The organism is Pseudomonas sp. ZY71, assembly GCF_036542145.1.
GTDB lineage: Bacteria > Pseudomonadota > Gammaproteobacteria > Pseudomonadales > Pseudomonadaceae > Aquipseudomonas > Aquipseudomonas koreensis_A.
This window is the reverse complement of sequence record NZ_CP144274.1, coordinates 2,293,232-2,349,905: the sequence shown is the minus strand read 5'-3', so window position 1 is coordinate 2,349,905 and position 56,674 is coordinate 2,293,232. Positions and strand designations below refer to the sequence as shown.

Annotated in this window: 58 protein-coding genes and 4 tRNA genes (1 of these 62 only partly in view); 20 read left to right on the top strand and 42 right to left on the bottom strand. The window is 56.8% G+C overall.

All coding sequences use genetic code 11. The features are described 5' to 3' along the window. The 5 genes in view from gspD to gspG are tightly spaced (at most 8 nt apart) and all read right to left on the bottom strand, a layout consistent with a single transcriptional unit that may run on beyond the window. Positions 1–199, bottom strand: partial view of a type II secretion system secretin GspD gene (gspD, locus tag VY732_RS10445; RefSeq protein ID WP_331695334.1) — the 5' portion only. Its footprint begins 2,174 nt before the window's first position; the window shows 199 of its 2,373 coding nt (coding positions 1–199); it begins with the start codon at positions 197–199; the stop codon falls past the left edge of the window. Further along, entirely contained in the window at positions 196–738 is a 543-nt protein-coding gene (gspM, locus tag VY732_RS10440; protein WP_331695333.1) for a type II secretion system protein GspM, read from the bottom strand. The genes gspD and gspM overlap by 4 nt, the downstream gene beginning before the upstream one ends. Continuing rightward, positions 731–1,909, bottom strand: a complete 1,179-nt coding sequence (gspL, locus tag VY732_RS10435; RefSeq protein ID WP_137217958.1) for a type II secretion system protein GspL — start codon at positions 1,907–1,909, stop codon at positions 731–733. The genes gspM and gspL overlap by 8 nt, the downstream gene beginning before the upstream one ends. After that, the gene (gspK, locus tag VY732_RS10430; protein WP_331695332.1) at positions 1,906–2,892 is read right to left on the bottom strand and encodes a type II secretion system minor pseudopilin GspK; all 987 of its coding nucleotides are present in this window, start codon (positions 2,890–2,892) and stop codon (positions 1,906–1,908) included. Before gspK ends, gspL begins: the two co-directional genes overlap by 4 nt. An 8-nt stretch (positions 2,893–2,900) precedes the next feature. Then, positions 2,901–3,350, bottom strand: a complete 450-nt coding sequence (gspG, locus tag VY732_RS10425) for a type II secretion system major pseudopilin GspG (protein ID WP_016984958.1) — start codon at positions 3,348–3,350, stop codon at positions 2,901–2,903. A gap of 146 nt (positions 3,351–3,496) precedes the next feature. Between gspG and gspI the strand changes: the two genes are divergently transcribed. Then, positions 3,497–3,883 carry a type II secretion system minor pseudopilin GspI gene (gene gspI, locus VY732_RS10420; protein ID WP_331695331.1) on the top strand — a complete coding sequence of 129 codons (387 nt, stop codon included), beginning with the start codon at positions 3,497–3,499 and terminating at the stop codon, positions 3,881–3,883. A 6-nt stretch (positions 3,884–3,889) separates the two neighbouring features. Here the strand turns inward: gspI and VY732_RS10415 are convergent, their stop codons facing one another. Continuing rightward, entirely contained in the window at positions 3,890–4,321 is a 432-nt protein-coding gene (locus VY732_RS10415) for a type II secretion system protein N (RefSeq protein WP_331695330.1), read from the bottom strand. Positions 4,322–4,435: 114 nt separating this feature from the next. Here VY732_RS10415 and VY732_RS10410 point away from each other — a divergent pair, with 114 nt between their 5' ends. The 3 genes from VY732_RS10410 to VY732_RS10400 all read left to right on the top strand — a co-directional run bounded on the left by VY732_RS10410 (position 4,436) and on the right by VY732_RS10400 (position 6,140). Further along, on the top strand, positions 4,436–4,897 hold the full coding sequence (locus tag VY732_RS10410) for a GspH/FimT family pseudopilin (RefSeq protein WP_331695329.1): 462 nt from the start codon (positions 4,436–4,438) through the stop codon (positions 4,895–4,897). Continuing rightward, the gene (locus VY732_RS10405) at positions 4,894–5,505 is read left to right on the top strand and encodes a PulJ/GspJ family protein (RefSeq protein WP_331695328.1); all 612 of its coding nucleotides are present in this window, start codon (positions 4,894–4,896) and stop codon (positions 5,503–5,505) included. Before VY732_RS10410 ends, VY732_RS10405 begins: the two co-directional genes overlap by 4 nt. Before the next feature lie 77 nt (positions 5,506–5,582). Further along, complete coding sequence (locus VY732_RS10400; protein ID WP_331695327.1) at positions 5,583–6,140, top strand: NADAR family protein; 558 nt, start codon at positions 5,583–5,585, stop codon at positions 6,138–6,140. Between the two features lie 78 nt (positions 6,141–6,218). Here VY732_RS10400 and VY732_RS10395 read toward each other — a convergent pair whose 3' ends face one another. Then, complete coding sequence (locus VY732_RS10395; RefSeq protein WP_116031056.1) at positions 6,219–6,458, bottom strand: YceK/YidQ family lipoprotein; 240 nt, start codon at positions 6,456–6,458, stop codon at positions 6,219–6,221. A gap of 163 nt (positions 6,459–6,621) precedes the next feature. Here VY732_RS10395 and VY732_RS10390 point away from each other — a divergent pair, with 163 nt between their 5' ends. From VY732_RS10390 to VY732_RS10370, 4 genes are all read left to right on the top strand, one after another. Continuing rightward, entirely contained in the window at positions 6,622–6,807 is a 186-nt protein-coding gene (locus VY732_RS10390) for a hypothetical protein (protein ID WP_077572018.1), read from the top strand. Positions 6,808–7,338: 531 nt separating this feature from the next. Further along, positions 7,339–9,768: a tellurite resistance TerB family protein gene (locus VY732_RS10380; RefSeq protein ID WP_331695853.1), complete on the top strand. Its 2,430-nt coding sequence runs from the start codon at positions 7,339–7,341 to the stop codon at positions 9,766–9,768. Then, positions 9,765–11,060, top strand: coding sequence for an ATP-binding protein (locus VY732_RS10375; protein WP_331695326.1), 1,296 nt, complete (start codon positions 9,765–9,767; stop codon positions 11,058–11,060). Before VY732_RS10380 ends, VY732_RS10375 begins: the two co-directional genes overlap by 4 nt. A 43-nt stretch (positions 11,061–11,103) precedes the next feature. After that, positions 11,104–13,278, top strand: a complete 2,175-nt coding sequence (locus VY732_RS10370; RefSeq protein ID WP_331695852.1) for a DEAD/DEAH box helicase — start codon at positions 11,104–11,106, stop codon at positions 13,276–13,278. A gap of 173 nt (positions 13,279–13,451) precedes the next feature. Here the strand turns inward: VY732_RS10370 and VY732_RS10365 are convergent, their stop codons facing one another. The 14 genes from VY732_RS10365 to thrS form a co-directional block, all read right to left on the bottom strand. Next, positions 13,452–14,708, bottom strand: a complete 1,257-nt coding sequence (locus VY732_RS10365) for a hypothetical protein (RefSeq protein WP_331695325.1) — start codon at positions 14,706–14,708, stop codon at positions 13,452–13,454. A gap of 498 nt (positions 14,709–15,206) precedes the next feature. Further along, positions 15,207–18,287 (bottom strand): ATP-binding protein, encoded by a 3,081-nt coding sequence (locus VY732_RS10360; RefSeq protein ID WP_331695324.1) that lies wholly within the window; start codon positions 18,285–18,287, stop codon positions 15,207–15,209. After that, positions 18,284–18,967 (bottom strand): hypothetical protein, encoded by a 684-nt coding sequence (locus VY732_RS10355; RefSeq protein WP_331695323.1) that lies wholly within the window; start codon positions 18,965–18,967, stop codon positions 18,284–18,286. The genes VY732_RS10360 and VY732_RS10355 overlap by 4 nt, the downstream gene beginning before the upstream one ends. A gap of 69 nt (positions 18,968–19,036) precedes the next feature. After that, positions 19,037–20,098 (bottom strand): trypsin-like serine peptidase, encoded by a 1,062-nt coding sequence (locus VY732_RS10350; protein ID WP_331695322.1) that lies wholly within the window; start codon positions 20,096–20,098, stop codon positions 19,037–19,039. Between the two features lie 2 nt (positions 20,099–20,100). After that, entirely contained in the window at positions 20,101–22,902 is a 2,802-nt protein-coding gene (locus tag VY732_RS10345; RefSeq protein ID WP_331695321.1) for a S8 family serine peptidase, read from the bottom strand. Positions 22,903–23,365: 463 nt separating this feature from the next. Next, a tRNA-Pro gene (locus VY732_RS10340) sits at positions 23,366–23,442 on the bottom strand. Between the two features lie 89 nt (positions 23,443–23,531). Then, positions 23,532–23,888, bottom strand: a complete 357-nt coding sequence (locus VY732_RS10335; protein ID WP_003179985.1) for a MerR family transcriptional regulator — start codon at positions 23,886–23,888, stop codon at positions 23,532–23,534. Continuing rightward, positions 23,869–24,171: an integration host factor subunit alpha gene (ihfA, locus tag VY732_RS10330; RefSeq protein ID WP_002553164.1), complete on the bottom strand. Its 303-nt coding sequence runs from the start codon at positions 24,169–24,171 to the stop codon at positions 23,869–23,871. Before ihfA ends, VY732_RS10335 begins: the two co-directional genes overlap by 20 nt. 3 nt (positions 24,172–24,174) lie before the next feature. Beyond that, positions 24,175–26,553, bottom strand: a complete 2,379-nt coding sequence (gene pheT / locus VY732_RS10325) for a phenylalanine--tRNA ligase subunit beta (RefSeq protein ID WP_331695320.1) — start codon at positions 26,551–26,553, stop codon at positions 24,175–24,177. A gap of 26 nt (positions 26,554–26,579) precedes the next feature. Next, positions 26,580–27,596 carry a phenylalanine--tRNA ligase subunit alpha gene (pheS, locus tag VY732_RS10320; RefSeq protein ID WP_003226365.1) on the bottom strand — a complete coding sequence of 339 codons (1,017 nt, stop codon included), beginning with the start codon at positions 27,594–27,596 and terminating at the stop codon, positions 26,580–26,582. 109 nt (positions 27,597–27,705) lie between these two features. Further along, a complete protein-coding gene (gene rplT, locus VY732_RS10315) occupies positions 27,706–28,062 on the bottom strand; it encodes a 50S ribosomal protein L20 (RefSeq protein WP_007913489.1) in 357 nt (118 codons plus the stop codon). Positions 28,063–28,090: 28 nt separating this feature from the next. Next, a complete protein-coding gene (gene rpmI, locus VY732_RS10310; protein WP_002553160.1) occupies positions 28,091–28,285 on the bottom strand; it encodes a 50S ribosomal protein L35 in 195 nt (64 codons plus the stop codon). A gap of 60 nt (positions 28,286–28,345) precedes the next feature. Beyond that, positions 28,346–28,897 (bottom strand): translation initiation factor IF-3, encoded by a 552-nt coding sequence (infC, locus tag VY732_RS10305; RefSeq protein ID WP_170947229.1) that lies wholly within the window; start codon positions 28,895–28,897, stop codon positions 28,346–28,348. Further along, positions 28,897–30,819 (bottom strand): threonine--tRNA ligase, encoded by a 1,923-nt coding sequence (gene thrS / locus VY732_RS10300; RefSeq protein ID WP_331695319.1) that lies wholly within the window; start codon positions 30,817–30,819, stop codon positions 28,897–28,899. Before thrS ends, infC begins: the two co-directional genes overlap by 1 nt. Positions 30,820–31,190: 371 nt before the next feature. Between thrS and VY732_RS10295 the strand changes: the two genes are divergently transcribed. After that, complete coding sequence (locus VY732_RS10295) at positions 31,191–31,493, top strand: hypothetical protein (protein WP_077571952.1); 303 nt, start codon at positions 31,191–31,193, stop codon at positions 31,491–31,493. A 288-nt stretch (positions 31,494–31,781) separates the two neighbouring features. Then, a complete protein-coding gene (locus tag VY732_RS10290; RefSeq protein ID WP_003179963.1) occupies positions 31,782–31,994 on the top strand; it encodes a cold-shock protein in 213 nt (70 codons plus the stop codon). 72 nt (positions 31,995–32,066) lie between these two features. On the opposite strand, the gene VY732_RS10285 is transcribed toward VY732_RS10290, so the two are convergent. Beyond that, positions 32,067–32,384, bottom strand: a complete 318-nt coding sequence (locus VY732_RS10285; RefSeq protein WP_123592852.1) for an I78 family peptidase inhibitor — start codon at positions 32,382–32,384, stop codon at positions 32,067–32,069. 169 nt (positions 32,385–32,553) lie between these two features. Next, positions 32,554–32,859, bottom strand: a complete 306-nt coding sequence (locus VY732_RS10280; protein ID WP_007913485.1) for a hypothetical protein — start codon at positions 32,857–32,859, stop codon at positions 32,554–32,556. A 131-nt stretch (positions 32,860–32,990) separates the two neighbouring features. Between VY732_RS10280 and VY732_RS10275 the strand changes: the two genes are divergently transcribed. Next, positions 32,991–33,197, top strand: a complete 207-nt coding sequence (locus VY732_RS10275; RefSeq protein WP_077571950.1) for a hypothetical protein — start codon at positions 32,991–32,993, stop codon at positions 33,195–33,197. Positions 33,198–33,230: 33 nt separating this feature from the next. Here VY732_RS10275 and VY732_RS10270 read toward each other — a convergent pair whose 3' ends face one another. From VY732_RS10270 to VY732_RS10230, 9 genes are all read right to left on the bottom strand, one after another. Continuing rightward, positions 33,231–34,259 carry a nucleoside hydrolase gene (locus VY732_RS10270; RefSeq protein ID WP_095047635.1) on the bottom strand — a complete coding sequence of 343 codons (1,029 nt, stop codon included), beginning with the start codon at positions 34,257–34,259 and terminating at the stop codon, positions 33,231–33,233. A 31-nt stretch (positions 34,260–34,290) separates the two neighbouring features. Then, positions 34,291–34,695, bottom strand: a complete 405-nt coding sequence (gene rbsD / locus VY732_RS10265; RefSeq protein ID WP_077571948.1) for a D-ribose pyranase — start codon at positions 34,693–34,695, stop codon at positions 34,291–34,293. Continuing rightward, positions 34,692–35,609 carry a ribokinase gene (rbsK, locus tag VY732_RS10260; protein ID WP_331695318.1) on the bottom strand — a complete coding sequence of 306 codons (918 nt, stop codon included), beginning with the start codon at positions 35,607–35,609 and terminating at the stop codon, positions 34,692–34,694. The genes rbsD and rbsK overlap by 4 nt, the downstream gene beginning before the upstream one ends. Before the next feature lie 24 nt (positions 35,610–35,633). Then, positions 35,634–36,653 (bottom strand): LacI family DNA-binding transcriptional regulator, encoded by a 1,020-nt coding sequence (locus tag VY732_RS10255; RefSeq protein WP_141129950.1) that lies wholly within the window; start codon positions 36,651–36,653, stop codon positions 35,634–35,636. A 3-nt stretch (positions 36,654–36,656) separates the two neighbouring features. Beyond that, on the bottom strand, positions 36,657–37,634 hold the full coding sequence (locus VY732_RS10250; RefSeq protein ID WP_077571945.1) for an ABC transporter permease: 978 nt from the start codon (positions 37,632–37,634) through the stop codon (positions 36,657–36,659). Then, positions 37,631–39,184 carry a sugar ABC transporter ATP-binding protein gene (locus VY732_RS10245; RefSeq protein ID WP_331695317.1) on the bottom strand — a complete coding sequence of 518 codons (1,554 nt, stop codon included), beginning with the start codon at positions 39,182–39,184 and terminating at the stop codon, positions 37,631–37,633. Before VY732_RS10245 ends, VY732_RS10250 begins: the two co-directional genes overlap by 4 nt. Positions 39,185–39,240: 56 nt before the next feature. After that, a complete protein-coding gene (locus VY732_RS10240; protein ID WP_077571943.1) occupies positions 39,241–40,197 on the bottom strand; it encodes a sugar ABC transporter substrate-binding protein in 957 nt (318 codons plus the stop codon). A 201-nt stretch (positions 40,198–40,398) separates the two neighbouring features. Continuing rightward, on the bottom strand, positions 40,399–40,848 hold the full coding sequence (locus VY732_RS10235; protein WP_331695316.1) for a hypothetical protein: 450 nt from the start codon (positions 40,846–40,848) through the stop codon (positions 40,399–40,401). A 56-nt stretch (positions 40,849–40,904) separates the two neighbouring features. Then, on the bottom strand, positions 40,905–41,213 hold the full coding sequence (locus tag VY732_RS10230) for a hypothetical protein (RefSeq protein WP_331695315.1): 309 nt from the start codon (positions 41,211–41,213) through the stop codon (positions 40,905–40,907). Between VY732_RS10230 and VY732_RS10225 the strand changes: the two genes are divergently transcribed. From VY732_RS10225 to VY732_RS10215, 3 genes are all read left to right on the top strand, one after another. After that, positions 41,197–42,285 (top strand): asparaginase, encoded by a 1,089-nt coding sequence (locus VY732_RS10225; RefSeq protein WP_034152752.1) that lies wholly within the window; start codon positions 41,197–41,199, stop codon positions 42,283–42,285. The two genes, VY732_RS10230 and VY732_RS10225, sit on opposite strands and share 17 nt — an antisense overlap. Positions 42,286–42,481: 196 nt before the next feature. Beyond that, positions 42,482–42,751: a DUF1654 domain-containing protein gene (locus VY732_RS10220; protein ID WP_442968570.1), complete on the top strand. Its 270-nt coding sequence runs from the start codon at positions 42,482–42,484 to the stop codon at positions 42,749–42,751. Between the two features lie 4 nt (positions 42,752–42,755). After that, positions 42,756–43,445, top strand: a complete 690-nt coding sequence (locus VY732_RS10215; RefSeq protein ID WP_034152754.1) for an endonuclease — start codon at positions 42,756–42,758, stop codon at positions 43,443–43,445. 55 nt (positions 43,446–43,500) lie between these two features. On the opposite strand, the gene VY732_RS10210 is transcribed toward VY732_RS10215, so the two are convergent. Both VY732_RS10210 and VY732_RS10205 read right to left on the bottom strand, forming a co-directional pair. After that, complete coding sequence (locus VY732_RS10210; protein WP_331695313.1) at positions 43,501–44,412, bottom strand: siderophore-interacting protein; 912 nt, start codon at positions 44,410–44,412, stop codon at positions 43,501–43,503. Positions 44,413–44,499: 87 nt separating this feature from the next. After that, the gene (locus VY732_RS10205) at positions 44,500–44,868 is read right to left on the bottom strand and encodes a penicillin-binding protein activator LpoB (protein ID WP_093432120.1); all 369 of its coding nucleotides are present in this window, start codon (positions 44,866–44,868) and stop codon (positions 44,500–44,502) included. 250 nt (positions 44,869–45,118) lie between these two features. Between VY732_RS10205 and csrA the strand changes: the two genes are divergently transcribed. Further along, the gene (gene csrA, locus VY732_RS10200) at positions 45,119–45,313 is read left to right on the top strand and encodes a carbon storage regulator CsrA (protein WP_003179932.1); all 195 of its coding nucleotides are present in this window, start codon (positions 45,119–45,121) and stop codon (positions 45,311–45,313) included. 217 nt (positions 45,314–45,530) lie between these two features. Here the strand turns inward: csrA and VY732_RS10195 are convergent, their stop codons facing one another. Further along, positions 45,531–45,986, bottom strand: coding sequence for a DUF2214 family protein (locus VY732_RS10195; protein ID WP_099758543.1), 456 nt, complete (start codon positions 45,984–45,986; stop codon positions 45,531–45,533). Positions 45,987–46,710: 724 nt separating this feature from the next. Here VY732_RS10195 and VY732_RS10190 point away from each other — a divergent pair. Genes VY732_RS10190 through VY732_RS10175 form a run of 4 tightly spaced genes read left to right on the top strand, consistent with a single transcriptional unit; the run spans position 46,711 to position 48,586 of the window. Then, on the top strand, positions 46,711–47,208 hold the full coding sequence (locus VY732_RS10190; protein WP_077571937.1) for a PAAR domain-containing protein: 498 nt from the start codon (positions 46,711–46,713) through the stop codon (positions 47,206–47,208). 45 nt (positions 47,209–47,253) lie between these two features. Next, entirely contained in the window at positions 47,254–47,865 is a 612-nt protein-coding gene (locus tag VY732_RS10185; protein WP_205125807.1) for a hypothetical protein, read from the top strand. Continuing rightward, positions 47,862–48,197: a hypothetical protein gene (locus tag VY732_RS10180; RefSeq protein WP_259698345.1), complete on the top strand. Its 336-nt coding sequence runs from the start codon at positions 47,862–47,864 to the stop codon at positions 48,195–48,197. Before VY732_RS10185 ends, VY732_RS10180 begins: the two co-directional genes overlap by 4 nt. Positions 48,198–48,250: 53 nt before the next feature. After that, positions 48,251–48,586, top strand: coding sequence for a hypothetical protein (locus VY732_RS10175; RefSeq protein WP_286079765.1), 336 nt, complete (start codon positions 48,251–48,253; stop codon positions 48,584–48,586). Between the two features lie 143 nt (positions 48,587–48,729). Here the strand turns inward: VY732_RS10175 and VY732_RS10170 are convergent. Beyond that, a tRNA-Val gene (locus VY732_RS10170) sits at positions 48,730–48,806 on the bottom strand. A 183-nt stretch (positions 48,807–48,989) separates the two neighbouring features. Between VY732_RS10170 and VY732_RS10165 the strand changes: the two genes are divergently transcribed. Beyond that, positions 48,990–50,273 carry an NAD(P)/FAD-dependent oxidoreductase gene (locus VY732_RS10165; RefSeq protein ID WP_331695312.1) on the top strand — a complete coding sequence of 428 codons (1,284 nt, stop codon included), beginning with the start codon at positions 48,990–48,992 and terminating at the stop codon, positions 50,271–50,273. Between the two features lie 48 nt (positions 50,274–50,321). Here VY732_RS10165 and VY732_RS10160 read toward each other — a convergent pair whose 3' ends face one another. From VY732_RS10160 to VY732_RS10135, 6 genes are all read right to left on the bottom strand, one after another. Continuing rightward, entirely contained in the window at positions 50,322–51,293 is a 972-nt protein-coding gene (locus VY732_RS10160; RefSeq protein WP_331695311.1) for an XdhC family protein, read from the bottom strand. A gap of 1 nt (position 51,294) precedes the next feature. Further along, positions 51,295–52,530, bottom strand: coding sequence for a c-type cytochrome (locus VY732_RS10155; RefSeq protein ID WP_331695310.1), 1,236 nt, complete (start codon positions 52,528–52,530; stop codon positions 51,295–51,297). A gap of 2 nt (positions 52,531–52,532) precedes the next feature. Continuing rightward, the gene (locus VY732_RS10150) at positions 52,533–53,072 is read right to left on the bottom strand and encodes a (2Fe-2S)-binding protein (RefSeq protein WP_331695309.1); all 540 of its coding nucleotides are present in this window, start codon (positions 53,070–53,072) and stop codon (positions 52,533–52,535) included. Then, positions 53,065–55,896: a xanthine dehydrogenase family protein molybdopterin-binding subunit gene (locus VY732_RS10145; protein ID WP_331695308.1), complete on the bottom strand. Its 2,832-nt coding sequence runs from the start codon at positions 55,894–55,896 to the stop codon at positions 53,065–53,067. The genes VY732_RS10150 and VY732_RS10145 overlap by 8 nt, the downstream gene beginning before the upstream one ends. A 488-nt stretch (positions 55,897–56,384) precedes the next feature. Continuing rightward, positions 56,385–56,461, bottom strand: a tRNA-Asp gene (locus tag VY732_RS10140). 93 nt (positions 56,462–56,554) lie between these two features. Then, positions 56,555–56,631, bottom strand: a tRNA-Asp gene (locus VY732_RS10135). Positions 56,632–56,674: the final 43 nt, after the last annotated feature.

The following is a 56,674-nucleotide window of genomic DNA, read 5'->3' as shown; positions in this document are numbered from 1 at the left end:
GTCGCGCTTGGGCCTGCGCACGTTCGCGGTCGAGCACCGCGTCGCCGCTGCGCTGGGTGTTGGCCAGTGGCCGGCCCAGTTCACTGTCGACCAGCAACGGCGGCTGGTTTTGCGGTGTGCTGGTGTTGCTGCACGCGCTCAACGCCATCAGCAACATCGGCAACGCCAGACGTGCCGGTTTGGATCCTGACCCCTTCATGAAGCTTCCTTAGCGCCCAGCGCCTGATCCATGCGAACGGTGCCTGACAAAGTGCCGGCCGTATCGTCGACCTTGGCTGCGTCTGCACGCTGCAAACGAGCCTCGACCACTTCAAGTGAAAACTGCACGGGGTGGATTAACAGCCAACTGATGACGGCATCAGCGGGCGCATCCTCGAACGTCAACTGCCAAGCGGTGCCAATTGCCTGCAATTGGTAGTGACCAAGCAGCCCGCTGCCATCGAGAGATTGCTGCAATGACTGCTCGAAGTTTTGTCCGATGGGCGCTGTCGCCACCTCGCGCAACAACAGATCCAGCGCTTCGGCCTGGCCACGCAACTTCGGCGTTTCGGTCTGCCAATGCTCAATCTTTTTCAGCGGTGGCTGGACGAGCAGCAGCCAGATCAGCACGCCCCCCAACATCAATGCGCTGCCCGCGACCAGGCGCTTTTCGCGCAAAGTCAGCGGCGCCCAATGCCGATGAATCTGTGCTCGCAGCAGCAGCCAGCGAGCCCGATAGATCGCCAGTAGATTATTCATCGTCGCTGTCCATGACGGCATCGTCCTCAGCCGCTGCCGGCTCAACCCGCGGGCTGAAAATCCACACGTTGTCTTCGCGCCTGGCGACCAACCCTGCCTGCGTCAGCGCTCCCGGCAATGCGCCGTCGGCGGGTGCCTGCGCAGTGTCGGCGGCCAACTCCAACTGCAAACGTCCCTGCTCAAAGGTCATGCGCTGGACGCTGCCTGCCATAAACGGCAGCGCGCTCGCGGCATGTTGCACCAGGTAGGCAAACCCGTGATTCGCGTCGGCCGCCACGCCATTGTGTCGAGCCGCCAGTTGCTGGCGAGCCTGCTGCAACGGATTGAGGATCACCGGTAACTCTGGAAAAGCCTGCTTTACCCGCTGGCTCATTTGCGCCTTGAGCTGCTCTCCCCGAGTCACTTCACGGGCCGCGTAAAGGTTCAGCCCAGACACCCAGATCGCAATCGCCAAGGCACAACAGAAGGCTGCCCTGCCCCAACCGATTGTGTGTCCGGCAGCCTTGCCGATGCCTGCATGCAACCCCCATCCCGGCGCAACGCCACACCAGCGCTGCTCCGCAGGTCGTGGTTCGACGACTGTTGCAGGAGCATCCGCGCCGATCCACTGCAAGCCGCGACCACTGGTGACGAGTTCATCCAGACGCTCCTGCGCCAAGGGTTCTACCGAAGCCTGCGCACGGCTGAAGCGCAACAGCAATTGCCCGTCCAACACGCACGCGCTGACCTGCCCCTGCGCGGGCACCGGCAAAGCATAAGGTGCCGGGTAAAGGCCTCGCAGCTTCAATCGGTGCTGAGCCAATAACAGCCCGAAACGATCCAGAGATACCTGCGCGAGCCACGCCAGCGACACTTGCCCCGAGACCTCACGAGCACTGTGTGCAACGTACATCTGTTCAGTGCCACCCAGAATCAGCGCCTGCGCGGCACACTTCACCGCCGCCTCGATCTTCACCGGCGCCAGCGGTGGCAACTGCAAACTGGTCAGTACGCTGTCCGCCGGATGCAGAAAAAACTCGACGGGCTGTAACGGCGACTCCTGCTCAATCAGCAACAGCGTACTGACACCGACCTGACTGACCTGGTCGTGCCGATCCAGGCGCGCAAATTCAACCTCAGAGTCTGAGGTCAAACCCGCCAGCGGCGGTAAGGCGACGCGCAGGCGAGTCATACGCCGAGCCTCGACCAGACCACTTTCGGCAGGTCGTCGGCGGGTTGATGCAGCAACGCATCCAGGCTGACGCGGCGCTGGTCACGACGCGCGTGTCCGCGCAGCAGAAACCAATCGCTGCTGATGCCGACGTTCAGTCCGTCGACGGTCAGATGCGGCAAGTGCAGACGGTTGACGAAGTCCCCGCGATTGATGAACCACTGGCCCCGATCGCGCTCCGCCACCACGGCCCTGGCCTGCGCCAGCGATAAACCCGGCACCACCGCCACCAATACCTCGGCGCTGGCAGTATTACCGTTGACCCAGGTCTTGGCCGGAATCAGGCTGACATACTGATTCAAACGCCCAAGCAGCTCCTCGTTCATGCCTTCGAGGCCACGTAAATCATCAAGGCTGCGCAACATCGGCTGAGTCGCCGGCAATGGCTGGCGACGCGCACTCGGTGACGTCGCGCGGACGCTACCAAACCCCGCCTGCGCCATGCTTTGCCCGACGGCTTGCAGGTCGGGCATTCTCGGGTAAGAGGCAATGACTCGCTGGCTGATGCGCTGGCTGAGGGCAGCATCGATTCCGATCATTTCGCAGAGGCGTTCGAAGCTGCGCAACTGTCCGCCATCGACGCGCTCATTGCTGAGTAAATTGCGCAAATTGAACTTGCCCTGCTGATCCTCGATGCGCCCCTCGAAACCGCCCCCCGGCGAGTTCAACAAATGGCTTTTGACAGGCTGCGCCCAAGGTTGATCGAGCCGGGTCAGCACGTCCTGTTGACGCGTGTCCCTGAGCACTTGCCGACTGAGCTCGAGCCCCGCCAACAGCGCGGCAGCGCCCTGCACTCGGGACTGTTCCGCTTCAAGAGAACGGGTAAAGACGCTCTGCCGGGTGAGCATGCCAGCGGCGATCACCGCGACCACAGCGGCAATCAGCAAGGCGCTGATAATGGCCATGCCGCGCTGTTTCTGCGCCTGTGGCGAGGATGATTGCATGGCCGCTCTCAGAGCTGCCAGGAACCAATATCGGCATTGACGCCGTCGCCGTCGGGTTGGCCGTCTGCGCCGAGGGAGAAGATGTCGATCTCACCGTTCGCGCCAGGATTCAGATAGTTGTAAGGACGACCCCACGGGTCGTTGGGCAAGCGCTCCAGATAAGAACGCCAGTTGCTGTTTTTCGCATCCGCCGGACGCTCCACCAACACCTTGAGCCCCTGATTCAGCGTCGGATAAGTGCCGTGGTCGAGGCGGTAGAGTTTGAGCGCCTGCATCAGGCCGGCGATGTCTTGTTTTGCCGCAGTGGCTCGGGCCTGATCAGGTCGGTCGAGCACCTTGGGCACGACCATCGCAGCCAGAATGCCGAGGATGACCACCACCACCATGATTTCGATCAGGGTGAAACCCTGCTGACCTCGACGGCCTGCGGACTGAGATTTGACGCGCGCGAAATCCATTTCAACCTTCCTTGGCATGATTACATTCGGCGCGCAGTGTAACAAAAGCCAGTCATCGTACAACAATCATTAACGCACTGTTTTTCTGCACATTCGCCAAAGGACGGGTGTTATTCTGCGGGCCGGTTTCAACCGCAGAGACAAGCATGGAAGCGTTGCGCAAGGAGCGAGGTTTCACCCTCATCGAGGTTCTGGTGGCCTTGGCAATCATCGCCGTGGCCATGTCTGCGGCCGTTCGCGTTGCGGGTCTGATGACCCAGAGCAATGGTCTGCTGCGCGATCGCTCGATCGCTTTGCTGGCGGCACAAACCCGGCTCGCCGAACTGCGTCTGGAGGAGGACTTTGCCCCAGGACTGAAAACCTTCAACTGTGATCAAGGTCGCCTGCAACTGCGCTGTGATCAACGCGTAACGCCGAGCACCGACGGACGACTGCTGCGCGTGACGCTGCTGGTTTCCGATCGCGAACGTCAGGCGCCACCCCTTGCGCGACTCGAAACCTTACTCGGCCGGCCGCAGGAAAAGCGCCAATGACGCTGCTCAGGGTCGAGTCAGTCGAGGCAGCGATGGCGAGTCTGGCAGCGTGCTGACTTTTAATCGGCTCTGTTCCGCGCCACGCTCAATGACCACCGCATCCTGCTCAATGGCTATCACGCGCACCCCCTGGGTCAAGCGATCACCCACCAGAAAACTGCGCGGCGGACCGTCGTTGAGACTTAGAATTGCCACCGCGGCGTGCGCCCCTGCCAGCACTCCGGAAACCTTGATATCCAACGGTGCCGGCTGGTTGGAAAACCACTGCAAAGCCGCTGTGTCGGCACGCGTCGGCAACAGTTGGGGCTCCACCGCCGGAACGTGGGACTCTGCCGGCGTCAGCAACAGCGCAGACCAGAACAGTCCCCCTGCGAGTGCAGCGATCAGTGCCGCCGATTGCACAAGCTGCGTTGCGGATAAGCGAAAAGTAAATGCCAAGACCCAACCTCCCTGTTGTCCTGCGTCGCAGTCTACAGGACAACATTCGCTTTTCTATCCGGATTGATGGTTCGAATTCGCCAGGATGGATTCACAACGAAGGAACGTTGCGGTATGACCAAGGACAGACAAACGGGCTTCACCCTCATCGAATTGATGGTGGTGTTGATCATCATCGGTATTGCCAGCGCCGCCGTCAGCCTGAGTATCAAGCCTGACCCGGCGCAACTGCTGCGCAAGGACGCCAATCGCTTGATCCAGTTGCTGCAAATCGCCCATGCCGAAGCCCTGGCCGATGGACGCCCGATCACTTGGCTGGCGCACAAAAACGGCTTTCGTTTCAGCCGTCGCAATGAACAAGGCCCCGGCTTCGATCACTTCCTCGCCGATCCGCAACTGCGCCCTCGTCACTGGGAAACGCCATCGCTGAAGGTCCGAGTGACACCCAGGCAGCCGCTGATACTGAACGCCGAGTGGTTCGATTCACCCGTGCAACTGCAACTCTCGGACGGCCAGAACACGCTTACCTTGCAGCGCACAGCCACGGGCAAATTGACCTTGGCCAACCAGCCATGAATAACCGGCAAGAGGGTTTTACCCTGATCGAAGTGATGGTCGCGATCCTGCTCATGGCGATCGTCAGCCTGATTGCCTGGCGCGGTCTGGACAGCGTGAGCCGCGCCGACACGCACCTGCAGGCGAGCACCGAACACACCGAAGCACTGCTGCGCACGCTGCATCAACTGGAACGAGATATCGCCTTGCGCGCCAGCATCGAACTGCGCGAACCACTGTTGAACGACAACGATGACGAACGATCCGGGCAGCCAGCGGCAATCAGCGTGCGCAGTGCCGACGACCAGAGCTTTCGTCTTGACGTGATCCGCAGTGCAGCCGCCTCGCAGAACGGCTTGCAGCGCGTGCGCTGGTGGTTGAAAGATCAAACCCTGTACCGCGCCGCCGCCACGCCACGTGATCGCTACCCGCTGCCTGCGCCGAAACAGGCAGTGGCGGTGCTCGACAGCATCAGCGACCTGCAAGTGCGCGTCTGGGAACCGCAGATGGGGTGGCGCCAGCTCAGCGGCAACCGCAAAGAAAACCCCCAAGGCCTGGAAATCCGCCTGACCCGGCAGACGCCTCAAGGCGAAGAACACTACCGCCAGGTCTTGGGCCCATTGGATTAGTCTCTGGGCAATATTGCGTATTGCCCTGACACGCACAGCAACTGTAACGTCGAACGTCAGTTACCGAGGAAATCTCATTGCACGACTCTAAACTTCTCGAAGATCTACGCGCTCGCTTCAACGCTGGAGAGCCTCTGGATTTCACCTTTTTCTGGGGACACCAGCGAAGCAAAGACGCCGTCACGGCTTCGTGCTTCAGCCAGTGGTACGAAGCCGAATTCGTTGTCGAGGGGCAACGCTACCCGACAGCCGAACACTTCATGATGGCCGAGAAGGCAGCGTTGTTCGACGATCAGGAAATTCGTGCACAAGTGCTCCAGGCCCCGACCCCGAACGCCGCCAAAGCCCTCGGCCGCAAGGTGCGCGGGTTCAACGACCAACGCTGGCTGCAACACCGATACGACATCGTCATCCAGGCAAACCAAGCCAAGTTTTCCCAAAATCCGGAACTGAACGAATTCCTTATGCGCACCGGATCTCGGGTCATTGTCGAAGCGAGCCCGGTTGATGCCATTTGGGGAATTGGGCTCGCGCAAGATCACCCAGATGTGAACGATCCGAATCTGTGGAAAGGCCTGAATCTTCTGGGGTTTGCACTGATGCAGGTGCGGGACGGCAGGGTCGGATCGTCCTGAGTTTTATTGGCGGTGGCGTCAGCAACGAAAAAAGTCTTGGCGTGTGCCAAGGCTTTTCTAAGGGAGTCTACCCGCAAGTCAGAAATTGCAGGTGTATTGATATTCGAAGGGGAAGAAGACTGTATCGACCACCAATGAAAATGGCGCGTCGATCAGTAAAAAGGGAATCAACTTGCCTTTGGATGTACCGACCAACCACCAGTCGAGCCGAACACCGATGTAGGGGCATCGATGCTTGTCATAATCCATCCGCATGGCCGTTGCTGCACAGCCGCTTGAGCTGGCAATCAACACCAGTAACATCAGTTTGCGAAACACTTAACGTCCTTATTACTTATTGATACTGAGCTGCGTGAACGGGGTTGCAGATGGCTTTCCCGCTACGACAGGCCACGTGGGTGAAATACAGCCCTACGCCGACTACCGAGGCCGATCGTAAGGACAATGAGAAATCTCAACCAGACTGGAATTGGCAAGATGCATGAAGCACGCAAGCGAGGATGCAGGATTGATGGACTTTATTGATTTTCTGGGAAACCTTTGCAGCGCATTCAGCAACTATCAAGGCTATGAAAAGCCTCGCCGGGTGTTTACCCGAAGATTCGTTGCGTTCTGCGTATTTGTGGCTGTGTTTGAGCTGATTGCGCTGAACCTCTACTACGCGTAGACGGGATGGCAATCTGGCCGTGCAAATATCTGTCCGTGGACGGTGTGTCGGTGAGCTTTTTCTAATGCTATCGGTGGGGTGAGTAAAGCAAAGAAATACGCCTGCAGGTCTTGGCCCCGCAAATCCCCGGCCGACATCCGCAAGGCACACAACCAAGCCCGAGTGCTCACCAGATGAGCAGATCATTCCCAACAAGCACACGAAACCGCCAAGACAAAGGCGCACACACCGCGGCCAGTCGAATAGAGATGGCCAACGCAATAATCCTAGCTTCGGCGAATGGGGCTAGCATCATCGACTAGTGAGCTTCCACTTCGGGCAAATAGCTGCCCCCAACGAATCTTATCAATCAGCAATGGAGGCGGACTATCCGCGCGCTTCCTGCGGAAAAGCTACTACTGACGATTGTAGCTATTCGTGAACAAGCAGAACTTTCCGATCAATAGCGTTACTCAGCCCATGGTTCTCGTAGGGCAATTATCGGATACTGCCATTGCGCCAGCACCCATCTTTTCAAGGTTGAAACGACTCATGGCAAGGAAGAAGGCAAAAAACTCCACAAGTAACAGCATCCTGATCATTTTCGCTCTGGCCTTCGGCGCAGTCGCATCGATCCCGAAAAATGCATGGATCGCCATTGGTGTTATTGCTTGCATTGCCGCGGTTTTTTGGCTGCTGATTCGTCGCTCAAGGCGACAGGCCGAGCAATTGTCAGTGGCCGTTTCGGAAACGGAACGTCTGCGAGAGCATCAACGGTCAGGCCTCACTTTCTCTATGCGTGAGGTTTCAGGGAGCCATATGGGTACTGAGGAAGCCTCTGATTTTTACACTGTCCAACTCGGCTCAGCACCTTCAAAGTCCTTCAAAATTCCAAGTGCGAGCACGCAAAAGCCTGATGTTCGCTGGGTGCCAGCAGGTGAATGTGTCACCGTTTCCGGTTTTTCATTACCCGGTGGCATGTTTTATATGGGCAGCGTGCTAGGTGGCCAGCACGATGCCGAAGAACCCTCACTGATAAACCCCAAGCTCCGTATCGCAAAGACACACGTCGATCTAGAAGAACGGCTGATGTCCTATTGGCCCAGTTTTCACTCCATCACGTCAGAGGCTCGCCGTGGATACTTTCAATGGTTGGAGGGTGGTCGTCGTTACCCACAGGCAGACACCGGCTACGTCTTTTTGTATTTCTACGGTCTAGAGCGTCGAGCACTCGTTGACGCAGTGAGTGACCCGAGCGTCAAGGCTGAGCTTCCTTTGATCGTAGAAGAAGTCCAGCGCCTATTGAGTATCTACGGGGAAAATAGGTCGTTCAGGGGATATGCGGAAGGTTTTCTGGATTACCTGAGCAACACCAAGATCGATCCAGACCTTTACCTCGGCCCACCTCCCAACGTCGTCGCGGTCGCGTATAGCTACGAGATGCCACTGCCACTGCGCGTAGGTCTGGGGCAATTCGCTTCCAACAAGCGCCCCCTTGATGCCGATTGGGCATTAGCCTGGGCGCTAGCTGACCCCAACATCAGCAAACGCACACCCGTGAATCGCTGCAAGGATGTCTTTTCGAGACTGTTCAAGCTTAAGTACACAAGCGCCCATCCTAAGGGTCTTGTCCTGGCGCAGAACAAGACCAAACTTAAAACCAGCTATCGGCCGGCCTCCGCGGTCTTAATGGCGCCCACGATTAGCTTGGGTGAACTTCCTGATGTCCTGGCCACGTCAGGTACACGAAAAATCCTGCAGTTACTGGTTGAGCTATGTACTACCGAGCTTGAACCCTACAGCCGATATTTGGGCCGCAACCCTGATAGCGCAGAAGCTCTCGAAGGTCTTTTACAACTTCCCGTCGCTCTCTGGCCGACGGCAGCCCGTACAGAATTGGACGAGCTTCAATTCAGAATTGGCGACGACCTGATTGTCATGAGCTTTGGCGAACTCGCAGGCCGGTTCAAGAGCGCCGGCGCCCTGTCCCGCGACAAAGTACTTGCACTTGCCCGCGCGCTGGAATCGCTTCACATCGGTATTGAACCCGACGTACTGGCTGGCAGTAAGACACCGAAAGCAGAGGATCAAATAGCGCTGTTCGTGACTCAACCAGAAGACGGGTCACTGCGAGCTTCTGCAGCTTACAATGCTGCTTCGGTGACGCTCGATCTTGCTAGTGCTGTGGCTTCTGCCGATGGTGATACCTCCACTGAGGAAGTCACGCTGCTTGCTCAACACATCGACTCCTGGAATCACCTGAGTGTGGCCCATCGCAAACGCCTTAAAGCACACCTGCGAATCCAGATCCAGCAACCACCAACGCTGGCCAGCTTAAAGAAAAAACTCGACCCACTAACGGTCGAAGCCAAACGCACGATTGCCAGCTTCCTGGCCCATCTGGCGCAAGCTGATGGCATCGTCAGCCCATTGGAAGTGAAACTTCTTGAGCGCGTTTACAAGGTCCTGCAGCTAGACAGTCAGTTGCTGTACAGCGATCTCCACGGTGCTGCATCTGGAGCAAGTATTGCCTCCGTAAAGCCAAAAGCCGGCATTCCTCGTTCCGAGCCTGGTACCCCGATAACCGCCACTGCAAATCAAGGGTTCGTACTTGATCACGAGCGCATTGCAGAACTGCAACGAGAAACCGCAGAGGTCTCCGCCCTCCTTGCCAATGTCTTCACTGACGACCAAGTTGACGAACCGGAACAGTTGGTCGATGTATCAGAATCAGTACCAGAGTCGAGTGCAGATATTGGTGGTCTCGATTTAGAACACTCCGCATTCCTTCGGTTGCTGATCTCGCGCCCTGAGTGGAGCCGCTCCGAACTTGAGGCTGCCGCCAGCGACATGGAGCTGATGCTCGATGGTGCCCTGGAACAAATTAATGACATGGCTTTTGAACGTTTCGACATGCCCGTCACTGAGGGTGATGACCCTGTCGAGATCAATACAGACATTCTGGAAGAGTTAGCACTATGAGCACTATCAGAGCCAAGGATCGCGATGCGGTCATTCAGTCGCTACGCGCAGGCGTCGTTCCTCGCGTGGGCCAACACCTGATTCAGGTTGGCCGGGTAGGCGAACTAGATGCACTGATCAAGGACGTCAATCGCCTGGTTGAAAGTGGATCGGCATTTCGAGTCGTCATTGGCGAGTACGGTGCGGGCAAGACGTTCTTTCTGAACCTGGTACGAGCCATTGCCATGGAGCGCAAGCTTGTCACCATGCATGCCGACTTGAACCCAGATCGCAGATTACATGCCACGGGTGGACAAGCACGTTCGCTTTACTCCGAGCTGGCTAAAAACATGTCGACGCGTACGAAGCCCGACGGTGGGGCTATGCAAGGCATTGTTGAGAAATTCATCTCTCAGGCCAAAACCGAAGCCAAGGCGGCGGGTACGGACAGCGAGACTGTTATTCGTGCTCACTTGGCCGAGCTGACCGAGATGGTCAACGGGTATGATTTTGCGGAGGTGATTGCCGCCTATTGCCGAGGTTTCGAAGAAGGTAACGAGCAGCTCAAGTCCGACGCCATCCGTTGGTTGCGTGGAGAGTTCACCACTAAGACGGATGCCCGAGCAGCCTTGGGTGTACGAACCATCATTGATGATGCCTCCGTCTACGATCAGCTCAAGCTCCTGTCGAGATTCGTCAGACTTGCAGGTTTTGGCGGTCTGATGATCTGCCTCGACGAACTGGTCAACCTCTACAAACTGGCCAATACCCAAGCTCGTAATGCCAATTACGAACAGATCCTCCGTATTCTCAACGACTCTCTGCAGGGATCGTCCGAAGGGCTTGGTTTCGTTTTAGGCGGCACTCCTGAGTTTTTGATGGACACTCGTCGGGGGCTATTCAGCTACCCTGCCCTGCAATCTCGATTGGCCGAGAATTCGTTTGCAAAATCAGGATTGGTGGATCTGTCGGGGCCGGTGATTCGCCTGACCAGCCTGACCCCGGAAGACTTCTACGTACTGCTTCAGAAACTTCGTCACGTATACGCTGGTGGGGATGCAGAAAAGTACTTACTGCCTGACGAGGCGCTCCCACTGTTTATGGGGCATTGTAATCAGCGCTTGGGGGAAGCCTACTTCCGTACGCCGCGCACCACTATCACAGCGTTCATCAACCTGCTAGCTATCCTGGAGCAAAACCCAGGCGCCGATTGGCGGACGCTGCTTGGAGCTGTCGAGGTCGCCAAGGACTCAGGCGGCGAAGACGATACCAAAGTCGATGCGGACGATGAACTTGCCACCTTCACACTCTGAGTCATCGGGTTTCGATCAACTTGAGTCCCGAATCCAGCGATGGATTTGGGCGGAAGGCTGGACTTCTTTGCGCGACGCCCAGGAATGGGCGGTACCTGTGCTGGTGGATGCCGATCAGGATGTCATCATCGCCGCAGCAACAGCTGCCGGCAAAACCGAAGCTGCTTTTCTTCCCATCCTCACCAATTTGCTGAATCGTGATGATCCGCCCGGTTCGGTGCTGTATATCAGCCCGCTCAAGGCCCTGATCAACGACCAGTGGGACAGGTTAAGCCGTCTATGTGAGCAGCTTGAGATTCCCGTAGTGGCTTGGCACGGGGACATCTCCTCAAGCAAAAAACATCGCTTTTTGAAGTCCCCTGAGGGGGTGCTTCTGATCACTCCTGAATCCCTTGAAGCCCTGTTCGTCAACCGCGGTTCAAGTCTTGGCGGGGTGTTCCAGCACCTGCGTTATATCGTCGTGGATGAGCTGCATGCGTTCATCGGTAGCGAACGAGGCAAGCAACTTCAGTCGCTGATGCATCGGGTAGAACTTGTTGCCGGCCACCGTCTCCCTAGAGTCGGGCTCTCAGCCACCCTCGGCGATATGAAGATGGCATCGGAGTTTTTGCGTCCGGGAAATGCCGATGGCGTCACCGTCATTGAATCAAAAAGCTCCAACCAGACTCTCCAAGTGCAAGTTCGTGGTTACATTCAGCCACCCATGAGCGAGTTCAAGAAGAAGCCCGTAAAGCTCTCTGACCAGGCGGAAAATGAAGACGAGACAGAGAACGAGGCAAGCCCGGACTTCGCGATCGCTGATCATCTTTACAAGGTGTTACGCGGCAGTAACAACCTGATTTTCCCAAACAGCCGGTCTCAGGTTGAATGGTACGCAGATCAACTGCGACGGCGCTGCGAGAAAGACGGCGCGCCTAACGAATTCTGGCCTCATCACGGTAGCCTTTCGAAGGACTTACGTGAGCAAGCAGAGCATGCTCTCAAGGCAGGGACTCATGCAGCATCCGCGATTTGCACCACGACGCTTGAGCTCGGCATAGACATCGGCAGCATCAAAACAGTCGTGCAGATTGGTGCCCCACCATCGGTGGCGAGTCTGCGACAACGTCTAGGGCGATCGGGAAGGCGCCCAGGAGAAAAAGCAACGCTGCGCGTTTACTGCAAGGAATCGCCACTCAAAGATGGATCGAGCCTCTCGGATCAACTGCGCCAAGGCTTGGTTCAAACCATCGCCATGGTTCGACTGCTGGCCAAGGGGTGGTTTGAACCTCCCAGGGCTCAAGGCATTCACGCGTCCACCCTCGTTCAACAATGTCTTTCAGTGATTGCCCAATGCGGCGGTACATCTGCTGCAGATCTCTGGAAAAGTTTGATTGCTGAGGGAGCATTTCCAAAAGTTGAGAAACCAGACTTTGTGAAGTTGCTCAAGGCGCTCGGCGAGCACGAGCTCATTGTTCAGGACAGCTCAGGGTTGCTGCTTCCTGGGACGGTTGGAGAGCGATTGATCAACCACTATGAGTTCTACAGCGCATTCACCAGCGACGAAGAATTTCGCCTTGTATGCGATGGTAGGGCACTGGGATCTGTGCCGGTAAGCCGTCCACTGACCAAGGATCAGCGTATTATTTTCGGAGGCCGGAGGTGGCAGGTTCGTGATGTTGATCTCCAGGCCAAAGTCATCATCGTTTCAGCAGCACGCGGTGGTGCCCCTCCTCAGTTCGATGGACTGGGTGCGATGGTGCATGACAACGTACGCCAAGAAATGCGAGCCGTCTTGGCAGACACACTCCCCTGCCCCTTTATTGATCAAGGGGCTCAAGAGCTTCTCGACGAGGCTCGAAAAACATTTGTTTCGCTGGGCCTTGGTAAGCGCTACATAGTTGAGTCGGGCGGTAAGTGTTATCTGATGAGCTGGCTAGGTGATCATGCCAACGATGCACTGCGCTTGTTACTCAATCATGTCGGCCTTTCTTGTGATAACGCAGGCCTTACCATTGAGGTTGACGCCGACATCGGTCGAACCCAAATGGCACTGAAGGAAGTCGGAAGCCTGGATGCTTCTGATCTAGACTCGATACTTTCGGAGGTAGAAAACATGCTGCGCGAAAAGTGGGATTGGGCACTGCCGCAATCCTTGCTGATGAAGTCGTTTGCTTCCATATCGCTCGATATCTCGACCGCAATTCTTTTTGCACAGAGTCATTCTCTGGAAAAATAAGTGGAAGAAACCGCACTGCATTGATCCGATGCAACGACACAAAAACACTGCGATGCTTCGCCGCTGGGCTGGTGATGAGTGATCACCACCGGCCCCGCTGTACTTAATCCTGGGCCTGTTTACAAGTGTCGGGAATCACACGATAGTTAAGCCAGCGTCAGTCAAACCATCACTTACCGTTTTGCCAGCTGCAGTAAGCGACGCCGATCTTCCGCTAGAATTCTCTGCACATTATCCAGACTTCTTTGATCCGCTCGTTTATTGAAGGCTTCCTCCTGCAAGCTTTCAGAAAAAGCCGCCATCCGCTTGTGCCCGATCAACCCCGCCAGCCAGCCGGTCAACTCATTGTTAAAGAATGGATATGCACGATGTGAACCGAGATGAACCGCTACTGCGCGCAGCTCCGTCAGACAAATGACATCCGCGAGATCCTCATCAAAGGTGATCAATCGATCCAGGCAGAAATCTACACCCTTCAAGTCTTGAGGATTTGACAGCGACTCTATGATTCTGAGTATGTACAAATCCCAGGCGCAGTTGTTGATGATCCGCAGAGGTTCTTCCTTGTCCAGGACCGAGTTCAGTTTCTTCGAAAGCGTCGTTTTTTGGGTGTGAAAGAGAATATCGGCGCAAACAATAAGTTCGCGTAGCATGAAGATTTGCAACTCATCATGCATGAAGTTGAGCAACGCCTCCATCTTCGATTCCGGTGATGCCTTGGAGCTGCTTTCTAAAATCTTGGCCCGCAAAATCATGCACTCAGCAGCCGCAGCTTGCTGAGCTAAGGCGACGCCCAAACCGCCCTCCAAGCTACGCGAAAAGCCTTCAATCCAATCCTCGGCGAACGCCTCGGCTTGTTCTTGGTAAAAGCTGCGATACCGCTCCCCCCAACCACCACTCAGTGGGGCATTATCAAGCGACAGTGCGTGCACTGCGGCAATCGTTTCTTTGCAGAACTGGCGGGTTTCAGGTGACCACTTTTTCTGCGCCTCACACAGGTAGATGTAAGAATTCAATCTTGCGAGATCATCTACGGAAAACGTCCGATGCAGATCAGCACGCACTGCATCGAGTTCAGGAGAAATACGCTCCGCATATGACAGCTTTCGAATGTAGCTGGCCGCATTCGAATCCAGAAAAAGCGAGCCGCCCAATGTGTAGTTCACTTGCGTCTTGGACAAGGCAAAGGCTTTGTCCAGAATCCAGACGGACTTGCCGCGCAACATGGTCGAAACAAACCCTTTCTTGGAGAACTGCTCCCGTACCAAGCTAAACGGCCCACCCGATTCAGCTGCCGCATACATGATCCGCCAGTCACCGAGCAGCTCGATTTCCTCCTGAAAGCGTTCCAACGCATCCTTTGGGTTATTTGCAGAACAAACGTGATGCAATGCCCGTTGGACTTCATACTCAGCGTATTCCTTCACCATCAACCCACTCCTCCCTAGAAATTCCATTCGGACCATCACCATAAAGGCATATTGAAATCACTCCCCCTCCATGGAGAATCGCCTGCACTACTTTTCCACCATGGATAGCCGTCTCGTGTAACGCCTTCGCGGGTAAAAGTATCCAAACAATACCGTTGGGTGACTGCCTAAAAATTGCTGCTACAACTCGACCGTTGACGGCATCCTCAGACTGCCTTCAGCTGTTGACAACAGGCAGCAATCGGCCCAAATCGATCTCTTAGTCGGAGCTAACAGTCCTGCCGGAGGCAGGTCTGTTAAACCGTAGAGGATAAAATGTGCGAGCAGCCGCATCTGAATGCCGAAACTGTGTGAACAAAAGAGCTAGAGCGCTACCAGCTCGGCGATTTTTCCGCAACCACCGCCATTGAATCTGAAAGCGCCAAATCGACACTTAAAGAATGATCATCGCACTGACAATAATTTATACAGAACTCACTTCACGTTTGCGCCTGCTCGCTAATACTCAAACCACCTTCCGCGACGGTTGGTTTCAAAGGACTCAATGCCCATCAACGCTTGGTCGTAAACCTCATAGAGCCTGCGAGCCTCGACGACAGCTATGTTGTTTTGGGTCGAATGGGCAATATGACTCAGAAGCGCATACAGCAAGCCACAGCGATCAGCGAAGTGAATCAGCGTTGCCGTCCAGCGATCTGAATCACGTCTAAGTGATTTCTCGAAGGAATCCCTCTTCAATTCGAGCGGCCATACCGAGACATAGCTTTCCGCCTCACTGACAAACGTTAGCAGTGCAAAATCAGCACCGCGTATAGCGCCGCGTATGTGTGGATACAGCTCCGGATAAAGCGGTCGAAAGGCCTTTCTGAACCCAGACCTACCCATGGAGCGGCGGTGCAACTCCACATACCCAACCGATGATGCCTTGCGTTGGAAATTCGCTAGCTTCGGCTCTTCACCGCCCCGAATATCGTTCAACAGACGGTTCAGGTTTGGGTCATGGACCTTGAACTCCGACAATTCACCTTCCACACAACGTATGAAATCCGGAGTCAGGTCGCACAGAAGGCCGGTTGCTATAGGCGCAGGATAATCCACGGGACTTTCCGAATCCCGTCGTAAGGAAAGGAGCAACGCCTTGAGTTCGTCGTTACTGTGGGTGCGCTGTCGCGGTCGTTGCGTGCCTTTGTAACCGTGCAGGTGGATCTCCTTGTTACCGCACAGGGCCACCAACATACTCACCGCTGTTACCACGTCGAGCCCGTTACTTTGGTCAGCTCGAATCGGGCGCTGCCACTCGATGAATTGAATAGCGGCCATGCGGTCACGGATCACGGTAAACAGTTCGTCACGATCTCCGGTGTACAAAGCCGCCAAAGCCACCCGCCAGATCGGGCTTTCGCAAAAGTCTACTGCATAGGCTCTCGACGCCCGGCCCACAGAAATCATCTGAAAAAAATCGTCGATCACATCATGGCGTTTCTTATTGATGACTCTCAGATTCGCCGCACTAAAGTTCGACGCGATGAAACTTGGTAAATCACTGGTCAGAGGTTCGGGCCGCTGCTCCGCTCCAACCGTTAACTCGCCGTAGTCGGTAGCGGGGATCGTCGTTCCCCCGCTCTTGAGGGTTTGGGAGATCTGCTCGCTCTGATAATCGACGCGAGCCTCCGAGGAAAGGCTGTTCAACTCCTCCTTACTGAGCTCGTACTTCACCTGCCTTTTCAACCACGCCCGCTGCTGCAGCGGCACGCTTTCCAACTCATCCCCCAGCGACGTCACCAACCGTGAGGGATTACTGAGCAGCTCAAAAAGATCCAGCTCCGACTCGGAAATGAACAAACGATGGTAATCCGCCTCAAGGTCTTGCTCGGCTTTGGTCAGGTAAGGATCAGCACCGGCCTTGTAATATACCAGGGCACGAAAGTGGATGACCTGCGCTACGGCGAGGTCGGCCGGTTCCATCAACCCCAGCATCACCTGACGCAAATCTCGTCGATGCCGAACCACATCGCTGCGTTCCGTTTCCTCCACCAACCACACCTGACGAGCCAACGTCCTGAACAGTTGATCCGCCCGTTCGCTATCCAATACCGCAAGCTCGCATGGCTCTGCCAGAACCTCTTCGATCAACTTGGCGTTGACCCGGCGCAAGATCAGGCCCATGTGCGCAAGTTTGCGTAAATCCGGATCGTCGGTACGCAGGCGGTTGAGGATGCGCTGATAGGTGAATCCGCGCACCAGCGTGTGAGTCACCCCTTTGAACTGCCCCCTATCGAGTAACTCGGTAGCTTCCTGCACAGCGTTCTCTTCGCTAAGGAAACGGGCCAGCAGCCGAATAAACAAGGGGCTGCTGCCCCATTGTTCAATCATCCTGCGGCACAGGTCTTCCTTCACATCAATCCCTGCAGCGAGCAATAGCTGATGAAGCATTGCGTAGGCCGAATCCGGACTTAAATCGTCGAGTGGGATGTGTTGGAATTTCCATTCCTGATGTTTGAGGTCATTGGGAAGTACTCGACCGCTGAGAATTGGCCGTAGACCGAACAGTGCACCCTCTTCCTGCGCGCTTCTTAGCCAATTGCGCAGACGCCGGTGTTCGTTAGCACCGCGCAACAACACCTCTTCGAAGGTATCCAGTACCAGCGCTATTGGCTCACGTATCGGCAGGTGCCCGACCAGTTCCTGGTGCCAGATCGACCACACACTGCTCGTGGAGTAGGCACTGCTTTCATAGCTCTCGAGACTATAGTGCTGGCCGACCACCTCGCGAGCCTGTTCACGAAACCTGGCCAAAGGCTCCGTCAGTGACGGCAGAAACACTCCAAGCTGGCGACTGAATTCCAGCGTCATCAGGTCGGTATCGGCCTGGGCAAAGGCCGCCCGGTCAAAGTCGAACCAGACGACCGGGACTTTTTCATCCAGCAAACGACGGGCATACGCTGCCAGCAGCGCGGACTTTCCTGCACCACCGAGCCCGGTCAAATACAACGGCTTGGCCTCGCCCACGCCATCGGAGTTTTGGCCGTCGAGCAGGTAATTATGCAGCCGGTTGAGTTCATCCTCACGACCGAACAATGCTGTAGGTAACGCTATGTTGAGCGAAGCTTTAAATTCACGCAGGGCAAATACCCTATTTACGTGGGTACTTGAAACACGCCCTTCAGGAAGGTGCTCCAAAAACTGTTGAGCGGTATACAGATAGCTCAAGTCATAGGTTGAAACCGCTTCGATATTGAAGGCTTTGCCACTGGCGAGTTTGATCAGGTAGGCCCCTAGCGTGTCCCCGGGCGCGGCCTTCGAGCGACGGGCGAGGTTGCGCAGTCGCTTGAGGTCGGATAGCTCGCGTAACGTCGCACGTCGGCTATCGGGCGTCAGTTGCCAACGAATACCGTGCTCCGAGGGCACCTCGTCGCAGATGCGGGCCAGAGCGCGCAAGATGTCCCGGGCGATCTCAGGCGTTTGCTGCAAGTCCACGATGGCTCTGGGATCGAAAGATCCGACCAATGCAAGGTTGGCCCGAACCTCAACCAAACGCTGGACAATGGGATCCTTTGCGCTATCGATAGAGGGGTTCATACAGACTCCAACGCAGGATAAACAAAATGCTGGATGTAATAGGACAGTCCCTTGAGGGTCGTCATAGACAGCAGGCTCGCACTCCTCTCGATAAGTCCCGCCAGGCGCCTAACCTCACCCTCAGTCAGCTCAAGGCGTTTGTCGATCGAGTACAGCTGAAGGTATTCGATGATGTCCTGCTGGCTGACCGGCTGAATTACTTCAATGCACAACTTGTCGGGCCGAGCTCCCTGCACGAAGCTTTTGGCGCCCAACAACAACACCCGCAACTTTGGAATATCAGCGACTTCTTGATAAAGCTGTTCCAGAAAATGCTGTAGAGGACCTTGGGCCAACGGATTCGCGTCCAGCTCATCAATCACCAACCAGAGCTGGCGGGTTTCCGTGACGGCGTTCACTTGCTTGGCAAACGCTGGAAACAAAATACCTTTGATCCAGGCATCGACAGCCGTATCGCTTTCCTCGGCCAAGGGCAAAGGTTCGTATACCGAGTCCCTTGGTCCGGAGCGACGGATAATCTCTTCGGCGAACGCCCTTGGCCCGCGCACCAACTCTGCCGCCTTGAACGCAACAATCGAATGCTCCGCATTGTTCTTCAGCACCGTGCGCAGTATTTCCAGGCTGAAGCTCTTACCGCTTTCCTTCTGCCCGACCACGGCAATTATTTGCCTTGTCCCCACCATGCAATCCTGTACAGCCTGTTGAAAACCTTTGCGACCGAGGATCGGCTCATTGCGATGTTCAGTACGCTAAACGGGATCTAGTCCCAATACCCCCTCCAGCACGCCTGCGCTTCGGGCCGCAATACAAGCGGTCGGAATTGCACCATTTATCAATTCGCCGTTACTTTCGATACCGCATTGATGCAGCGCGACCGGCTTGAAATTCACGTCCAGCAGCAACCCGCCAGAAGAGCCCGGCATGGCATTGACGGTATGGCGTAAACGCGTCTGATGTTCAGCGGGCCACAGCGCAGTACCGTAGCCATAGGCGACACGCATCTGTTTGCCGCCCGGGTGTTGATACAACGTCATCTGCGATCCGGGTACTCTTATCTGGGGCTTGTGCAACCGGTCAAGCTGGTAGAACCCGCGGAAACGCCCCACCGTGCTACTCAAGCGAATGCCGGCGTAATCCAGGCACTGGTCGAACCCATCGGAAGATTGCGCAAGGAAATCAATCGACACCTGGTGCGGACTCTCTGTCTGGTGATAGGCACTGGAAGAGACCAGCCATTGCGGGGCAACCGAGACGTGCAATTGTTCATAAACAGCACCGACATGATCGAACTCGATCTTGATTTTTTCATCACTGCCCTCTAATGGAACGCCATCATCTCCTAGCAGCTGCTCGATGACATGCCACGCCGTCAGGATCGCCTGGGGCCCCACCAGAAATCCTGTACCGTAGCTGACCTCCCCCCGGCTGTTTTCGACCACCACTCGACACACCCGTCGCACCGCCTCCAATCCTGCACGAGTCATTGCGCGGGCGTCGAGAAAACCCAGCTCGGGCTCAATGACCTTGTGTAGTTTGATTTTCAGTCTCTCGGCATCCGGCTCATTCCTCGCTTTCAGACCGTCCACAGTCGTCAATTGCAAGCACAGTTCACCCAACCACTCTCCCTCTTTGGCTTCGACAAAAGCGGCGTAAAACGGGTTGCCGTCTTGACCAGACAAAGCCTTCAACACCATGAAGGAATCAGCATCATGAAGACTGGCGAGAATGTCGTAGATCGCACAAAAACCATCGTCGGACAGCACGACACTTTCAGCCAACAACACCAATTGCGGATCAATCAGTTCCGGCATTGTCACACCCAATTGAGCTTAGCGCGGCTGATCGGGTTGTCACCCGCCCCCACCGCGCCAATACCATGCGCATAGTTCTCACGCAGCCAACTACCGCCGAAATGCAGCCCCACAACACCTTGCGGCGAGTTGAAGTTGATTAGCGGCGAGCCCGAGCATCCGCCGAGGGTTGTAGCGTCATGAGTGAAAACACTGCTTTCATTGTCGCGAGGCAACGTGCCTACACCTTGCATGATGAGGCCCGGCGAAAGGTACTTGGTGCCGTAATCAGCACCAAACAGCTCGTTGAGCCGGGTCGCGATTTCTGCATCAATTGCACCTGTGGCCGTACGTGGTAATGCGCCCGGACGTCCGGGGTAACCGGCGAGGAATACCTGGCTGTTCACATCCGCCTTTGACGGGTCTTTCACCACGGTCATAGGTGTTGGCAGGCTCCGCTGGCCGTTGGAGCTCTCCACCTGCAACAACGCTGCATCGAGGCATGAAAAGTCAGCCATGTTGTCAGGAATCTGCTGCGAGCCCGCGCCAATCACCTCGGTGATGCGAAAGCGCGTCGCTGTCGTCAGCGAACTAGGTTCGTCGGCAAAATCGATGGTCACGTCATTGCTGAGCATGATCCAGTCTTTCGGGTTATTCCGTTGCGGAATCGGGGCGGCGAAGGCTTGTAGGACATGACGGTTGGTCAACAGAACGCCGTCGCCAATCAGGAAACCCGTGCCTACATGGATACCACCGACATCGATGCGACCGATGCGGGACAAGCGGTCTTGAAGGCTCTGATCGTTCCTCATCAGATACAGTGTGTCGGACCATGTGGCGGCTTCCGGATGATCGGAATCCACGTCGTTATTGCGTACCCGCAATGTTGGTCGGCCGGTCATACGGACCAGCGCCTCAAGCCCCACGGTTGTTGTCGAACCGGCTTTTGCACCTTTTACATAACCGTCGAGATCCTGCGCCACCGTCCCGACCAGCTTCTCGCGAGTTTCCCGAGAGATTCCCGATCGGGCGTCGAGCAAGCGGGTAAAACGGTCAAGCTGTTCGTGTTTACCGGTGCCCCGCAAGTAATCCCGTGCGAGTTCGGGACTAAAACCTTGTGCACTCTCCAAACCCAGGGCCTTCGTCGGCAAGGCAAGGCTTATGCGTTTGTCCTGGAACGACAGCGGCCCGGTACTCGGCAACCGTGCCAAGCTAGTTTGGCCAGCTACTTCGGCAAAACGCCGCAGGCGCGGGTCAGTTGACAGCTGAATGTGCTCATTCAACTCGGCCGAAGGCCGGGTCGAGAACCATTTCGACTCAGTGTTCAAACCTGACGCAGTACCTGTGGCGCGGGCCTGAGCCAACGCGATAGCGGCGATTTCCGTTTCGTACCTGGCGAAGCGCAGGGCCGGGTCAATGACTGCAAAACCGTATTCCTGATTGAGCAAGGTCTGAACGTCATGCTCGGGACCACCCAGCGACTCGACATTCACAACGGGAATGTCACTCAACGCTAGCTTCAACAACCCATCAGCCGCCACCAACCCACGGCCATAGTTTTTGGCATCCCACACCTCTGGCTGGCGAGAGGTGGCGAGCAGTGCGGCCTTGAACAGTTGCTGAACGGTGACACCATGTTGCGTTGCATAGTCGATCACCTTGTCGCGACCATGATGGGCCAGCCATAGCGCGGCTACACCCGCAGTGAGCGCGGTGGCAAACGACGTTCCCTGCCCTGGCGCCACGACGTCCGTAGGCTCGGTCGAAGCGTGGCGTTGTGCTCGCCAGACCAGTTCGGCCGGTGCTGTGATATCGACAGCCTCCCCTCGGCAACTGCCAATCCAGGTGCCGTCTTCAACGTTCGAGCCACCAACGGCAATGACCTCGTCATAACGAGCCGGCCAGACCACGATGCGTGCGCAATTGCCGGCCGCAGCAATGACAATCAGGTTCGCGTTCACCGCTTCACGCACTGCCGCATGCAGAGCGCGGCTTGGCACACCACCGAGGCTCATGGAAATGACGTGGCAGCCGACCTGTGTCGCGTGGGCAATTGCCTTGGCCACGGGTGCAGCGTTGAAGATTTTGACGTTTTCGATGCAACGAATCGGCGCGATCTTTGCGGCGGGCGCAGCGCCGCACATCTGCGCGGTATCTCGGCCGGCAAGGACGCTGGCAGTCGCAGTGCCATGTCCGGGATTGCCCATTTTTGGAGAAAGTGGATCGGTGGGGTTCGGATCGTTATCGATAATGTCGTAGGCCCGGGTTTTGTCGAGCATTTCTTCACCGAGCTGCGCATGCTCGGTGATCCCGGTATCGGCTTGTGCAATGATGATGCCGACGCCGCGGCTCAAGGCCCAGGCATCCACCACGCCCGCCGACTTCAAGGCCCAACGGCGATCCGGCGGCGGTGCTTTCTTGACGATACAGGTCGCCTCTAACCATTCGAGCGCCTCGGTGGCGGCTTCTTCACCCGGTTCGACCGGTTCGGTATAGAAACCCGTCCCGAGATCAGGCTCGGCGGATAGCAGATCCAGCGCATTGGCGAGGGCATAGCCAATGGAAAACAATTCGCGGGACGGCAGCGTACGTTCGACGCCCAAGCAACGCAGCACCAAAAATGATTCCAGCAGGGTATCGAGCGGCTGCAAATTCAGGTTCGTCGAACCCAGCAACGCCGTAATGCGACCCCGCTCGGCTTCGATATCAGGAGGGGTTTTGTACTCAAGGACAAACCGCAGTTCGTCTGGCGGGAAACCGTCGGTAGCCACCGCTAAGGTCTGTGGCTGGTTCAGAATCTTGCGCAATATGGCCAAGTAATCCATCACTTTCCCCTTCTATCCTTGGAAACAGCACTAAAAATCTACGCCATACTGACGCCGGCCGGGCGCTCAGCGCAATACCGATGTGCCGCTACCGTGTATTTCCACCTAACGGCCTATTGCGCGAGAACCGCTTTCCGAGATTTGTTTCACGCAGTACATCGATCAACGCCTAGATCGCCGTCGAGATTTTGAGCTCACGCTTAGTCAATACACCGATGATGTCGACGTTGGAACTTGTGTTGCGTAGCTATGCATATATTTGTGGAGAGTAAGCGAATAGCAAACTCATCTTTTAGTAACCGTCGGCAACTCAATTATCAAACTGAGGGCCAAAGCGCAGAGATAAATTCCGGCTTCGGTATCCGCTGAAGATTCCACCCAGAGCCAGTCGTTTTGTAGGGGTAAAAACGCCGAAAAACAAAAAGGGGTCGCGAGATAAAATCTCGCAACCCCTTGAATTATATGGTCGGGACGGAGTGATTCGAACACTCGACCCCTAGCACCCCATGCTAGTGCGCTACCGGACTGCGCTACGCCCCGACTGGTCTTGCAACTCGCTCTCCACCTCGAAGGGCGCTCAAGAATATAGCGCAAGCTTTTGAAAACTGGAAGTATTCAAACGCTGCTTTTTATTTCTTGAGAACCACCAGCACATCTTCCAACTCGGCAATCATCTGCCGAATCATCTGCTTGTATTGGGTCGTGTCGTCTTTGGCTTCATCGCCGGACAAACGCAGGCGTGCGCCGCCGATGGTGAAACCTTGATCGTAAAGGAGCGCGCGGATTTGCCGGATCATCAGCACGTCCTGGCGCTGATAATACCGGCGGTTTCCGCGGCGTTTGACGGGGTTGAGTTGAGGAAACTCCTGCTCCCAGTAGCGCAGCACGTGTGGCTTTACAGCACACAGCTCGCTGACTTCACCGATGGTGAAGTAGCGTTTGCCCGGGATGACGGGTAGTTCGTCGTTATGACTTGGTTCCAGCATAAGCCTCAACTCGGGCCTTCAACTTCTGCCCTGGACGAAAGGTGACCACACGGCGAGCCGTGATCGGGATTTCTTCCCCCGTTTTCGGGTTGCGGCCAGGCCGCTGGCGTTTGTCCCGAAGGTCGAAATTGCCGAAACCGGACAATTTGACCTGCTCGTTGTCTTCAAGAGCGTGCCTGATTTCCTCGAAAAACAGTTCGACCAATTCCTTGGCTTCCCGCTTGTTCAGGCCCAGCTCTTCATACAGACGTTCCGCCATCTCAGCTTTCGTCAAAGCCCCCATACGTCACTTCCTTAACGTGGCGTTCAACCTTTGTTCGAGCGAGGTGAGGATATTTTGCGTCGTCGAATTCACCTCATCGTCATTAAGAGTGCGCGATGGATGCTGCCAGGTCAAGCCAACTGCAAGGCTTTTTCTATCAGGATCAATACCTTTACCCTGATACACGTCAAACAGCCTGAGATCTGTGAGCCATTCGCCTGCATTTTCACGGATTACGTCCAGTACGGCCGCGGACGCGACGTCTTTGTGCGCAATCAGTGCAAGGTCACGACGCACTTCAGGAAAGCGAGACAACTCGTGGAATTTCGGCATTTTACCGATTGCCACTTCCGCCAGAACCAGCTCAAAAACGAAGACCGGACGATCCAGACCCAACGCTTTCGACAATTCCGGGTGAATAGCACCGATGAAGCCGACTTCACGCCCTTCGCGCTCGATGCGTGCGGTTTGACCCGGGTGCAGCGCCGGGTGTTTGCCCGGTGCGAAGGTGAACGAATCCAGTGCACCGGCGAAACCCAGCACCGCTTCCACGTCAGCTTTGACGTCGAAGAAATCGACGGTGTCGCGACCTTGTGCCCAGCCTTCTGGCAGACGGCTACCGCAAACCACACCGGACAGCATCGGCTCTTGCTTCAGGCCTTCCAACTGACCAACGAAGCGCAGACCGCTTTCGAACAGACGCACGCGATCTTGCTGGCGGTTGAGGTTGTGCTGCAGGGCTTTGACCAGACCCGGCCACAGCGACGAACGCATGGCCGCCATGTCATTGGAAATCGGATTGGCCAGCAACAGCGGCTCGACGCCCGGGTTGAACAGTTCGAACTGACGCGGATCGATGAAGCTGTAAGTGATCGCTTCCTGATAACCACGCGCCACCAGCAGACGGCGCAGTTCCGGCAGATCGCTACGCGCTTCAGCTTTGGCTTGCGGCGCCAGACGCGCTTGCGGGTAACGAACCGGCAGACGGTTGTAACCGTACAGACGGGCCAGCTCTTCGATCAGATCGACTTCCAGGCTGATGTCGAAGCGATGGCTTGGCACTTCTACGCGCCACTGGCCTTCACCGTCAGCAGTAATGCCAAGACCCAGACCGCCGAGCAAACGCTCGACCTGCGCGGAATCCATTTCCATACCGAGCATCTGGGTGATGCGCTGGGAACGCAAAGTGATCGGTGCGATCGACGGCAGATGCTGCTCGCTGACGGTCTCGATGATCGGGCCGGCTTCGCCGCCAGTAATGTCCAGCAGCAGGCCAGTGGCGCGCTCCATGGCTTCACGGGCCAGTTGCCAGTCGACGCCACGCTCATAGCGGTGCGACGCATCGGTGTGCAGGCCGTAGGAACGAGCCTTGCCCGCCACAGCGATCTGGTCGAAGAACGCACTTTCCAGGAATACGTCGCGAGTGGTCGCGGAAACACCGCTGTGCTCACCACCCATCACACCGGCAATCGCCAGCGCGCGGGTGTGGTCGGCAATCACCAGCGTATCGCTACGCAGGCTGACTTCCTGACCGTCGAGCAGTACCAGCTTCTCGCCCTCTTCCGCCATGCGCACACGGATGCCGCCGTTGATTTCGGCGAGATCGAAGGCGTGCAGTGGCTGGCCCAGCTCGAGCATCACGTAGTTGGTGATGTCGACGGCAGCGTCGATGCTGCGCACGTCGGCGCGGCGCAGACGCTCAACCATCCACAGTGGTGTCGGCTTGGACAAGTCAACGTTACGGATAACGCGACCCAGGTAACGCGGGCATGCTGCTGGCGCCAGCACTTCTACCGAACGCACTTCATCGTGCACGGCAGGAATGCTCATGACCACCGGACGGGTGACCGGCGCGTCGTACAGCGCGCCGACTTCACGAGCCAGACCGGCCAGAGACAGGCAGTCACCGCGGTTCGGGGTCAGGTCGACCTCGATGCTGGCGTCTTCCAGATCCAGATACACACGGAAATCTTCGCCCACCGGCGCATCGGCCGGCAGTTCCATCAGACCGTCATTGCCTTCACCGACCTGCAGCTCGGATTGCGAGCAGAGCATGCCGTTGGACTCGACGCCACGGAGCTTGGCCTTCTTGATCTTGAAGTCGCCCGGCAGTTCGGCACCGATCATGGCGAACGGAATCTTCAGGCCCGGACGCACGTTTGGCGCTCCGCACACGACCTGAAAGGTTTCCGCGCCATTGCTGACCTGGCACACGCGCAACTTGTCGGCATCAGGGTGTTGCTCGGTGCTTAGCACCTCGCCCACCACCACGCCGCTGAATACACCGGCGGCCGGGGTCACGCTATCGACCTCCAGGCCAGCCATCGACAGACGAGCAACCAGCTCGTCGCGATTTACCTGCGGGCTAACCCAGCCACGCAGCCATTGTTCACTGAATTTCATCCTGCTCTCCTAAGAATTCGTTACGACTAGCGAAATTGCGCGAGGAACCGCAAGTCGTTGTCGAAGAACAGACGCAAGTCGTTCACGCCGTAACGGAGCATGGCCAGACGCTCGACGCCCATACCGAAAGCAAAACCGGAGAACTCTTCCGGATCGATGCCGGACATGCGCAGCACGTTCGGGTGAACCATGCCGCAGCCCATCACTTCCAGCCAGCCGGTCTGCTTGCAGACACGGCAGCCTTTACCGCTGCACATCACGCATTCCATATCGACTTCAGCGGATGGCTCGGTGAACGGGAAGTACGAAGGACGGAAACGTACGGCCAGCTCTTTCTCGAAGAACACCCGCAGGAATTCTTCGATGGTGCCTTTGAGATCGGCAAAATTGATGTCGCGATCAACCAGCAGGCCTTCGACCTGGTGGAACATCGGCGAGTGGGTGATATCGGAGTCACTGCGATACACGCGGCCTGGGCAGACGATGCGGATCGGCGGCTGCTTCGATTCCATGGTGCGGACCTGTACCGGCGAGGTATGGGTGCGCAGCAGCATGTTGGCGTTGAAATAGAAGGTGTCATGCATCGACCGGGCCGGGTGATGGCCTGGGATGTTGAGCGCTTCGAAGTTGTGATAGTCGTCTTCGACCTCAGGACCTTCGGCAATGCCGTAGCCGATGCGGGTGAAGAACTGCTCGACACGTTCCAGAGTCCGGGTCACCGGATGCAGACCACCGGAGGTCTGGCCACGGCCCGGCAATGTCACGTCAATGGATTCGGCAGACAGTTTGGCAGCCAGTTCGGCTTCTTCAAACAGAGCCATGCGCGCATTGAGAACGCCTGTAACACGTTCCTTGGCAACGTTGATCAGGGCGCCGACTTGCGGACGCTCTTCTGCCGGCAAATTCCCCAGGGTCTTCATCACCTGAGTCAATTCGCCCTTTTTGCCAAGGTATTGAACCCGGATTTGCTCCAGGGCATTGATATCTTCAGCGCTTTGCACAGCCTCTAGTGCTTGAGAGACCAGCGCATCCAGGTTTTCCATGTACAGACTCCAGATACAAAATAGGGGAAGAGCTTGAAGGCTCTTCCCCTATTTAAGACGTTTACCACCTGGCCCCACGGAAGTGAGACCGGGTGATTGTCGGGGGTACTTAAGCCAAGGTGGCTTTAGCTTTCTCGACAATCGCAGCAAACACCGCTTTTTCGTTCACTGCCAGATCAGCCAGAACCTTACGGTCGATCTCGATGGACGCTTTTTTCAGGCCAGCGATGAAACGGCTGTAGGACAGACCGTTAACACGAGCACCAGCGTTGATACGAGCGATCCACAGAGCGCGGAACTGACGTTTTTTCTGACGACGGTCACGGTAGGCGTATTGGCCTGCCTTGATTACCGCTTGCTTGGCAACACGGAATACGCGGGAGCGTGCGCCGTAGTAGCCTTTAGCAAGTTTCAGAATTTTTTTGTGACGCTTACGGGCAATGACGCCACGCTTTACACGAGCCATGAGTTACTTCCTCTATTCTTGACTAAAATTAACGAAGGCGCAGCATGCGCTCGACTTTTGCCACGTCAGACGGATGCAGCAAGCTGCTACCGCGCAGTTGACGCTTACGCTTGGTCGACATTTTAGTCAGGATGTGGCTCTTGAAAGCGTGCTTGTGCTTGATACCGTTAGCAGTTTTCAGAAACCGCTTAGCAGCACCACTTTTGGTTTTCATTTTTGGCATGTTCGGATACTCCGCATTCAGTTGATAAACATAATCAGAAGGCCTGCCGTGCCCTGTTGATTACTTCTTCTTTTTCGGGGCGATGACCATGATCAGCTGGCGTCCTTCCATCTTAGGATGCTGTTCGACCGAACCGTACTCGAGCAGGTCAGCTTCAACCCGCTTGAGGAGTTCCATCCCCAGCTCCTGGTGGGCCATCTCACGGCCGCGGAATCGCAAGGATACCTTGGCCCTGTCCCCATCACTCAGGAAACGTACCAGGTTGCGCAGTTTTACCTGGTAATCCCCTTCCTCCGTCCCTGGACGAAACTTGATTTCTTTAACCTGAATCTGCTTCTGGTTTTTCTTGGCTGCGGCAACCTGTTTCTTCTTCTCGAAGATCGATTTGCCGTAGTCCATCAGTTTGCAAACAGGGGGTACTGCATCGGCGGAAATTTCCACCAAATCCAGTTTGGCCTCTTCAGCCTTAAGAAGCGCGTCTTCAATTGACACAATCCCAAGCTGTTCACCTTCAGCCCCAATTAACCGAACCTCGCGTGCCGAGATATTCTCGTTGATCGGGGCTTTCGGTGCAGCTCGTTTATCTTGTCTCATTTCACGCTTAATAATAATTACTCCGAATCTGGGCGACCACGCCGGGAAACCGCTTGCGCGAGAAACTCAGCGAACTGGGCGACGGGCATCGAGCCCAGGTCAGCACCTTCACGAGTACGCACAGCGACAGTCTGCATCTCGACTTCCTTATCTCCGATTACCAAGAGATAGGGAACCTTGAGCAAAGTATGCTCGCGGATTTTAAAGCCGATCTTTTCATTTCTCAAGTCGGACTTGGCACGAAATCCGCTTTCGTTGAGAGTTTTTTCAACTTCTGCAACAAAATCTGCCTGTTTATCAGTGATATTCATGATCACTGCCTGCGTTGGCGCGAGCCAGGCAGGGAACGCACCTTCGTAGTGCTCGATCAGAATCCCGACGAAACGCTCGAAGGAACCGAGGATCGCACGGTGCAACATCACTGGGTGTTTGCGGCTGTTGTCTTCGGAGACGTATTCAGCGCCCAAACGGACAGGCAGGTTAAAATCGAGCTGCAGAGTACCACATTGCCAGACCCGACCAAGGCAGTCTTTCAGCGAGAACTCGATCTTCGGACCGTAGAACGCACCCTCACCCGGCTGCAGATCGTACGGCAGGCCCGCAGAATCAAGGGCTGCAGCCAGTGCTGCCTCAGCGCGATCCCACAGCTCGTCGGAACCGACGCGTTTTTCCGGACGAGTGGACAGTTTCATCTCGACATCGGTGAAGCCGAAGTCGCGGTAAACGTCCATGGTCAGCTTGATGAATGCAGCGGATTCAGCCTGCATCTGCTCTTCGGTGCAGAAGATGTGGGCGTCGTCCTGAGTGAACGCACGTACGCGCATGATGCCGTGCAGCGCACCCGACGGCTCGTTACGGTGGCAGGCACCGAACTCGGCCAGACGCATCGGCAGCTCGCGGTAGCTCTTCAGGCCTTGGTTGAACACCTGCACGTGGCAAGGGCAGTTCATCGGCTTGATGGCGTAGTCGCGGTTTTCCGACTGCGTGGTGAACATGTTGTCGGCGTAGTTGGCCCAGTGCCCGGATTTCTCCCACAGGCTGCGGTCAACGACTTGAGGAGTCTTGATCTCAAGGTAGCCGTTGTCGCGCTGGATCTTGCGCATGTACTGCTCGAGCACCTGGTACAGAGTCCAGCCGTTCGGGTGCCAGAACACCATGCCTGGGGATTCTTCCTGGGTATGGAACAGGCCAAGACGCTTGCCGATCTTGCGGTGATCGCGCTTTTCAGCTTCTTCGATGCGCTGGATGTAAGCCGACAGCTGCTTTTTGTCGGCCCAGGCGGTGCCGTAAACGCGCTGCAATTGCTCGTTCTTGGCGTCGCCGCGCCAGTAGGCACCGGACAGCTTGGTCAGCTTGAAGGATTTCAGGAAGCGTGTGTTCGGCACGTGCGGACCGCGGCACATGTCGACGTATTCTTCGTGATAGTACAGGCCCATGGCCTGCTCGTTCGGCATGTCCTCGACCAAGCGCAGTTTGTAGTCTTCGCCACGAGCCTTGAACACTTCGATCACTTCGGCGCGCGGAGTGACTTTCTTGATCACGTCGTAATCTTTCTCGATCAGCTGCTGCATGCGCTGTTCGATAGCGGCCATGTCGTCCGGAGTGAAAGGACGTTCGAAGGCGATGTCGTAATAGAAGCCTTCGTCGATGACCGGACCGATGACCATTTTCGCAGTCGGGTACAACTGTTTGACCGCATGACCCACCAGGTGAGCGCAAGAGTGGCGAATGATCTCCAGCCCCTCTTCATCCTTTGGCGTGATGATTTGCAGGGTCGCGTCGCTGCTGATGATGTCGCTGGCGTCGACCAGTTGGCCATTGACCTTGCCGGCCAGGGTGGCTTTGGCCAGACCGGCACCAATGGATGCGGCGACCTCGGCTACGGAAACCGGGTGATCGAATGAACGTTGACTGCCGTCGGGAAGAGTAATAGTTGGCATGGCGCCTCCTCTCCTAGTGGTGACCCCTACCAAAGGTCACGTGGGTTGGGATGAGCCAGTACAAGATCCGATCCAGGCCATTCAATGACGAACGCCTGCCTTACAGCGGCAGGAGCCTTGCGGCCAACCGGAAAACCGAACCAGAGTGACTGGGATTCAAATCGAATTATTCGCACGTCGACCGCTGCCGGGACTGTAGGTCATCCGGAGCCTGAGAACGCTTGAGCCCGGCATGCTAGCACAGATGAGCGGTCACTTATGCCTCTGTTTGATCACAAGGCAAATCGTCTGTTTTTATGCCAGAGTGCTGAACTTGATGGCCCCTTCAGCCCTCAGATAACAAGACATTGACCCACAAGGAGCATCCTCGCATGCGTCTGAATACCCTGTTCGCCGTCGTCGCCCCTATCGTTATGTTGCTGCCGCTGAGTGCCCACGCCGATTGGCCGAAGGGCGAGCGCGAGAAGTACATGGCCCAGTGCACCCAGGCGGCGACTCCGCAAATTGGCGCTGCTGCGGCCAAATCGCACTGCGCTTGTGGCGCTGATGCCATCAAGTCTTATCCAGCGAGCGACATTCAGGCGCTGATGGACAACAAAGCCACTCCTGAATTGCAGCAGAAAGCGCTGGGCCAAATCGCCAAATGCAAGGCAAACACCCCGGCGAAAAAGTGATCGAAAAAGCATTCTGAGTCGGCTCAGCGCCGCTAAAAAGGGCTGAATTTGAGCCTTTTCGGACGATTTATGCAGGTTTTACAGGTTTTTTTATTGTCTTTACGTTCCGCGCAAAGCCTTGTAAACCGGGGCTTTCAGCCGAAATAGACAGTAAAGAAAACACGACTGATTGGCAAACAGCACGTCCGGGGGGCTACCAAAGCGAACATTTCGACTATGATATCCCGGTGTGCCCAGTTGGCCTGAGCAGCACAGTACTGAAAAATATATGTTTCTTGGAGATACACCATGTCTAATCGCCAAACCGGCACCGTTAAGTGGTTCAACGATGAAAAAGGCTTCGGCTTCATCACTCCTCAAGGTGGCGGTGACGACCTGTTCGTACACTTCAAAGCTATCGAATCCGACGGTTTCAAAAGCCTGAAAGAAGGCCAGACCGTCTCCTTCGTGGCTGAGAAAGGCCAAAAGGGTATGCAAGCTGCACAGGTTCGCCCAGAGTAATTTCTGCGCGCACTAAAAAAACCCCGTCCATGTGACGGGGTTTTTTATGTCTGCAACAAAAGCCTTCGCTGATCAGCCGCAGTTGACGCGTGTGATCACCAGATTGTTGTCGGTGTTCAGATTCAAGCGATCGGAGCGGTACTCAAGCGTGATCATGTCGTTCGGCTTGAGAAAGCGGGCATTTTGCGCCCCGGCTTTGTTGCGTGCTTGCTCCAGCAACTCTGGTGAAGCTTTCTTGCCGATGGCGAATTCCGCCGCCGTTGCTTCACAGCGGCTGTGACCGGCTTCGGTCGCCGCAGTTTCCTTTGCCGACTCGCTGGAGGTCGTGCTGCAACCGGCCAACATCAAAGCGGCCATAAGTGCACCCAGTGTCGCGAACTTCAAAGGCATGAAGCCTCCTTGTTTTCAAAATGGTTAAGCTGAGATCGTGCGACCGCCGTTCCGGCATTTGGTTTCACGGCCAAGGCCATCACCCTGCCCCACGACCGAAAAAACGCCGAGTGTGCCTGAGCGGCATGCGTCACTTCAGCAATCAATCGTGACTGAATATTAACGGCGCTCAGTAGACGTCGATGTAGTCATACGGCGGATTCGGCCAGTTGTCCTTCAGCGCATTGAAAATCTGCATCACCCACACCTCGTCACTGGCCGCGACGTTGCCCACGTAGCCCGAGCCCTTAGCCCAGGTTTCCAGGCGAAACAGCAAACCGTCGATATCCTGCCCACCGGTAACGCCGGAAGAAATGTAAGCGATACCGCCCTTGGTCACGCGCAACTGCGTGTGTTCGTCATCGCTAGCCGAAGCGAGCAATTGGCGCACCGCATCGAGCGTGAGGCCGTCAGGGGTATTCAAATCGATCTGCACAGCAAAATCCTTGCGAGCCTTTAAAAGACCAAGTGTCGCATAGCGCTCCGCTCATGCCTAAGTCGCAGTGCCAAATGCCCGACAAAATGGTTAACTCAAACCCAAGATCTTCCGACTATTCGAGCGCTCTCATGACCACCATCAGCATCGACGCCGCCATTAATGCCAAATGGGCAGACGGACACAGCTCTTACAGCCCGGGAACCACCGAGGAGCTTGCGCTGATTGGTATCGATCTATTGGTCAAGGAGCTGGGCACGGAGGCGGCTCAGCAATTCATCAAACAGATTTTCGAGCGCTACCCGACCGAACAGGTTGAACACACTGAGAGGGTGTAGAAACCCGCAGGCTGGCACCTGCGGGCGAATCGTTTACTTCAGGCGCTTCAGGCGCTCGGTCAGCAAGTCAAAGAAGCCTTGCGCGTCGCCGTTTTCCACCCAGAAAGCGTTTTTAGGCGCCTTCAGGCCATCGTACCAATCAACGATGGTCTGACCGAAAGTCGGCCCTTCACGGCTATCCACCACGACATTCACCGAACGACCGGTGAACAGTTCCGGCTTGAGCAGATAGGCCACAACGGTAGCGTCATGCACCGGGCCGCCCGGAATACCGTAGTGCTCCATGTCGCCTTTGATGTACTCATTGAGGATGTCGCCGACAATCTTGCTCGCGTTGTTGTTCAGCGCCGCGATCTGCTTCAGTCGCGCGTCACTGGTGAGAATCTTGTGGGTCACGTCCAGTGGCAGGTAGGTCAGTTTCACGCCGCTTTTCAGCACCACTTCGGCCGCTTGCGGGTCAGCAAACAGGTTGAATTCAGCCACCGGGGTGATGTTGCCGCCGTTGAAGTGCGCACCACCCATGATCACCACTTCCTTGATGCCCTGAACAATTTCAGGTTCCTGGATCAGCGCCAATGCCAGGTTGGTCTGCGGACCGAGCATGGCGATCGTGATGCTGTGCGGCTTGGCTTTTTTCAGCGTATCGATCAGGTAGTTGACCGCATTGCCTTCAGCCAGCCCCTTTTTCGGTTCGTGCACGGTGACACCCGACAGGCCTTCCTTGCCATGGATGTTCTCGGCGTAGATCGGCGTGCGCATCAGCGGCTTTGGCGCACCCGCATAAACCGGTACGTCTTCGCGCCCTGCCCACTCACGAGCCAGGCGCGCGTTACGCGAAGTCTTGTCGAGGCGCACATTACCGGCGACGGTGGTCAGCGCGCGAATGTTCAGTTCTTCCGGCGAGGCCAGCGCGAACAACAGGGCGACCACGTCGTCGGCCCCTGGATCGGTATCGATGATCAGGTCGATTTTTTCCGCCGCCTGAGCGCCGGTCGCAGTGATTACGGACAAAAGCAGTAAACCCCGGATGAGTTGATGCAGTTTCTGAGCATAGCGTTGCATGGCGCATTCCTTGTGCATGTGGAATCGAAAATCAGAATGTAACCCCGGCGACGAGGACGATATTGCAGTACGGCTGGCATTCACCTGTACGAACAATCGCCCGAGCCTGTCGGCTGAGAACCTTGAATTGCTCGTGACTGAGCAGATCGCGCCGCCCAAGAGCGCCCTCTTCATTCAACGCGTCCAGCGCAGTCAGTGCGGACGGTTGCTTGTCGAAGATTTCTTTGGCCAGCGCATGGCTTTCCACCTGCATCTCGCTGAGCACGACCTTCAGGGTGCTGACGAAATCCGGGACGCCGTGGGTCAGCGCCAGATCAATTAGCTCGACACCCGGCGGCACTGGCAGCCCGGCATCACCAATGACCACCATGTCGCCATGGCCCAGGGACGCGATCAGCCGCGACAGTGCGACGTTAAGCAGAGGAGTCTTTTTCATGCGGGTTTAAAGGCCTGTACGTCGGATTGGGTTGGAATGGACGGTTGCGCGCCGGCGCGGGTTACCGACAGCGCGGCGGCAATCTGCCCGTAGCGAATCGCCTCGGCCTCGGATTTGCCATTGGCCAGCGCCGCGGCAAAACCACCGACAAAAGTGTCTCCGGCGGCGGTGGTGTCGACAGCCTTCACTTTCGGCGCCGGAAAATGCTCAAAGCCCTGGCCGTTAGCGAACAGCGAACCTTGAGCACCGAGGGTAATGATGACCTTACCCGCCCCCATAGTGATCAGTTGGCTGGCGGCACTTTCTGCGCTTTCCAGCGAGTCCACCGGCAACCCGCTCAACACAGTCGCTTCGCTCTCGTTGGGGACCAGGTAATCGATCGCGGCAAACCAGTCTGCCGGCAGTGCACGACTGGCCGGTGCCGGATTGAGGATGACGATTTTGCCCAGTGCACGCGCACGCTTGAGCGCATGTCCCACCGTGGCATCTGGAATTTCGAGCTGGCAGATGATCACGTCGGCGGCTTGCAGCACCGCATCAAACCGATCGATCACTGTGGGCGTCATGGCACCGTTGGCACCGGCGACAATGACAATCGCGTTCTGACTGTTGTCATCGACCACGATCAGCGCCACGCCGCTGGAGTCATTGACTGTACTCACTGCCTGACAATCGATCTGCTCGGCCAACAAGGCGTTACGCAATTGCACACCATAGTCGTCATTGCCAACGCAGCCGACCATTGCCACCTGTGCGCCCAAACGCGCGGCGGCCACCGCCTGATTGGCACCCTTGCCGCCGGAAACCGTGGCAAATGAATGACCGATCAGCGTTTCACCACCGACGGGAAGCCGTGGCGCCCGGGTCACCAGATCCATGTTCAGGCTGCCTATTACCACTACATTTGCTGGCATACATCATTACTCGTCAATTCGGTTTCAGCGGTATTCGGTGAACACGCCGGACAACGGGGCGGTCGATTCGCGCAATACAATACTCGGGGTCACGATCCGCTGATCGGTACCCAGAGTCGGCGTAGCAATCCTTCGCAACAGCACTTCGGCCGCCATCTCGCCCAACTGCAGGATCGATTGCCCCACAGTGGTGAGTGCCGGATATACGTAACGACTCATCTGGATATCGTCGAAACCGATCACCGACAACTCGCTCGGCACGCGGACATTACGTTCCGCCGCCGCACGCAGCACACCGATACCGATCATGTCGTTACCGGCAAAGATCGCGCTCGGTGGATTGCTCTCGAGGAGAATCGCTGCCGCGTTGTAGCCGCCGGTACTGGTGAAATCACTTTCCAGCATGCGCGCTTGTCGCACTTCGATGCCCGCTTCTTTCAGCGCCCGGCAATATCCGGCCTGACGCATCTGCGCCACACTGGTACTGGCCGGACCGCCAATGGTGGCAATGTCGCGGTGACCCAATTCGAGCAAGTGCCGGGTCGCGAGGTAAGCGCCGTATTCGTGGTCGATGCGCACCAGATCGGCATCGACACCGTCGAGACCACGGTCGACGATGACCATCGGCGTTTTCACTCCGGCCAACCCCTGCGCCAGACCGCTGTCACCGCCAGCGGAGGCGACGATCAAACCGTCGATGCGTTTCTCCAGCAATACGCGCAAATAGCTGCGCTGCTTATCGGGGTTGTCGTCGGAGTTGCAGAGGATCACGCAGTAGCCGTTACGCTCGCAGTAATCCTCGATGCCCCGCGCCAACTCCGCGAAGTACGGGTTGAGGCTGTTCGGCACCAACAGGCCAATGGTTGCAGTGGTCTTGGCCTTCAGCGAGCGCGCTACCGCACTCGGCACATAGTCGAGGCTCTTGATCGCCGCCTCGACTTTCAGCCGCACTTCCTGACTGACCGGCCGCGTGTTGTTGACCACATGCGACACCGTCGTGTAGGAAATTCCCGCGAGGGCTGCCACGTCCTTGATCGTTGCCATGTCTTAGCCCCGGCGACTGGCGCGCTGACTGCGATAAGTATCGAGCACCACCGCGATCACGATGACCGCACCCGTGATGATTCGTTTGGTCGGTTCGGTCGCGCCGATCTGCGCCAGACCCGCCGCCAGTACCGAGATGATCAGTACGCCAAAGAATGTGCTGATCACCGAGCCACGCCCGCCCATCAGGCTGGTACCGCCGATCACCACCGCGGCGATCACTTGCAGCTCCAGACCGGAACCGGCGTTCGGGTCAGCAGCTTCCAGACGGGAAATCTGAAACAGCGCGGCGACACCGGCCAGCAGGCCCATCAGGCTGAACACCAGAATCTTGTAGGGTTTCGGATTGATCCCCGCCAGACGCACCGCCTCTTCGTTGGTGCCGATGCCGATCAGGTAGCGACCGAACACGGTACGGGTCAGAACGGCTTGGGCAATGATGATCACCAGCAAGGCAATGATGAACGACGGCGAGATACCGAACGCGATCGGGTTCGACAGCCAGGCAAACGAGTCACCGATGTACGCCGTGCGCGATCCGGTCATCTGATACGCCAGACCCCGAGCCATTTCCAGCACACCCAGAGAGACGATGAACGATGGAATCCGCCACGCCACTGTGATCGAACCAGTGACCGTACCAGCCAGTGCCGCAACAGCCATGCCGAGCAACGCTGACGGCAACACGCCCCAGCCCCAGCCAAGAATGGCGACGCTGACCGTCGAAGCAGCCAATGCCAGCACCGACCCCACCGAAAGATCGATGCCGCCAATGATCAACACGAAGGTCATGCCGACCGCCAGCACCATCAGATCAGGAATCTGGTTGGCCAGCGTACTGAAGGTGTTATACGACAGAAAGTGGCTGCTCAAGACCGAGAACAGCGCAATCATCGCCAGCAAGGCACCGGCCAGGCCCAGATAAGTGCCTAAGCCATAGAAGTTGCCACTACGTTTGCCGGCAGGAGATGCAGTTTTCATGGGAGATCCCTAGGCGCCGCTTCGTTGAGCAACGCATCACGTTTTTGGTAGCCGGCGAACGCGGCGGCAAGCAAGTCATCCTGGGTCCAGCTGTCGCGCTCGAAAGTGTCGATCAAGCGCCCCGCCGAAAGCACGCCGATCCGGTCGCAGATCAGCATCAGTTCACGCAGGTCACTGGATACCACCACCAGCGCTTTGCCCTGACGCGTCAGTTCGCCGAGCAAGGCATAAATGTCGAACTTGGCACCGACGTCGATACCACGGGTCGGCTCGTCGAACAGCAGCACCGAACAGTCGCGCTCCAGCCAGCGGCCGATCACGACCTTCTGCTGGTTACCACCGGACAGCTCGGAGACCAATTGTGTCGGACTCGAACTGCGGATGCGCATGGCGTCGATCTGACGCTGCGCCAGAGCGATTTCGTCGCCGTTGTTGACGACCCCGCCACTGGAAATTTCCGGCATGTTGCCGAGGGCGATGTTGGCGCTGATCGACTGACTGAGCAGCAAACCTTCACCCTTACGGTCTTCGGTAATCAACGCGATGCCATTACGCACGGCGTCGACGGGCGAGCGCACGCTGACCACTTTGGCCGGGGAGCCGAGCGCGATGCTGCCGCTGTCGGCAACATCCGCCCCGAAAATCAATCGCAGCAATTCAGTGCGCCCTGCCCCGATCAATCCGGAAATCCCGAAGATCTCGCCGGCACGCACTTCGAAGGAGACATCGCGCACTTTGTCGGAACGGGTCAGGCCTTTGACCGTCAACGCCGGAGCACCGATCTTGCGCGGGCCCATGTCGATATGTTCGCCCAGTTCACGACCAACCATCAGCGTAACCAGTTGCTCGCTGTTGTAATTGGCCATCGGCTCGACACAGACCAGATTGCCGTCACGCAGCACGGCAATGCGCTGCGCTACGCGGGCCAGCTCTTCGAGACGGTGGGAAATGTAGATGATCGAAACGCCGCGCGCCTGCAAGCGGGTGATCTGCTCAAAGAGCATTTCGACTTCACGCGCAGTGAGCATCGCGGTCGGCTCGTCGAGGATCAACACATGGCAATCGCCGATCAGATTGCGGGCGATTTCGACCATTTGCTGATGGCCGATACCCAACTCGCCGACCAGCGTATCCGGGTCAATGGCGTCGAGGCCCACTTGCGCCATGGCTTCAATAGCTGCTTTGCGTAATTGCTTGCGGCTGATCCAGCCGCCGTTGCTTGGCAGGTTGTCGAGAAACAGGTTTTCCGCAACCGACAGTGTCGGTAACAGATTGAGTTCTTGCATGACCATGCGCACGCCGAGCTCTTCGGCCTGGGTACGACTGCCCGGACGATAGTCCTTGCCGTTGAATTGCATCTGGCCGGTGGTCGGGGTGACCAGTCCGCCGATGATTTTCGACAGGGTACTTTTGCCGGCACCATTCTCGCCGGTCAGCGCCAGCACTTCACCGCGCATCAGCGTCAGATCGATGCCGCTGAGCACCGGCTGCGCATAGGTCTTACCGATACCGCTGACCGAGAGGACAGCGTTCGGGGCGGAAACTGACATAAAAACTCTCCATGCGCTCGCCCGGACGGACGAGCGCCGTTGTGTCGCCAGAAGACTTACTGGGTGACCAGCTCGACCGGTGTTTCGATCACGCCGTTGGCGCCGCTGTCGACTTTCTCGCCCTTGATGATTTTCAGCGCGGTTTCGATGCCGAACACGGCTTGCTTGGCAGCGAACTGGTCAGCAGTAGCCAGCACGCGACCGTCCTTCAGCATTGGCTTGATGGCATTGATGTTGTCGTAACCGACGACCTGAACCTGACCGGCTTTGCCCGCGGCGCGCACGGCGGAGACAGCACCTACAGCCATGCTGTCGTTGCCGGCCAGCAATGCTTTGACATCCGGGTATTCGCTGAGGATCGACGCGGCAACCTTGTTGCCCTTGTCGATTTCCCAGTCACCGGATTGCAGGGAAACGATCTTGATCTGTGCAGCGTCCATCGCATCCTTGAAGCCAGCAGTGCGCTGCTGGGCATTGGTGGTCGTGGACACGCCTTCAATGATGCCGACTTCGTCACCGGCCTTGAGCTGCTTGGCCAGGTATTCGCCGACCAGACGCGCGCCTTTGCGGTTGTCCGGGCCTACAAAAGGCACGCTGATGTTTTTGCTTTTGACGATGGCCGGATCGAGCTGGTTGTCGATGTTGATCACGGTGATGCCGGCATCGACGGCTTTCTTGATCACCGGCACCATGGCCTTGGAATCGGAAGGCGCGATCACCAGTGCATTGACCTTGGCCAGGATCATTTGCTCGACGATGCGGGTCTGGCCAGCAGTGTCGGTTTCATCCTTGATGCCGTTGGAGATCAGGTCGAAATCAGCGGAGTGTTCTTTCTGGTAAGCCTTGGCGCCATCTTCCATGGTCAGGAAGAATTCGTTGGCCAGAGACTTCATGACCAGCGCGACTTTAGGTTTTTCGGCGGATTCGGCGAATGCCGAGGAGACAGGTAGTGCGGCGGCTGTGGCAGCCAGCATAGCGACAGCAAGAAGACGTCCAGCGAATGGCAGCTTCATGGGTTCACTCCGATCTTATGATTATTGTGAGCAACGCTTGCGCTGGCGTAAGCTACTTGGCTTTCTGCCGGGCCATAAAGCGCCGGGAGCGCCACGCAAACGTTTGCGTAGACCGAACTATGCGAATCCCGCCGACATTTGTCAACAATCAGAAATCGTCATTTGTTGTAGGGCGAATCGTCGGACTCGCCCCTTCGCGGCTTATGCCGTGGTGCTGACCAGGTTACCGCTGGTGGAACTCTTGGTCATTTCCTTGACCAGTGCACCGGCCACTTCTGCCATCGCAGCGCTGGTTTGCGCGATTTGCCCCTGAATGGACATCACCGCCTGCGATTTGGCCTCAGGCGTCGGGTAGGTCTTGGCTTGTGCGGCTGCCAGTTGTTGTTGCTGCTCCTGAAGTTGCTTCTGCAGTTCCTGCATGCGCTTGAGCAACATCTTGACCGTGACACTCAGGTTGTCGCCGCTTTCAGCCTTGCTGTCTTCTGGCGCGGCAGCACCACCGGTCCTGACCTGATTGCTCGATTCTTTCTCTGTGCCCAGCGCCTCGGTGGAAGCCTCCGCTCCCGCCTCGCTCAATGCATTGATAGTCGCTGCGGTTTTGCCGCCGATGGTGACTGCCGCAGGATTAGATAAACCGACCGTCAGTGACATGTGAACTCCCTAGATTCTGTTTCCTTGAACAACCATCGGCCCCCGCGAAGGTTTCTTTAGCAGAAAAGCCGAAACCGGCCACTCGAATCACTCGACAAAAGCAGTAGTTCTTTTCGGGGAGCCGAACGCGAAAGCGTCCATTGTTCGGAAACCCGGATAAACGATTCGCCCCGCAATTTGCAAACTCCAAAAATCTTGATGTAAATCATGAAGTTAAACATTTCTCTGACGCAAAGTACGGCTGGTACAGATCCTGCTCCCTTCACCGCACCCCGGGCATCCAGATCGGCTTGGGGTGCATCTAGATGAACCTGCATCAGCACCGTCTCACTACTAGAGAGAAAAATAATGAAATCTGCTTTCAACACTTTGGTTCCGGGCGCTTTGGCCCTTCTCCTGCTCCTGCCCACCGCCCTTCAGGCGAAAGAAGTCGAAACCCAGACCAAGCTCGCTAACGTCGTAGTACTTGCCACCGGCGGCACCATCGCAGGCGCTGGCGCGAGCGCCGCCAACAGCGCCACCTACCAGGCGGCGAAGGTTGGCGTCGAACAATTGATCGCCGGCATTCCCGAACTGAGCAAACTGGCGAACGTGCGTGGCGAACAAGTCATGCAGATTGCCTCGGAAAGCATCACCAACGAAAACCTGCTGCAACTGGGTCGTCGTGTAGCCGAACTGGCCGACAGCAAAGACGTCGACGGCATCGTCATCACCCACGGTACCGACACCCTGGAAGAAACCGCTTACTTCCTAAACCTGGTGGAAAAAACCGACAAGCCGATCATCGTCGTCGGTTCGATGCGCCCGGGCACTGCCATGTCCGCCGATGGCATGCTTAACCTGTACAACGCCGTGGCCGTGGCCAGCAGCAAAGAAGCGCATGGCAAAGGCGTACTGGTGACCATGAATGACGAAATCCAGTCCGGTCGCGACGTCAGCAAGATGATCAACATCAAGACTGAGGCCTTCAAAAGTGCCTGGGGCCCACTGGGCATGGTGGTAGAAGGCAAATCCTACTGGTTCCGCTTGCCAGCCAAGCGTCACACCATGGATTCGGAATTCGACATCAAAAACATCAAGAGCCTTCCTGACGTAGAAATCGCTTATTCCTACGGCAACGTCAGCGATACTGCCTACAAAGCTCTCGCCCAATCCGGTGCCAAGGCAATTATCCATGCCGGTACCGGTAATGGCTCGGTCTCCTCCCGCGTGGTTCCAGCCCTGCAAGCGCTGCGCAAGGATGGCGTGCAAATCATTCGTTCGTCCCACGTCAACGCTGGCGGCTTCGTTCTGCGTAACGCCGAACAGCCGGACGACAAGTACGACTGGGTTGTTGCTCACGACCTGAATCCGCAGAAAGCTCGCATCCTGGCAATGGTCGCCCTGACCAAAACCAACGACAGCAAAGAGCTGCAACGGATGTTCTGGGAATATTGATGGACCTTCGCCCAATCAATTCTTGATTGGGCGCCCTGCGCCACTCGCCTGACCGGTGGGTGGTGCATCGCTCACAACGCTCTCGCATTTTTCCCACAAAAAATTCGACACGACCTACACCAAAATCGGAAAACCGCTGTCAGAGGATTTTCTTGAATTTTAAGCAGTTGCGAAAATGCTTACAGTTAAATACTGTATGCACGTACAGCTTAATAAGGATAACCTCGTGGCCACCTCCCCTGATGCTCCTGACGCTTTCGAACGCATGGGTCTGCGCGTTCAAAAAATCATCAACTCCCCTACCGCACAAAAATCCAAAGCGGCGCTGATCTTCCGTCTGCCGGACGAGCCGATGGACGAGTGGGAGCGCCTGCTCGAGGAAATCGACGAGAACGACAACGTCACCCTCGCCTATCGCGACGACGGTGGCGTGCAGATTTTTTGGGTTGTACCGAAGGAAGATTGATTCAATGAGTGTCCGCTGTTTTGCTTTGCTGCTTTTGTTCATCGCCATGGGGGCCCAGGCTGGCGCACCCCGCACATTTACCGAAGCCAAGAAGGTCGCCTGGAAGCTTTATGCACCGCAGTCCACAGAGTTTTATTGCGGGTGCAAGTACACCGGCAACAAGGTTGACCTGAAGGCTTGCGGTTACGTACCGCGCAAGAATGCCAAGCGTGCGTCACGCATTGAATGGGAACACATCGTGCCGGCCTGGCAGTTCGGCCATCAGCGTCAGTGCTGGCAGGAAGGCGGCCGCAAGAACTGCACCCGATACGACCCAAGCTATCAAAAGGCTGAAGCCGATCTGCATAACCTGGTGCCGAGCATTGGCGAGGTCAATGGCGATCGCAGCAATTTCAGCTACGGCTGGCTGCCAGTGCAATCCGGGCAATACGGCTCGTGCCTGACCCAGGTCGACTTCAAGGCGAAGAAGGTCATGCCTCGCCCGTCAATTCGCGGCATGATCGCCCGCACCTATTTCTACATGAGCAAGCAGTACGGCTTGCGCCTGTCGAAACAGGATCGACAATTGTATGAGGCGTGGGACAAGACTTACCCGGTGCAGGACTGGGAGCGTCAGCGCAATCAGAGCGTGGCGTGTGTGATGGGGCGCGGTAATGAATTCGTCGGCCCGGTGAACATGAAAGCCTGCGGTTGATTTCAGCGCAGAAAAAAGGCCTCGAACGTTATGTTCGAGGCCTTTTCATTTGTGCCTAGTTGGCTGCCTTGTCGTGCCGCCAGTAGCCCATCAAATTGAGAGACTCACGAGGCATGCCACATTCTTTGATCAGGTATCTGCGCAAACTCATCACCGCCGCCGACTCTCCGGCAATCCAGCCATAAAAGCCTTCAGTGGCGGTATCGGCGATTTCCCAGAGAATGTCCTTCTCTATGTCAACGTCAGCCAATTCAATCGCTTGCCCCGCTGAAGATACATGGACGGGCAAAGTCGCCGCCCTGACCGCCTCCACCATCAGCGCTCCCGCGACTGTTTCGCTCGCAGGTTCCCGGATCAACCAACGTACCGACAACGCCGGCCAATCAGGGACGTCGAGCATGTCCTGAGCACTGTCCACTTCGAAAAATGCCTGAACTTGTGGTGGCTCGGCGAGCATCGCCAACTCATCAAGAATGCCCATGGCTGCTGGCAGCGCCGTCGCATCTGCAACGAGCAAAAGCTGCTTGAGTGCCTGTGGCGGCTTCCATTCAAAACCGCCGGCCTCCTGCGCCGAGAAATGGCGATCAGGCGCAAGGATCTGCATCGAATCACCAGGCTGCGAATGCAGCGCCCAACGCGACGCCGGCCCGGTCTCACCGTGCAGAACAAAATCAATATCGACTTCGCCTTGCTCCGCGCGTAAATGCCGGATGGTGTAGGTGCGCATGGCGGGACGTCGGTCTGCCAGCATCGCGCGAAACCGGGCGTACCAACCTTCCTCTTGAGAAAGCTTGGCCTGCGAGCCATTGGCTGCAGGAAAGAACAGCTTCACCCGCTGATCCGGCGCCCAGGTCGCCATTTCTCGGACTGGAAGACCGACGAGCGTGATCCGCATCATGTGCGGGCTCAACCGGGTTTTTCGATGCAAGGTTACATCGAACAATTTGTAAGGATTGGCGGAGGCCATGGGGAACTCCTTCAGGAAATCATCAACGACTTCAATAGGAACGAGTCGCGCTAGAGAGCCTTTAGGAGATTCCGCCGACTGGAGCGTTTACGGCGTGAGCGGATGCTCGACCAACACCGATTCAACGTTTTGTTTCTTGGCCTTCACCAGCGCAGCATCCACTTGAACCTTGCGAGCTTCCGCTTCAGCCTGAGAGTTGAACGGGCCAATCAGAATTCGCGTTTTGCCGCTGCTGTCCTTGATCACCGTAGGCACGAAGGCGTGCTCGATGAGCCAGCCACTCAGGTCGCTGACAGCCTGTGGCGTTTCACCGCGCACTTCGAGATCCCATTGTGGTGCAGCGGCCGCCGCCGGCGCCGTCACTGCTGCCGACTGTGGTTTTGCTGCGTCTGCATTCTTGCCTTCACCACACCCTGCCAATACCAGTGCCGCGACTACCCAAACCAATTTGCGCACAACGCTTTCCTCGAAATTCTCAAAGCCGCGATCTTATCATTCATAAATACTTCGCGAGCCCCGCAAAATGGGCACAAAACAACGAGATTGATGCCTGCAGCCTCTGTATAGTTACGCCCTGGGAATTAATGCCGCATCTGCGCGTCAGAAAGAGGCACCCAAACCGTGAGACTTCGCACTAATCTATACGTACCACCGACCTCTGCACTGTCTGAATCAGGTGCCCTACAAAGCAATCAAGGAGAAGACCATGCTGATACTCACCCGCAAAGTCGGTGAAAGCATAAACATCGGTGATGACATCACTATCACCATTCTGGGCGTAAGCGGCCAACAGGTCCGCATTGGTATCAACGCTCCGAAAAACGTTGCCGTGCACCGTGAAGAGATTTACCAGCGCATTCAGGCTGGCCTGACCGCCCCGGACAAGCCACAAACTCCCTGAGCCGCCTCGCAGTCAGTAGCCAGTCCGTTTTACCTTGTGGAATGACTGGCTAGAGATTCACGCGCCGTTTTGCCATCCGCTCCCACCTCGCTGGGTACGGCGCCTGACACATGAGCCTTCCGCGTTACCCTCCCGCCCTTTCTGCTGATCGATACTACCGAGCATTCTCAAGACTGGCTGTCGGACATTTCCGATAGAGCGAAGGGAATTGGCCTTCCTACCCGAACGTCACCCCACGTGCCATGCCTGTGGCTGCAACCATCATCAGCACCAGTAGCAGCGCTTCGACGTGACTGATGCGTGCAAACAACTTTGCTCTCCCGGTATCGAGCACCGCCCCCCGCGCCTTGGCGATCCGCCATTTGATCAGCGTGATCATCGGCGCAAGCTCCATCAACAGAATCAGAACGAACAGCGTCATCTTCAGGTGAAACAGCGGCTGATGAAGATAATAGTCAGTGCCTTTTTCGTAACCGCCAAAGGCACGCATCCCGCCTGTGATCAACAAGATCAGCGCGCAAATCCCCCAGAAATTGTCAGCCAGCAGAACCCGCCCGGCCTCCCCTGTCCCGGCCGCCAGGCGACTGAACGCCGTCCCACGCGTCAGTACCGCCCAAAAACCCAAAGCAAATGCCAGCAGATGAACAGCTGCAAGAAACCAATGAACCAGCATCGATACACCCTCATCAGAAAGAGTTGAAAATCGGCCAGTCAGTAGTAGTTGAAAAAACAAGGATTTGCTTGCGGGGTGTCGCCAGGCTTTCAGGAGAGATCGAAAGGAGAAATTTCAGCCAATTGAGGCAAATCGCAGGCAAAAAAAATCCCAAGCAGCTGATGGAAGCTTGGGATTTAAAAATGCATAAACCGTGGTGGTGAACGCGGGGTGGATCTTACTGAATCATCCTGCACGTAACAACTTATTTTTGATAACCGGTCGGTTAAAAATCATCGTAAGTCATTAAATATCCACACTATTTCAAAGGACGATGGCGACAGACGGTTACTTATCAGCCGCCACAACGCATAACTTCAGAAGTGGCAACAACCGCTTCCACCCCGCCTGATAATTCGCCGCCAAATCAGCAATGATCGCAAACCAATCAGAGCGCGGAGAAAATCCGCAAAAAGGCAACCGAAAATCAGTCAACCAAAAAGATGTAACAATTGTTAACCATCTTCCGAAATAGTAGGATCATCGGCGTACGAACTTACATGGACGGTTCAATTTTATGCGCTTTAAACCTATGGATAGGTTCCCTCCCTGCCGGCGCCCACTCAACTCCACTTCGCTCCCCACACCGCCTAAACATTTCAGAAAGACTCTATGAATAGCTCGCATCGTCGAATTCAGCGACAGCCTGTCAGCACCCGCCTGAAACCTTGAAAAGGAATTTCCCATGAGTGGCAAACCCGCTGCCCGCGTAACAGATCCCACCAACTGCCCCCTGCCGGGACATGGCACGAATCCGATTGCCAGTGGCTCACCCAATGTAAACTTCGATGGCTTGGCTGCTGCTCGAATGACCGATAAGTCTGCGTGCGGCAGCCCCATTACCGGCGGAGTAAGTACGACGGTGTTCATCAACGGACTGAATGCTGCAACCAAAGACAGCACTGGAGCCCACGGTAATGTGGTGATTGGCGGATCCGGCACAGTGATTATTGGCGACACCGTGGTCACAGCACCGTTTAGTGGGCTGATGCCAATGCCTGTGCACTTCAGCGACAAGTTTCAACTGATCGATGAAGATTCTGGCGAACCCCTGCCGGATCACGTCTACGCCTTCCAGCGCGCCGATGGCAGCATCGAACACGGCGTCAGCGACAAGAATGGCTACACACACGTTGTCAGCTCGCACCTTGCGGAAACCATCACGCTCTTTTTAGAAGACTGAGTTATCGCCGAACCCGCAAATCAACATTTTTGAGCGAGCATCAACGTGACAGACGTGATCAGCCCCAATGGCAAAAAAATGTCGCCCAGACTCACAAGAGCGGTGACCCCGATAAAAGACACCACCGCGAAAACGATGTTGCTGTCAGTCAAGCAAGAGAAACGACGGGCGGAAAATGAAGAGTATTTGAAGAACAAGAACGTGAAGGCTTTTCTGGATACCATTTCAGAGGCCGAGGGCGGTGACTACCATGCCAAGTTTGGTTATGGATGGGCTCGCGGAGACTGGAAGTTTACGGATGAATCAACGCATCCTGGAGCAGGGTTCGGCGGATCGACCACAGCGTCAGGCAGGTATCAGATCACCAAGTCCACATGGAAATTGCAATGCACCACAGCAATGGGCTTGACTGATTTTTCACCCCACACTCAGGATTTAACTGCAATCGAGATCCTTCGATCGGTAAAGGCAATTGATCCAATCGTAAATGGCGACATCAAGGATGCAATTCACAAGGCATCTGGCCAGTGGGAAGCCTTACCCATGGGCCCAGGCCAAGCCAACCGCCCGCTGAATGGAAAGCCCTCCGGCCAAAAGTACATGCCCTATGACGACGTCGTGTCGACTTACAAGAAATTTGGCGGGACTGCGAAATGAGAACACATCTGTTCGTATCTTTATTGCTTTGCTTCAGCTGCACCTTTGCCAGCGCAACAGAAATCCCGATAAAAGAAGGCATGCCTTTTTTGTCAGCGAGGAAAGAACTCCTTAAAAAAGGCTGGAAACCAAGTATTTCTAAAGAGATGCAGCCTGTTGGAACGGCCGTAGAACTTAAAAACAGGGGAATCATTGAAATCGAACGATGCACTCAAGGCGTGCAGTATTGCGTGTTCCACTACAAGAAAAACAAGCAATGTCTGGGCGTCACCACAACTGGCGAAGAGGTAGAGGAACTTGTTGTTGATGCCTGGGATTTTAAGTGCCAATGACCCTTTCAGATTTTTGATGCGCGCATAGGGCGAACCTTAACGGACTCCGAAAAATGCAAACTTATGCGATCACCTGTGTTCTTCTCGCCTGCATCAGCTTCTTTGCCAGTGCCACTGAGCTCCCCATAACGAAGGGGATGCCGTTTCTGGCCGCTCGAAAGGCGTTGATCAAGCAGGGCTGGATTCCGGACCCAACGGATGAAACGGCCCCCGACGGCGCCATGAAAACGCTTAGAAACATAGGCCTTCTTGAAGTAGAGCGATGCACGGAAGGCGTTCAATACTGCGAGTTCAACTATAAGAAAAACGATGCATGCCTGGTCGTCAGCACGATAGGTGAGAAGGTAAAAGACATGAGAGTCGACGCTTGGAATATTGAATGCCAATAATCCCCTACAGGCACAACAGCACTCCCGGCGCCCAGATGAACACACCCGAGACCTTTTGAGCACTCCGCACAAATCGCAGACAACAAAAAAGGGCCCACCTTTCGGTGAGCCCTTCTAGACCGCCCAGCAGAGCGGATTTTGTTTGGTAGGCGCGATTGGACTCGAACCAACGACCCCCACCATGTCAAGGTGGTGCTCTAACCAACTGAGCTACGTGCCTGCTGTGAGGCGGCATTCTACGGAATTCCGGAGGGGTGTCAACACCTTTTTTTCACCTAACCCTATGAATATGCAAAATATTTAATTTCGGGTCGTCGACGAAGATTTTCCGGTGGCTGGCGGAGGTTTTTCAAGTCGGGTAGGATCGGCGCACTCGTAAAATATATTAAACAGAGGCGGCAGGATGGCGAACACCCCTTACCCAGAGTCCTATTACGCTGCGTCGGCCAACGCCGTACCGCCCCGCCCTGCCTTGCAGGATGACGTGGAGACGGACGTCTGTGTGATCGGCGCCGGGTATACCGGATTGTCTTCTGCCCTGTTTCTGTTGGAGAACGGTTTTCGCGTCACCGTCCTGGAAGCAGCCAAGGTCGGGTTCGGCGCCTCCGGGCGTAATGGCGGGCAGATCGTTAACAGTTATAGCCGCGACATCGACGTGATCGAGCGCAGCGTCGGCCCCAAGCAAGCGCAACTACTCGGACATATGGCGTTCGAGGGTGGGCGGATCATTCGCGAGCGTGTGGCCAAGTACAACATCCAGTGCGACCTGAAGGACGGCGGCGTATTCGCAGCCATTACCGCCAAGCAGATGGGCCATCTGGAATCGCAGAAACGCCTCTGGGAGCGTTTCGGCCATACGCAACTTGAGCTGCTTGATCAACGCCGTATCCGCGAAGTGGTCGCCTGCGATCAGTACGTCGGCGGCATGCTCGACATGAGCGGCGGCCATATTCATCCGCTGAACCTTGCGCTCGGCGAAGCAGCGGCGGTCGAGTCACTCGGCGGCACCATCTATGAACAATCGCCTGCCGTGCGCATCGAGCGCGGCGCCAACCCGGTTGTGCATACGCCGCAAGGCAAGGTCAGGGCCAAGTTCATCATCGTCGCCGGCAACGCCTACCTCGGCAATCTGGTGCCGGAACTGGCCGCAAAATCGATGCCATGCGGCACGCAAGTGATCACCACCGAACCATTGGGCGATGATCTGGCGAAAGCCTTGCTGCCCCAGGATTACTGCGTTGAAGACTGCAATTACCTGCTCGACTACTACCGTCTCACGGGTGACAAGCGCCTGATCTTCGGCGGTGGCGTGGTGTATGGCGCGCGCGATCCGGCGAACATCGAAGCGATCATTCGCCCGAAGATGCTCAAGGCTTTCCCGCAACTCAAGGATGTGAAGATCGATTACGCCTGGACAGGAAATTTCCTGCTGACCCTGTCGCGCTTGCCGCAAGTCGGCCGCTTGGGCGACAACATCTATTATTCGCAGGGTTGCAGTGGCCATGGCGTGACTTACACGCATCTGGCAGGCAAGGTGCTGGCTGAGGCGCTGCGCGGTCAGGCTGAGCGCTTCGATGCGTTTGCCGACTTGCCGCACTACCCGTTCCCCGGCGGGCAACTGTTGCGCACACCGTTTGCCGCACTGGGTGCGTGGTATTACGGGCTACGCGATAAATTCGGGATGTAAAAAAGGGCCGCTGAATAGCGGCCCCTTTTTATTCAACACTGAACGGTTTCAGAGCTGATCCCGAGCAATCCCGCTGCGGATGCGCAAGATATCTGCCAGCACCGCCAGCGCGATTTCCGCCGGCGTCTTGCTGCCGAGGTTAAGACCAATCGGCGCATGAATCCGCGCCAGCTCAGCTTCGCCCAAGCCGCCAATCCGACGTAACCGCTCGAAGCGCTTCAGCGAAGTCTGCTGCGAGCCCATCACGCCGATGTAGAACGCCTCGGTACGCACCGCTTCCATCATCGCCAGATCATCGATGCGCGGATCATGCGTCAGCGCCACCACCGCCGTATCACGATGACAACCACCGTCAGCAATAAACACCGACGGCAATTGCCGACGAATTTCCACGCCATCAAGCACTACGCCTTCGAGCACTTCATCGCGAGGATCACAGAGAATCACTTCAAACCCGAGGCCGACGGCAAATTCGGCACACGCCTGCGCCACACTGGAATATCCGGCGAGCAACAAGCGCTGTGCCGCGCCGATACGAATGCGCACCCGATCAATCTCACGCTCGATCCGCGCACCCTGCTCGCGATCAGCGAACAGACTGCGCGCACCACTGGCCAGATCAACCTCGCGAATCAAGCGGCGCTGACCGAGCAGCGCCGACTCCAATTCACGCAGATGCGCCTGCACCTCGCAGTCAGCGTCAAATTTCTCTACCAGCACATCGAGAATGCCGCCACAAGGCAGGCTGACCCGCGAGCGCGGATCGTCGCCTTCGCCGTAACGCACGACGTTGACCGCATCGAGAAACGCACCTTCGGCGACGCGCTCGAGAAAATCTTCCTCGACGCAGCCGCCGGACAGCGAGCCGATCCACTGTCCGCCATCGTTCACCGCCAGCAGCGAACCCGGCGCACGCGGTGCCGAACCGTAAGTCGTCAGCACAGTGCAAAGCCAGATGCGCTGCCCCGCCACCGACCACTCCAGCGCGCGGCGCACCACTTGTAGATCGAGATGCTGCATGTCAGTGCGCCTTGTGCTCGATGGACGGTGCGTCGGCTTGCAGCTTCTGCACTTCACTCACGGCCAACTCAGCGGATTGACCACCCCAACCTTGACGCAAGTAGTTGAGCAGGTCGGTCAGTTGCTCAGGCTTGAGCTTGTCGGCGAAACCTGGCATCGGTTGCATGTGCTCGAAACCGGAGAACTTCTGCTCGCCGATACCATCCTCGATCACGCGCAACAGGTTGCGTGGGTCTTCCAGACGCAACGTGGTGTTGCCGCGCATGGCCACCGCGATGTGCGGTTTGCCTTCGCCACCGACCGCATGGCAACCGGCGCAGACGTTCAGGTATTCCTGCTGACCACGCTGGGCGCTGGCGCTGAGTTTCTCTACGGGCACTTCAACGAGGACTTTGGCTGCCGGCGGTTTATCGCCGAGCAGGAACGTCGCCATCGCCGCCAGGTCCGCATCGCTCAGGCCTTGGGTGCTGTTGTGGAACACCGGGAACATCTCGTTGAACATCGTCCCCTGCGCACTCATGCCGTGCTTGAGGAACGTGGCCAGATCCTGCTCGTTCCAGCCGCGCGCAGCCAGATCAGTGGCCAACAGGCTCGGCGCCAGGTAACCATTGAGGATGCCGCCAGTCAGACGCTTGTCCAGCTGCATCGCACCCGGCAGGCCGCGTGGCGTGTGGCACTCACCGCAGTGACCGAGGACTTCGACCATGTACTGGCCGCGTTTCCAGGCTTCGCTTTTGCCTTCGGCTGGCTCCAGCTTCAGCGCTTTGCCGTACATCATGTTCCAGCCGATCAGGCCCGGACGCACGTTGAACGGGAAGCTCAGGCTGGTAACCGGGGCTGGGCGCTCGATCGGTTCGATGGTTTTCAGGTAGGCATGGATCGCATCCGAATCTGCACGCGGCATCAGGTGATACGAGGTATACGGCATCGCCGGATAGAGGTTCGCGCCATCGCGACGCTTGCCTTCGGTCAGCGCGGCGAAGAACTCGTCATCGTTGTACAGACCGATGCCGTGCTCTTTGCTCGGGGTGATGTTGGTGCCATAGATCGTGCCGAACGGCGAGACGATCGGCAGGCCGCCGGCAAACGGCGCGCCGCCCGGTGCAGTGTGGCAAGCCATGCAGTCAGCGGCGCGAGCGAGATACTCGCCGCGCTTGACCTGATCATCGGCGTGGGCAAACAACAGCGGCGCAGCTAGGCCGACCGCCAGGGTCAGGCGGGTCAGAAAAAGCTTCATGCTTAACCCTCCTTGACCATGCCGAGATCGGTCAGCACGTTGCGGGTGGCGTTGTAATAACGCACGTACCCGGTGCAACGGCAGACGTGATGGCCGAGGCTGTCCTCGATGACTTGTTCGAGCTTGCTCTGCACGATCGGCTGGCGCTGCAGCTTTTCAACCAGCACGGTCGCAGCGTTGACGAAGCCTGGTGCGCAGTAGCTGCACTGGAACGCGAACTCGTCGACGAAGCGCTGCTGGATCGGGTTCAGTTCGGTGACCTGGCCCGCCTCATCACGCTTGGCGTGAGCTTCGATGGTGCGGACTTTCTTGCCTTCGAAGTAATGCGCGCCGGTGATGCAGGTGCGCACTTCTTCGCTGGTGCCGTCTGGGTTATCGACGATCACCACGCAGGCGTGGCAGATGCCCTGGCCGCAGCCCAGACGCGAACCGGTGAGGTTTTTGTATTCGTGCAGGTAGTCGATCATCGGCAGGTCATCAGGGATGTCCACCGGGCCGACGGATTGACCATTGAGGGTCAGTTGAAGCGGACGGTTAGCCATTGAGGGCCTCCTTGATGCGCGCAGCAGTGATTGGCAGATCGCGAACACGTTTACCGATGGCGTGCGCCACGGCGTTACCGATGGCACCGACAATCGGGATCATCACCACTTCGGCGATGCCTTTGGACGGGTCGCTCGGCGACAGCGCCGGGAGAATCTCCGACGTCTGCTTCCACACGGCAACGTGACGCGCCATCGGCAGACGGTAACGGTTGAAGTTCCAGTCACCCTCCCCCGGTCCACCTTCGTACAGCGGCATCTCTTCCATCAAGGCGTGGCCGATGCCCATGGCGATACCGCCTTCGAGCTGGCCTTTGACCAATTCTTCAACCAACACACGACCGCACTCAACCCACGAATGGTGGTTGAGCACTTCGACTTCAGCAGAACCCTTGTTGACCTTCAGCTCGACCAGCGTGGCGACCGGGCTGTAGTAAGTCACGGCAGCGTTGTTCAGTTGAACAACCGGATAATTGATGTTCTGGCGATCCAACAGGTGGAAACCAGATGTGGTCATCAACGCCTTCTTCGCTTTCGGCGCGCCGTCACCGTATTTCACGGCGAGACCATCGAGCGGCAGACGCTCGCGCACACCGTCGATGCTGTATTCGGCTTCAGCCCAGCTCCAGCGGTTGAACGCGTGAACAGTGGCGCCGGTCACCAGACCACGTTCGTGAGCGTGCTTGGCCAGCTCTTCGAAGCTCAACGGCTGCATGCCGTTGGCGGTGAGCTTGCCGTCAACCCAGTGCGCATCTTCGCGACGCACGACGTAAGGGTTGGCTTGACCGCCGTAAGGACCCTGACGCCAGATTTCCATGGCCGCCGGCCACAAACCGTTGTTGAACAGCACGCGCGCCGCTTCACGGGTGGCGTGGCTGAAGTAGTACGCCGAGTTGGTCGCAGACGAAGCCGAAGCCAACTTGCCGACCCAGCGCGGGTTGCGCAGCAGGTTGTCCTGTTCGGCCTGGCTCATGATGTAAGGGTTGCCGCTGGTGATCAGCTGCATTTCCTTCCATTCGGTTTCGCCGGTCTTCACTTCGTGCGCCGGGCTGCCGAGGAAATCGGCCACGACCAGGGCTTGCGAGGTGGACATGCCGGTGCCGATTTCAATGCCGATGTGGCGCAAGGTGATGCGACCGTCGGCGGTGAACTCAATGCTGGCCATTGGCGCTTCGGAACCGGTGCCGAAGTCTTTCTGGCAAATGGCGAAACCAACGCCGTACCAGTTGTCCGGGTCGGCGGCTTCGCGTTGTTTCTTGATCGCGTCGCGGTTTTTCCAGACTTCGTGCACCGAGGCCTTGTCGAGAATTTCATGCAAGCGCAGAGCACCGGCGGGGATCGCGCCCTGAGTGTTTTTCATGCCCGAACGCAGGGCGTTCTTGCGACGCAGGTCAATCGCATCGACACCGAGACGGTTGGCGATTTCGTCGACCATCATCTCGGTCGCCGCCATGCTTTGCAGGGTGCCGTAACCGCGCATCGAACCGGCCTCAACACCACGCGAGTGGTAGGCGGTGACTTGCAGATCGTTCTGCGGCATGTAGTAGATCGACTGCGCGGCCGTGGCGCCAACCGCAGCTACCGATGGGCTGTAGTTGATCCGGCCACCACCGTCGACGCTCATTTCAGAGCGGAAAATCTTGAAGCTGTAGTCGTTCTTGTCCACGGCCAATTGGTAGCGGATGTCGAACGGGTGACGCTTGATGCCGCTCTGGAACTGCTCGTAGCGGTCGTTAGCCAAGCGCACAGGCACGCCGGCGCCGTACAGCGCAGCAAGGGCTGCGTAGTAAACGAAGATGTTGTGGTCTTTGGAACCGTAGCCCACGGTGTAACCCGGGTGCATGTTCAGATTGTCGAGGCCGAAGCGCGACGGCGCGATCATTTTCGCGGTCTCGGTCGCAGCTTCCAGCGGGCACTGGGTAGCCACCACGAAGTGCAGGGTTTTGGTTTTCGGGTCGTACCAGCCGTTGCCGTTATCCGGTTCCATGGCGGCCGGTTCGATCGACGGGGTTTTGTAGCGCTCGTCGAACACCAGCCAGTTGTCCGGCGGCGTATCGATCTCTTTCTTCATGCGGTCGGCGTAGAACAGGCCGCGCTCAGTCAGGTTGCCGTGGAGGTTGGGCTGGGAATTCCACACCGGGCGACGGTTTTTCAGCATCGGGAACAGAATCGAATCCTTGAGGCTGGCGAATTCATCTTCGTCTGCCGAAGTCGCGCCGCCCACACGTACGTAGCGGAAGCTACCGTAGGGATCGCCTTCGTAGAACGGCACTTGGGCACCGTAACGAATCGCTTTGTCATTGAACTTGAGTTTGTTCTTGGCCTGACGGAAACGCTCGAAGTCGTTCCAGATCAGGATCGCCACCGGGTGACCGATGAACATCGGCACCTTGCCTTCTGGCAGCAGTGGATCCGGCGCGTGCTCCTCCGGGAAGACGATGCCGTCCTTGTCCAAATCAGCCGCGGTGACGATGCGGTCCGGCTGCAAATCGGCGCCGAGCCACGACAGGTCGTAACCGGCGTAGATGCGGTCAGCCTTGATGGTTTTCAGCAACATCGCGTGGCCTTGCTGCCCGGGCCAGCCCGGCATGTCCTTGGAACGGATGTCGCGGGCAAAGACTTTGCTGCCGCAGACCTTGGACAGTGCGTCGTTACGCTGACGCGCCTTGCCGTTGCTGCCGAGCCACTTCTCGGACGGCACGGTGACAGTGTTTTCCATCAAGGCAGCCAGCGCCTGACTGCTGAGCGGCGTGAGCGTGACGCTCACACCCGCCACCAGCCCACCCTGGAGGAACGAGCGCCGGGATATATCACGGTTGGACATGGATCATCCTCTGGGCGGTTATGTATCCGCCCTTCTGGTTATCTACTGGGGAATCTCGAGTCTTGCAGAAGCCCTCTTTGGCGAAACAAAGGGCGTGTTGACAGTGCAAAGCTGACCGAAAGGTTAACTTTAAAGGTTTCTGCGCTCGCAGCAAACAACCAGTTACAAAAATTTGACTAAAGAATCAAAAAATCAATGCGACGTGGCACCGCAGCAGGCGGATAGACACTTGTAGGAGTGAGCCTGCTCGCGATGGCGGAGTGTCAGTCACCAGCAGCATGGCTGAACTGACGCTATCGCGAGCAGGCTCACTCCTACAGGGATTTGTGTTGGCTTCAGGAGTTGGGGCAGGCGAATAAGAGGTGGATAGCCAAATTTCAGACACAAAAAAACCCCGGTCTTTCGACCAGGGTCTTTGCTATCGATTCCGAATCAACCAAGGGTTGCTTTCGGTGCTTCAAGGCGTTCAGTGGTCCTTGAAGCAGATATGGCGCAGCGGACGGGACTCGAACCCGCGACCCCCGGCGTGACAGGCCGGTATTCTAACCGACTGAACTACCGCTGCGTATCGCTTTGAGCTTGCGCTCAAGTAACTCGTTTTGACTGCAAGCTTCGGTGCTTTGCAATCGCGAACCAGACAAGCCTGATTCGTAAAATATGGCGCAGCGGACGGGACTCGAACCCGCGACCCCCGGCGTGACAGGCCGGTATTCTAACCGACTGAACTACCGCTGCGCGTCGGTGCAGGCACTTTCAGCCTACGTTCTTGCTTACGCAA

Coding starts and splice junctions, on each gene's coding strand:
- gspM (WP_331695333.1), bottom strand. CDS start 738: ATGAATAATCTACTGGCGATCTATCGGGCTCGCTGGCTGCTGCTGCGA.
- gspL (WP_137217958.1), bottom strand. CDS start 1,909: ATGACTCGCCTGCGCGTCGCCTTACCGCCGCTGGCGGGTTTGACCTCA.
- gspK (WP_331695332.1), bottom strand. CDS start 2,892: ATGCAATCATCCTCGCCACAGGCGCAGAAACAGCGCGGCATGGCCATT.
- gspG (WP_016984958.1), bottom strand. CDS start 3,350: ATGGATTTCGCGCGCGTCAAATCTCAGTCCGCAGGCCGTCGAGGTCAG.
- gspI (WP_331695331.1), top strand. CDS start 3,497: ATGGAAGCGTTGCGCAAGGAGCGAGGTTTCACCCTCATCGAGGTTCTG.
- VY732_RS10410 (WP_331695329.1), top strand. CDS start 4,436: ATGACCAAGGACAGACAAACGGGCTTCACCCTCATCGAATTGATGGTG.
- VY732_RS10405 (WP_331695328.1), top strand. CDS start 4,894: ATGAATAACCGGCAAGAGGGTTTTACCCTGATCGAAGTGATGGTCGCG.
- VY732_RS10390 (WP_077572018.1), top strand. CDS start 6,622: ATGAAGCACGCAAGCGAGGATGCAGGATTGATGGACTTTATTGATTTT.
- VY732_RS10380 (WP_331695853.1), top strand. CDS start 7,339: ATGGCAAGGAAGAAGGCAAAAAACTCCACAAGTAACAGCATCCTGATC.
- VY732_RS10375 (WP_331695326.1), top strand. CDS start 9,765: ATGAGCACTATCAGAGCCAAGGATCGCGATGCGGTCATTCAGTCGCTA.
- VY732_RS10365 (WP_331695325.1), bottom strand. CDS start 14,708: ATGGTGAAGGAATACGCTGAGTATGAAGTCCAACGGGCATTGCATCAC.
- VY732_RS10360 (WP_331695324.1), bottom strand. CDS start 18,287: ATGAACCCCTCTATCGATAGCGCAAAGGATCCCATTGTCCAGCGTTTG.
- VY732_RS10350 (WP_331695322.1), bottom strand. CDS start 20,098: ATGCCGGAACTGATTGATCCGCAATTGGTGTTGTTGGCTGAAAGTGTC.
- VY732_RS10345 (WP_331695321.1), bottom strand. CDS start 22,902: ATGGATTACTTGGCCATATTGCGCAAGATTCTGAACCAGCCACAGACC.
- VY732_RS10335 (WP_003179985.1), bottom strand. CDS start 23,888: ATGCTGGAACCAAGTCATAACGACGAACTACCCGTCATCCCGGGCAAA.
- ihfA (WP_002553164.1), bottom strand. CDS start 24,171: ATGGGGGCTTTGACGAAAGCTGAGATGGCGGAACGTCTGTATGAAGAG.
- pheT (WP_331695320.1), bottom strand. CDS start 26,553: ATGAAATTCAGTGAACAATGGCTGCGTGGCTGGGTTAGCCCGCAGGTA.
- pheS (WP_003226365.1), bottom strand. CDS start 27,596: ATGGAAAACCTGGATGCGCTGGTCTCTCAAGCACTAGAGGCTGTGCAA.
- rplT (WP_007913489.1), bottom strand. CDS start 28,062: ATGGCTCGTGTAAAGCGTGGCGTCATTGCCCGTAAGCGTCACAAAAAA.
- rpmI (WP_002553160.1), bottom strand. CDS start 28,285: ATGCCAAAAATGAAAACCAAAAGTGGTGCTGCTAAGCGGTTTCTGAAA.
- thrS (WP_331695319.1), bottom strand. CDS start 30,819: ATGCCAACTATTACTCTTCCCGACGGCAGTCAACGTTCATTCGATCAC.
- VY732_RS10295 (WP_077571952.1), top strand. CDS start 31,191: ATGCGTCTGAATACCCTGTTCGCCGTCGTCGCCCCTATCGTTATGTTG.
- VY732_RS10290 (WP_003179963.1), top strand. CDS start 31,782: ATGTCTAATCGCCAAACCGGCACCGTTAAGTGGTTCAACGATGAAAAA.
- VY732_RS10285 (WP_123592852.1), bottom strand. CDS start 32,384: ATGCCTTTGAAGTTCGCGACACTGGGTGCACTTATGGCCGCTTTGATG.
- VY732_RS10275 (WP_077571950.1), top strand. CDS start 32,991: ATGACCACCATCAGCATCGACGCCGCCATTAATGCCAAATGGGCAGAC.
- VY732_RS10270 (WP_095047635.1), bottom strand. CDS start 34,259: ATGCAACGCTATGCTCAGAAACTGCATCAACTCATCCGGGGTTTACTG.
- rbsD (WP_077571948.1), bottom strand. CDS start 34,695: ATGAAAAAGACTCCTCTGCTTAACGTCGCACTGTCGCGGCTGATCGCG.
- rbsK (WP_331695318.1), bottom strand. CDS start 35,609: ATGCCAGCAAATGTAGTGGTAATAGGCAGCCTGAACATGGATCTGGTG.
- VY732_RS10255 (WP_141129950.1), bottom strand. CDS start 36,653: ATGGCAACGATCAAGGACGTGGCAGCCCTCGCGGGAATTTCCTACACG.
- VY732_RS10250 (WP_077571945.1), bottom strand. CDS start 37,634: ATGAAAACTGCATCTCCTGCCGGCAAACGTAGTGGCAACTTCTATGGC.
- VY732_RS10245 (WP_331695317.1), bottom strand. CDS start 39,184: ATGTCAGTTTCCGCCCCGAACGCTGTCCTCTCGGTCAGCGGTATCGGT.
- VY732_RS10240 (WP_077571943.1), bottom strand. CDS start 40,197: ATGAAGCTGCCATTCGCTGGACGTCTTCTTGCTGTCGCTATGCTGGCT.
- VY732_RS10235 (WP_331695316.1), bottom strand. CDS start 40,848: ATGTCACTGACGGTCGGTTTATCTAATCCTGCGGCAGTCACCATCGGC.
- VY732_RS10225 (WP_034152752.1), top strand. CDS start 41,197: ATGAAATCTGCTTTCAACACTTTGGTTCCGGGCGCTTTGGCCCTTCTC.
- VY732_RS10220 (WP_442968570.1), top strand. CDS start 42,482: ATGCACGTACAGCTTAATAAGGATAACCTCGTGGCCACCTCCCCTGAT.
- VY732_RS10215 (WP_034152754.1), top strand. CDS start 42,756: ATGAGTGTCCGCTGTTTTGCTTTGCTGCTTTTGTTCATCGCCATGGGG.
- VY732_RS10210 (WP_331695313.1), bottom strand. CDS start 44,412: ATGGCCTCCGCCAATCCTTACAAATTGTTCGATGTAACCTTGCATCGA.
- csrA (WP_003179932.1), top strand. CDS start 45,119: ATGCTGATACTCACCCGCAAAGTCGGTGAAAGCATAAACATCGGTGAT.
- VY732_RS10195 (WP_099758543.1), bottom strand. CDS start 45,986: ATGCTGGTTCATTGGTTTCTTGCAGCTGTTCATCTGCTGGCATTTGCT.
- VY732_RS10190 (WP_077571937.1), top strand. CDS start 46,711: ATGAGTGGCAAACCCGCTGCCCGCGTAACAGATCCCACCAACTGCCCC.
- VY732_RS10180 (WP_259698345.1), top strand. CDS start 47,862: ATGAGAACACATCTGTTCGTATCTTTATTGCTTTGCTTCAGCTGCACC.
- VY732_RS10175 (WP_286079765.1), top strand. CDS start 48,251: ATGCAAACTTATGCGATCACCTGTGTTCTTCTCGCCTGCATCAGCTTC.
- VY732_RS10165 (WP_331695312.1), top strand. CDS start 48,990: ATGGCGAACACCCCTTACCCAGAGTCCTATTACGCTGCGTCGGCCAAC.
- VY732_RS10160 (WP_331695311.1), bottom strand. CDS start 51,293: ATGCAGCATCTCGATCTACAAGTGGTGCGCCGCGCGCTGGAGTGGTCG.
- VY732_RS10155 (WP_331695310.1), bottom strand. CDS start 52,530: ATGAAGCTTTTTCTGACCCGCCTGACCCTGGCGGTCGGCCTAGCTGCG.
- VY732_RS10150 (WP_331695309.1), bottom strand. CDS start 53,072: ATGGCTAACCGTCCGCTTCAACTGACCCTCAATGGTCAATCCGTCGGC.
- VY732_RS10145 (WP_331695308.1), bottom strand. CDS start 55,896: ATGTCCAACCGTGATATATCCCGGCGCTCGTTCCTCCAGGGTGGGCTG.